The organism is Streptomyces sp. STAM6 (assembly GCF_054963715.1).
Map to the genome: position 1 here is coordinate 1 of NZ_JBUEFZ010000036.1, position 55762 is coordinate 55762.

Sequence of the window (55762 nt, forward strand, 5' to 3'; positions counted from 1 at the left end):
GCACCCGCGCGCCTCTTCGGCTCACTCGCCCCATTGCTGGGCTCGGTGGTGTCCGTTTTCCGGACACGCCGTGCCCCTGACAAGCGCTGCTTTCGGGAGTATTCGCGGGATCAACTACACGTGACAAGGGCGCGATTCAGCCGCCCGTGGGCGCGCACGCGCCACTCCCCCGGCGGGGTGCGCCCCCTCCGCCGGGGTCGTCGCTGCGACGTGTCAGCGGCCCGCGAGGTTCCGCTCGCCCGCCGGGACGGGCACCGGCAGCGTGTTGCCGGGCGGCGGGAAGGGACAGATGAAGTGTGCGGCGAAGGCGCACGGCGGCAGCAGCGACCGGTTGAAGTCGACGGTGACCCTGCCGTCGGGGTCCGGCGCCGGGGGCCGCAGGAAGCGGAAGCGGTAGGAGTCCTTCCCGCTGGTGGCGTCGGCGAAGACGGCCCAGAGGGAGCCGTCGTCCTCCACGGCGACCTGGAGGCCGAGCGGGGTGCCGGCGAGTGCGAAGGAGAGCTCGCCGGCGAGGCTCAGCCCGCGCTCGCGCCCGTCGGCGTTCTCGACCCGGACGCTGCGGATCCGCTCGTACGGGTGGAAAGTGCCCGGCACCGCCCAGCTCGGGTCGTACGGCGTGGCCTCGACCCCGTGGAACGCGCGCCGTGCCGGTGCCTGCGGGTCGAAGACCCGTACCGCCCACCGTCCTTCGCGACGCAGTACGAAGAGCCGCCGCTCACCGGCCGCGGCGCGGGACCGCGGGATCGTGGTGTGGTCCGCGGTGAGGCGGACCTCGCCGGTCAGGGGCTGCCCGTCGACGGTGATGCCGTCCTCGGCGGTGGCTATGAGGACGACGTGGTCGCCGTCTTCGCGCCAGATCCCCGGAACGGCCGGAATTCGACCTTCCGGGCGGTCCGCGAGCCAGTGGGTGCCGGTGAGGGAGAGCGGTCCGTACGGCGCGGAGACGGTCGCGATGCGCTGATCGTGCCAGTTCTTCCAGTCCTGCTGTGCGTCGTCGAGACTCATGCGGTCAACCCTTCCACACCGCGCTCCGCGAGCGGCCGGGCCGACGGTTGTGCGGGGGTGACCGCGAGTCCGTCAGCAGCCGTCGCAGGGGCAGCAGCAGTCGCAGCTGCCGGGGTTGCAGTCGCAGTCACGGCAGCAGCCCTCCCGCTTCTTGCGGGACCAGGGGCCCTCGTACTCCTTGGCACAGCAGATCTGGCAGGTGCAGAACAGCCAGGTGAAGGCGGCGCAGCCGGCCAGGAAGCCGCGCGGCTTGGGCTTCGACGGGTCGCCTCCGGCGCCGGGGCCGGGGGGCATCCCGCCGAAACCGCCGGATCCCCCGCCGTACCCGCCGTGTCCGCCGTGCCCCCCGTGTCCGCCGTGCCCACCCGGGGTGCCGGGGTGCCCGCCGCCGTACGGGTTGGGCGTGCCGTACGGGCCCTGGCCTCCGCCCTGGTACGGGTTGCCGGGCTGCGGCGGCTGCGCGGCGCCGTACCCCGGGGCGCCGTACTGCTGGCCGTAGCCCTGGTGGGAGCAGCCGGCCGTGCCGAAGGCCCGGTCCACGGACTGGCGCAGCTCATGGGCGAGCAGCAGGTGCAGCAGCTTGTCGTCGACGAACTCCGCGTCGCGCAGTGCGAGCCGGATGCCGTGCACGGCGTCGTCGGCGAGGCGCCGTGCCTCGGCCAGGTCGGTGCCGGTCGCGGTGAGCGGGTTCCAGGCTCCCGACAGGGCGTCAGCCTCCTTGTCCTCCACCGCGTCCAGCAGGTGCGCGAGCCGCCCGAAGAGCCGTCCGGCCTCGGCCAGGGGGGCGATGTTATGGGGCTTGCCGGCCAGGACGGCGGTGTGGGCGAAGGCCGCGGCGGTCGCCGTCTCGGTCGGTTCGGTCACCGTCAGCAGGGGTGTGCCGGGGCCGGCCAGCGCTTCGATGCCGGTCTGCCGGTCCACCGCGTCGACGAGGAGGGCGGTGTCGAAGCCCAGCTCACGGCCGGCCCGGGCGCCCGCCCGGTCCCAACCGCGGGCCACCCGGCGGGCGGCGGCGGCCACCGGTCGGCGTGCCAGCAGTCCGTCACCGTCGGCGACATGGTCGCGCACCTTCGCCGAGGCGAGCACGAGGGAGACGGTGGCGGCGAGCCGGGCGCCCTCGCCCCGGGCGACGGACGCGGTGCGCATGGCGCGCAGCGGGCAGGGCCCGGCGGTGCGGCGGGTGGCCGCGGTGCGCTCGGTCTGAGCCTCCGTCAGAACCGAGACAATCAAGCCGTCGTAGTTGGTGACGACCCGGGCGAACTGCCCGTGGTCGGCGCGAAGTGCCAGGCAGAGGCCGCAGAGATGCGCCATCCACTCGGTCTTGAGCACGTCGCCGAGGCGGTGGGTGCAGGGCCTGACGATTCCGAACACGGTACGTTCCCCCGATAGTCGTTCAACTGTGCGGCGGGCATCGTACCGAGCCTGCTCGTTCACCCGTACGTCCCCGCACTCACCCGTCTGGCCCGAATTTCATATTTGAGTTACGGGGAGGCTTGCCCAGGGGCCGTACGCGGGAAGAACCTTGACGAATCGCCACATCTTCTGCACCAGTACCGTCACGAATCCCTCGCGCGGCGACTATCCACTTGGCGCGCGATCCGCATCATGGACGACCATAGGGGTGCGGAACCACAAGTGACCGCGTTGAAAGGAGGCGTCCATGGGATCGGTGCGCAAGGCGAGTGCATGGCTCGGACTCGTCGAGGACAGCGACGAGCGTTACTACGACGACGAGTACGCCGAGAGTGACCGCAGCGGCGACGCCTGGGTGACCGACCCGCGCGTACGGGTCGCCTCCGAGAGCGCCGAGGAGGAGGGCCGCCGGATCGCCACGGTCTCCCCCGACAGCTTCCGGGACGCCCGGGCCATCGGCGAACTCTTCCGCGACGGCGTCCCCGTCATCGTGAACCTCACCGCCATGGAATCCGCCGACGCCAAGCGCGTGGTCGACTTCGCGGCCGGCCTGACCTTCGGTCTGCGCGGTTCGATCGAGCGGGTGGCCACCCGGGTCTTCCTGCTGACGCCCGCGAACACGCAGATCGTCACCGGGGAGCCCGGGGGCCGGCCGGAGGACGGCTTCTTCAACCAGAGCTGACCCGCAGGGCCGCTTACCGGAAGGCGTCGAGTCCGGTGAGCGCCTTGCCCAGTACCAGCTGGTGCATCTCGACGGTGCCCTCGTAGGTGAGGACCGATTCGAGATTGGTCGCGTGGCGCATGACGGGGTACTCGAGCGAGATGCCGTTGGCGCCGAGGATCGTGCGCGAGGTGCGGCAGATCTCGATCGCCTCCCGCACGTTGTTGAGCTTGCCGAAGCTGACCTGTTCGGGGCGGAGCCTCCCGGCGTCGAGCCGCCGCCCGAGGTGATGGGCGAGCAGGATGCCCTTGTGCAGCTCCACCGCCATGTCGGCCAGCTTGGCCTGGGTGAGCTGGAAGCCGCCGATCGGCCGGCCGAACTGTTCACGGGTCCGCGCGTACTCCAGGGCCGCCTCGAACGAGGAGCGCGCGGCGCCCATGGCGCCCCAGACGATGCCGTAGCGGGCGTGCGACAAACAGCTGAGCGGGCCCTTGAGCCCGGTGACACCGGGCAGGACGGCGTCGGCCGGGAGCCGGACGTCGTCCATGACGAGCTCACTGGTGACGCTGGCCCGCAGCGACCACTTGTGCCTGATCTCCGGGGCGGAGAAGCCGGGGGCGTCGGTCGGTACGGCGAAGCCCCGGATACCCTCGTCGGTCTGGGCCCAGACCACCGCCACTCCGGCGACCGAGCCGTTGGTGATCCACATCTTGCGGCCGTTGAGGACCCAGTCGCCGCCGTCCTTCTTGGCGTACGTGCGCATACCGGCCGGGTCGGACCCGTGGTCGGGCTCGGTCAGCCCGAAGCAGCCGATGGTCGTGCCCTCCGCCATGGACGGCAGCCAGCGCTGCTTCTGCTCCTCGGAGCCGTACTTCCAGATCGCGTACATGGCGAGCGAGCCCTGGACCGAGACGAGGGAACGGATGCCGGAGTCGGCGGCCTCCAGCTCCAGACAGGCCAGTCCGTACTGGACGGCGCTCGAGCCCGCGCAGCCGTAGCCGGTCAGCGACATGCCGAGGGCACCGAGGGAGCCGAGCTCGCGGGCGAGCTCCCGGATGCCGGGCAGCTCCCCCTTCTCGTACCAGTCGGCGATGTACGGCAGTACGCGGTCGGCCGCCCAGGTGCGGACCGTGTCGCGGATGGCGAGGTCCTCCGGCCCGAGCAGGTCGTCGATGCCGAGGGGGTCGCTGGGATCGAAGGGCGGAAGCTTCGAGGATGCGGACATGGGGGCCTCCGGCGGCTCACACAGCCACTAAAACTAGCGGCGTTAGTTACGGCTCGGCCGACGTTACGGCTCAGCGTGCCGCGCGTCCAGACCCGCTCGTCTCGGCCGGTTCGCGCCGCGCCGGGACACCGGCGCCGGGCCGGTCCCCGGCACCGCTGCGGGCGGCCGGGACCGGGGTGCGGGAGTCGGCGTGCGGGGCGGCCACGTCGTCGAGGACGTCCTCCAGGCCGTCCGGGTCGACCGGGCACTCCATCACGCGGGGCAGCCGCAGCGCCATGAGCGCGCCGAGCAGCAGCAGGCCGGCGCTGACGACCAGCGTCACATGGAGACCGTGGACGAAGGCGTGGCGCGCGGCCGTGCGCAGGGCGTCGCCCGCGGGCCCGCCCAGCTGGGCCGCCACCTGGTAGGCCTCCCCCAGCGAGTTGGCCGCGGCGGAGCCGGCCTGGGCCGGCACACCGGGCACCGCGGACAGGCCGGGCGCGTAAGCGGCGTTCATGACGCTGCCGAGGAAGGCGATGCCCATGCCCGCGCCGAGCTGGTAGGAGGTCTCGCCGATCGCGGCGGCGCCGCCCGCGCTGCGGGCGGGAGCTTCGCTGAGCATCGACTCGTAGGCCCCGAAGAGCGTGGTCTGGAGTCCGAAGCCGAGCAGCACGAACCCGGCGGTGAGCAGCAGCGGCCGGTCGTGCTGGCCCATGAGGACCAGCAGCAGGACGGCACCGGCGGTCAGTACGAAGCCCCAGCCGACCATGCGGCGCGGGCCGATGCGGCGCAGGGTGTACGAGCCCGTGGCACCGGCGGCCATCGCGGCGAAGGTGAGCGGCAGCAGCCTCAGCCCCGTCTCGACCGGGCTGAGGTCCAGGATGAGCTGGAGGTACTGGACCGCGATCAGCTCCAGGCCGACCAGCGCGAGCATGGCCAGCACGATGCAGCCGACGGAGGTCGTGAAGGCGGCGCGGGAGAACATCCGCATGTCGATCAGCGGGTGACGCCGGCGCTTCTGCCGCCGCACGAACAGGAGCAGCAGCGCGGCTCCGGCGAGCAGCGGCACCGCGGTGCCCGCCCCGATCGGGGACTCGCCGGCGCCCAGCCGCTTGACGCCGAGCACCACGCCCATGACGCCCGTGGCGGCCATCAGCGCGCCGAGCAGGTCCCAGGGCCCGTCGCCCCTGCCCCGCGACTCGGGCAGCAGCCACCGGCCTATCGGCAGGATCAGCGCCATCAGCGGGATGTTGATCAGGAAGACCGAGCCCCACCAGAAGTGCTCGACCAGGAAGCCGCCGAGCACCGGCCCGGTGGCGGCGCCGACGGCGACGACCGCGGTCCAGATGCCGATGGCGGTGGCTCTCTCGCGCCGGTCGGGGAAGACCGCGCGGAGGATCGACAGCGTCGCCGGCATGATCATCGCGCCGCCGACACCGAGCAGCGCGCGGGCGGCGATCAGCACGGCGGGGGTCTCGGCGAGGGCGGCGACCGCGGACGCCACGCCGAAGAGTCCGTAGCCGGCGAGCAGGACACGCCGGCGCCCGATCCGGTCACCGAGCGTGCCGAACATGATCAGCAGTGAGGCGCAGACGAGCGGGTACGCGTCCACGATCCACAGCAGTGCGGTGGAGCTCGGGCGCAGGTCCTCGGTGACGGCGGGTACGGCGACGTGAAGGACGGTGGCGTCCAGCGCGACGAGCAGCAGGCTGACGCAGAGGACGAGGAGGACGACCCAGCGGTTGGCACCGCCGGCGGCGGCACGCAGCCGTGCTCCGGCCGTGGTCGTCCCGGACATGTACGTACCTCCCACAGATGATCCCTCGCGCTCGGTGGGCACCTGCCGGGGGAGGGACACCCTCCGGGGCGGCCCGGCATCGACGGGCGAGTGAGCCGTCAGCGTACGCGAGTTAACCCCGGTGGCGCGTGTTCCACCTCTCACCTGGGCAGTCGCGGGAGTGTGGCGTACACCACTCACGGAGCCCCCGGCCTCGGGGGCGGACGTTCGGGTGAATTGCGCGCGGCGGTCGGCGTGGCCCATTTCCACGGCGGGCGAACACCGTTCCGGAAGGGGCCTCGGAACAATAGGACACGGGGTCCCGAAGGTTTTTGTATAAGCGGGGAATAAGCATCTCCCTGAGACGCACTCCACATCACATCGTCATCACGAAGAGACCGGATCGGCCTGGGTCGACACTCACTCGCTGTAACGTCGATTGGGTGCGTACCGACATCTTTGCCCGTCTGGACCGGGAGCCGGAACCGCCGAAGATTGAGATCCCGCGCATGAGCCGCACCCGTCTCGCCCTCTTCGGCGGGACGGCCGCGTTCTATGCCGCCATCGTGGTGGCCGTGCTCGTGTCGTCGTGGCTGGTGACCCTCGACTGGAAGGTCATGCTGTTCCGGCCCTACCAGCAGTGGCCGGAACTGCACGCGACGCTCGACTACTTCGTGGTGCTCGGTCAGCGCGGCCCGACGGCGGTGATGGTCGCGGCCTGGCTGGGCTGGCGCTCCTGGCGTCAGCACACGCTCCGCCCGCTGCTGGTCCTGGGCGCCGCACTGTTGCTGCTGAACGCCACGGTGGGCGCGGTCAAAATCGGCCTCGGCCGGCTCGGACCTCACTACGCGACGCAGATCGGCTCCGCCGAACTCTTCGCCGGCGGCGATATATTTCCTTCCGGACATACCGCAAATGCCGTGGTCACCTGGGGCATTCTGGCCTACCTCGCCACCACGCCGCGCGCCAGACGGTATCTCTCGGCGCTGTCCGCCGTGGTCGCGCTCGGCGTCGGTCTCACCACCGTCTATCTCGGTACGCACTGGCTGAGCGATGTGCTGCTGGGCTGGGCCGCCGGTCTGCTGATCCTGCTCGGACTGCCGTGGTGCGAGCCGGTGATCGCCCGTGCCGAGGCGCTGGTGTTCGGGGTGCGCGAGCAGCTGCGGGCCCGCCGCCGCCAGGCGCCTTCCCTGCCGGTCGCCGCGGGCGGCCCGCGTCCGGCCATATACCCGCAGCGCACGACGGGTGCCGAGGCGGAGCCCGCCCGCGAGCCGGTGGCCGAGCCGGTCGCGGCGGCGGGCACCGGCCGGGCGCCGAGCGGGCGGACCACGCTCACCCAGCCGCGGCCGCACGCGGTGGTGCGCTCGGAGCGGAACCCGCTCACGCCCGCGGGCAGCCGCCGACCGGCCCGCTCACGGCCGTTGACGGGCGGCTGACGGCCCCCCGACAGGCGTCCGCGCGACGAAGGCCCCGGCTCCGGCCGGGGCCTTCGTCGTGTCCGGGGGCCTTCCGCGCGGGCGCGGACGCCGCGCCGTCAGCCCACCCAGCAGCGGGTGACGGTGTGGTCGTCGACTTCGAAGTTGAGCCGGCCTGCCACGAATTCCATGGTGATGACGGAGCCGGGCGGCAGCGCCCGCACCGTGGTCCAGCCACGGGAGCGCGCGAGTTGCTCGGCGCCACGGTCGTCGAGGCCGACATACGACTCGGGGGTGTCGTCGGGCTGAGCGGGAGGGGTCGGAATCGGTGCCATGCCCCTCACCGTAGGCGGCGGCGCAGAGTGACGGAAGCCGGAGCGGGCACATGGGCCGACACCGCCGCCAGCAGCCCCACGTACCTCAGCGGTCACACTTGTGTCACAGGATCACGACACGCGTTTATGAGGACTTCTTCATCCTCCGGCCCTGCACCGGGAGCCGCTCCGGGGAATTCCCAGCCGCCCGCCGCCGACGCGTCCCAGCGAATTCCCGGCGCCCCGGAAAACACCTCGGCACATCATCACGAAATTGGACGTCCCGACGGAATTCACGGGTTCCCCGCAGAATTGCCACAGCCGCCGGAGAGCTCCAGGGCCCGGGAGAGACGGTCGCGGACAGCCCTGATCCGGTCGTCAAGCGCGAGCGGCTCGACGACCTCGAAGGCGAGACCCATGAGCACCACGTGGATGACGAGCACGTCCAGACTCGCCGCGCCCGTGCGCAGGAGACACGTGGTGTCGCTCTCGGCCTCCAGCACGCCGTCCGACGGCCCGACGACCGCGGCCGCCTCGGCCATCGGCACGTGCAGCCTGATCACCGCCTCGGCCGCGTACGCCGCCGTCGACACACCCCGGGAGACATAGGCGGCCAGGTCGTCGGCGGGCGGCTCACGGGGCGGGAAGCGCGGCCCGTGCGGGGGCTTCGGGACGATCCGGTCGGCGCGGAAGGTGCGCCAGTCGGCGCGGTCCACGTCCCAGGCGACCAGGTACCAGCGGCGCTCGGTGCACACCAGGCGGTGCGGCTCGACCGTCCGGCGGGTCGCGGAGCCGCTGTGGTCGCGGTACTCGAACCGCAGCCGCTCGCTGTCCCGGCAGGCGGCCGCGAGCTCGGTCAGGACGGCCGGGTCGGTCTGCCGCGCCTCGGGGGCGCGCAGCATGGGCACCGTGAAGGCGTTGAGCGCGCCGACGCGGCGGCGCAGCCGGTCGGGCAGCACCTGTTCCAGCTTGGCGAGGGCCCTGACGGACGTCTCCCCGATGCCCTCGATGCCGCTGCCGGCTGCCGTGCGCAGGCCGACCGCGACCGCGACCGCCTCGTCGTCGTCCAGCAGCAGCGGCGGCAGGGCCGCGCCGGCGCCGAGCTGGTAGCCGCCGCCCGTGCCCGGGCTCGCGTTCACCGGATAGCCGAGCTCACGGAGCCGCTCGACGTCCCGCCGCACGGTGCGCGGGGTGACGCCGAGCCGGTCGGCGAGATCGGCGCCCGACCATTCGCGGTGGGCCTGCAGCAGTGAGAGCAGGCGCAGCAGTCGTGCCGAGGTCTCCAACATGCGGGTGAGTCTGCCAGCCGTCGCGGACAGGTACTGTCCGCGACGGCCCTGCGGCCGGAACTCCGCGGGGCCGTCACCGGCCCCTCACGGCCCTCACTTCGTCAGGCGCACGCAGAGCTCGTTGTCGGTGCTGTAACAGGGCGTGGCCCGGAAGCCCTCCCCCACGTGCACCGGGTACACGAAGATGTTCTTGCGGTCCCAGACGTCGTCGAGGATGCGGGCGATCCGGACCGGCTCCGCGTCGCGGCCGGGGCGCAGCCACAGCTCCCACGTCTCCTGCTTCTGGATCGGGGCCGTCACCAGGGCACCGTACGGCAGGGTGAAGGTGAACACGCCCTTCTCGCCCTCGACGGGCACCTGCTCGACCCGCTCGCCGAACCGGGCCTCCGCCACCGCGCCGGCGCCGAGCCCCGCCCCGTACAGCACTCCCTCGACCGTGCAGCTGCCCTCGCCGAAGGAGATGTCGCCCGCCTCGGCGTGCACGGCCCGGGTCCAGGAGCGCACGGCGAGCCGGCCGTCGGCGGTCGGGTACGGGATGCGGACGGTCAGCGGGACGCCTTCCTCGGGGATCCGGTCGACCAGCGCCCTCAGGTCACGGATGCCGGGCTCGACCGCCCGGTCGTCGACGTACGCGTCCCAGCGGCCCTCGGCGAGCTCGACGCCGATGGGCAGCACCGCCCGCAGCCGGCCCTCGGTCGTGGGCGTGAGTGGCAGCAGGGTCTCCTCGGGCGGCTCCGTCCCGCGCCGGCGCAGGACCAGGACCGGCTCGGCCGCGCCGACCACCGCTATGTCGAACGTGATGCCACCGGCGGAGTCCGCGACGCAGTCCGCACGTGGCGCGCCGTGCCCGGCCTCTCCGGCGGGCGTGGAGTCGGTCATGCGGTCTTTCCCTTCCGGAGCACGTCGGCGGCCTTGTAGCGCGCCGTGTACGCGGCGTCGAGCACCGCGCCGCGGGCCCGGTGGAGTGTGTCGCGGACCCGGCCGCGGGAGCGGCCGTTGGTGCCCTGCGCGACGAGTTCGGCGAAGAGCGCCTCGTGGCGTTCGGCGATCCGGGCCGGGTCGAAGCGCTCGGAGGCGGCCAGCGCGGCCTGTCCGGCCCGGCGCCGCAGGTCGTCGTCCTGGATCAGGCCGAGGAGCGCCTCGGCGACGGCGTCCACGTCACCGACCGGCACCAGGCGTCCGTCGACCCCGTCCTCGATGATCTCGCCGGGGCCGTGCGGGCAGTCGGTGGAGACCACCGGCAGTCCGCAGCGCATCGCCTCGACGATGGTCATGCCGAACGACTCGAGCCGGGAGGTGACGGCGGCGACGGAGCCCTTGACCCACTCGGGCTCGAGCGGATTGGCCGGACCCATCAGGAAGACGTGGTTGTGCAGACCGCGCTCGTCGATCAGCGTGCGCAGGGCGTTCTTCTCGTTGCCGGTCGCGTCGCCGGAGCCGTAGATCCTCAGGCGCCAGTCGGGACGGGTGGCGACGACCTTCGCGAACGCCTCGACCAGCAGGTCGTAGCGCTTCACACGGGTGAGCCGGCCGGCCGCGACGACCCACTTGGCGGTGGAGTCGGCGGGCTCGACGGTGGGGGCGGGCACGCTGTTGGGGACGGCGTCGATACGCACGCCGGGCAGCTTGAGCCTGGTGCGGTACGAGCGGGCGTCCGCCTCGGTGACCGTGGTGATCGCGTCGAGCAGGGCGTACCGGTGGCCGATCTCGCGGCGCAGCCGGTATCCGTGGCTGTCCAGCGTCAGGTGCTCCTGGCCCACGCGGACCGGACCGCGGCGGGCCTGGCGGGCGATGTGGACGTTGAGCCCGGGGCGGGTGCCGACCACGACATCGGCGTCGAGGGACTTCAAGTGGGCGGCGATCCGCGTGTCGGTGAGCCGGCTGTACTGCTTCCAGCGGCCGTCGCCGCGCGGGAACACCTTGGCCGGCTTCTTGTAGTCGGGGTGGTCGCCGTCGTACGACGGGCTGTTCCTGCGCAGGTCGACAAGATGCTTCATCGTCACGCCCGCAGGGGCGCCCAGGGTCGGCTCGTCGCGGTGGCGGAAGACCGAGACGATTTCTACGTCGTGCCGCTCGGCAAGTGTCCGGGCGAGATTGAACGTCGTACGGATCGTGCCGCCGATCCCGTACGCGTTGTGGAGCAGGAAGGAAATACGCATCGCGTCGCCGCGTCCCCCAGGTAGGACTGGTCCCTTGGTCGTCAGAAGGGGACTGTACTTGGCTTTCACGGCTGGTAGCCGAGCTGGGGGACGGTGGCGCAGTTCGCGTTCATGTCGCCGCCCTGGGTGACCCAACCCCGGCCGTCCTGCCAGCGTGCGACGGACAGACAGGTGCGGCGTGTGCGGGGCGGCTCGGCGAGCCGCTCGAAGCTGACGGGGAGCAGGAGCCCGCGAGCGGTGTACGGCTCCGGGCGGTTGACGAACCGTTCGACGCACGCGCGCGTGAGACCGGTCCGCGCGCAGGAGCGGGCGGCGTCGGTGAACCACATGGCGGCGGCCCAGCCCTCCAGCTGCCACTGGGATACGGTGCCGGCGCCCTTCATGGCGGCGCGGAACTCCCGTACGGCCGGATGGGCCGTCTCGTCGTGGTTGCGGCTGGCGCCGGTGACCCACAGGGCGTTGCGGCAACGGGGGGCGTCCTTGAACTCGCGCGGCACCGCCGACGACCAGTTCTGGACGTTGGTGATCTTGGCGGTGACGCGGGCACCGACGGCGTCCATCGCCTCGCACAGCTGGGCGTTGCCGTGGCTGTCGAGCGCGTCGAAGACGAGGTCGGCGCCCTGGTCGCGCAGATCGGCCGCGACGGCGCGGAAGTTCGGCAGGGCGAAGTCGACCTGCTCGGTGACGACCCGGTAGCCCTCGGCCTTCAGACCGTCGGTGACCAGCCGGGCGTAGGCGGCGGAGGAGGCCTGGTTGTAGGAGACGACGGCGGCCGTACGGGCCCCGAGTTCGGTCCTGAACCAGCGGTAGACCTCGGTGCCTCCGTAGAGGGTGCCGTCCCAGCCGGGGCTCCGCCCGGTGCGCGGGGCGATGCTGCCGTAGATCCCGTAGAGGTGGGGATACGTGTCGTACGCCGGGCCGATCGGCTGGCCGCCGATGTCGGGGACTCCCGCCTCGGAGACCCGCTCGGCTCCGGCGTAGTCCAGCGCGGTGGTGGCGACGAGGGCGAACACCCGGCTCTCGTCGACGAGTTTGTGCACGCACTCGTTGTTGCCGACGCCGCTGCCGCCGTCGTCGCAGGTGACGACCTCGACGCGGCGGCCGTCGACGCCGCCGCGGGCGTTGAGCGCGTCGAAGTACGCCCGGGCGCCGTCCCGCGGCCCGGTGAAGGCCTCGCCGCCGACCGGGCTGGTGGCGCTGGTGATGATGCCGACCCGGATCGGCTGCGCGGCGCCCGTGGTGGGGCGGCGGCTCTCGAAGTCGCTCTCGGGCAGCCTGCTGCCGCAGGCGGCGGTCAGGGCGAGGAGCGCCGCGAGCAGCAGGGCTTCAGCAGCCCGGCACGGCCGCATTGCCGCTGAGCTTCACCAGGGCGCACAGCGTGTTCTTGGAGACCTTCCAGGTCCCGTCCTGCAGGACGGCCGTGCCCTTGGCGTTGGGGAGGGCGGGTGTGCCGGCGACCAGCAGGTCGTAGGTCACGGCCGCCCGGGTGGCCGAGAGGAACGCGACGTTCTTGACCTGCGCGGACGTCTGCGCGGCGTTCCTGTCGCTGGAGAAGGCGGCGAGCACGGGCCGCAGGGCGTCGCCGTTCTCCAGTACCGCGACCTTCTGGTCCGTGGAGGCCTTGGGGTCGAAGAAGGTCGCCCAGTTCTTCTCGATCTCCTGCCGGGCGGCGGCCGGGTCGGCCGGCTGCTCGTTCGCGGGCGGGGTCGTGCCGGTCGCGGTCGGGCGCGGGGTCTGCGAGGAGGATTCGCCGCCGTCGTCGGAGCAGGCCGCGGCCGCCGGGACCAGGGCCAGGACCGCGGCGGCCATGAGCGCCGCCGTACGGGGGTGCCTGCCCGAGCTGCTGTGGACCATCTGGCTCACCACCGGGTTCCAGGGAATGTCCCTTCACGGGCATAGTGCAAGGAATCGCCCCAGACCGCCAGCGGAAGGGTTCGGATGCCGGTTTGTCGTCTGCTGTGGTGGGGCGGGGCCGTGGCCGCCGCGGCCGGCGCCGTCCTGTGCGTACTGGGCTGGTACGGCGTGTCGGGCGAGCGGTTCGCCGAGCGGCAGATCCCCTACCTGGCGTCGTGCACGGTGCCCGGCGCCGCGCTGATCGTGGCGGGGGCGGTGCTGCTCGCGGCGGTGGGCCTCGGGGCCGGACGTGCCGGTGGCGGTGCCGGTGCCGCCCCGGAGGGAGCGGACGCGGTCAACGGCCCGGGAGGGGAGCCCGCGGGGGTGCGCCCCTCGGACGGTGCCGCCCCGTCCGACGCGCCGTCCTCCGACGCCCCGCCGGTGCGGGTGCCGGGCGGGACCCTCGCCCACCGGCCGGACTGCCCGCTGGTGGCGGGCAAGGCGGAGGCGGTGCCCGCGGGCGACGAGGCGCTGGAACCCTGCCCGGTGTGTGAACCGTGGCCTCGCTGACCTACGACCTGACACTGGCCGGTCTCGCCGTGGGAAGCGCGGCCGCCCTCACCGGGATCGGCCTGATCGTCACCTACCGGGCGACCGGCGTGCTGAACCTCGCCCACGGCGCGATCGCCATGGTATGCGCGTACGTGCTGCGCCAGTTCGTGGTCGAGTGGGGCTGGCCGCTGCCCCTCGCGGCGTGTCTGACGCTGCTCGTCGTCGCCCCGGGTATCGGCCTGGTGCTGGACCGGGCGGTGTTCCGCCCGGCGGCGGTGCTCGGCGCGGACCCGGCCCGCACCCTGGTCGCGTCGATCGGCGTGTTCGTGCTGCTCGTCGGCGGGGCGGCGCTGGTGTGGGGCTCCGGGGCGCGCGCGGACGCGCCGGAACTGCTCGGCGACGACCCGTGGCTGCACCTGGCCGCGGCCGTGCTGCTGGCCTGCGCGGTGGGCGCGGTGACCCGCTGGACGCGGCTGGGCAGGGAGCTGCGGGCGGTCGTCGACAACCGCGAGCTGGCCGCGCTGGGCGGGATCGACGCCGACCGGGTCTCCGCGGTCGGCTGGGCGTTCGGGTCGCTCACCGCGGGGCTGACGGGCGTGCTGCTGGCGCCGTACGTACGGCTCGATCCGTACGGGCTGCCGCTGCTGGTGGTCGAGGTGGTCGCGGTCGCCGTGGTGGCCCGGATGCGGAGCCTGCCGGTCGCGGTGGGGACCGCGCTGGCCGTCGGCGTCGCCCAGGCCCAGCTGACGCGGCTTCACCCCGAGGGGTGGGCGGGACCTCTGGTGCAGGCGGTCGCGACGAACCTGTTCGTCGTCGCCCTGCTGTTCGCCGCCCTCGCCCTGCCGGGGGTGGGAACGCGCGACGCCCTGCCCCGCGCGTCCACGGCCGGCACGCGTGTCCCTCCGGGCCTGTGGGTGGTCGTGGGTGTGCTGTTCCTGCTGCCGCTCGGCTTCGCGGGCACCGACCTGCACACCTCCGTCCAGGTGCCCGCCCTGGCCGTGGTCCTGCTGTCGCTGGTCGTGGTCACCGGACGGGGCGGGCAGATCTCGCTGGGCCAAGCGGCCTACGCCGGTCTGGGCGCGCTGTTCACGGCACTGCTGGCGGCGGACCGGTTCCCCGGACTGCCCCGGCTGCCGGAACTCGCCGCGCTGCTCGTGGCCGCCGTCCTGGTGGCCCCCCTGGGCCTGCTGACGGGCGGGCCGGCGATCCGCCGCCACGGCCTCGCGCTGGCGCTGGCGACCCTGGCGGTGGGGGTGGCGGTGAGCCGGTTCGTCTTCGCGCAGCCGTACGCCACGGCGGGCCTGTCCCTGTCACGGCCGGCCGGTTTCGACGACGACCGGGTGTACTACGTCCTCGAACTGGGCGTGCTCGCCTGCGCGCTGGCCGCGGTGGCCGCGCTGCGCCGGGGCCGCACGGGCCGGGCCCTGGCCGCGCTGCGCGACCACGAGGCGGGCGCGCAGGCCGCGGGAGTCCCCGTCCCGGCCCTGAAGCTCCTCTCGTTCGTGGCCGGCGCGGCCCTGGCCGCCCTGGGCGGCGGCCTGCTGGGCATGGGCCTGCGCGCCTTCGACCCGGCGGCCTTCGACCCGGTGCGCGGCCTGCTGTGGTTCGCCGCGGTCCTGGTCCTCGGCGCGGACAGTCTCCTCGCGCCCATGGCGGCCGCCGCTCTCCTGGTCGGCCTCGACGCCGGCGCCCGCGGCGGGGCGGCGGCGGCCCTGATCGGCCTCCTCGCCGCCCTCACGGCGAGGATCCCCCCGCTGACGTCCCTGCTCCCGGGGGCCCGCCCCCAGGAACCCCCGGCCCCTGCCGCCCACCGCCCCGCACCCGCCGGCCGGGCCGGGCCCGGCCCCCGGCTCCACCCCACTCCCCCGCCCACCGCGCCCGCACCGCCCACCACGGGCGCGGCCGGCACGGCGGACCACCGGCCGGCCGAGACCGGGCGACCCCCGCAAGCGGGCCGGGCCGCGGGCCGGGGGCCGGAGCCGCCCACGGCCACCGGCGGCGGGGGCGCGCCTCGGGGGGAGCCGCAGCCGGCAGCTCCATCCGCCCGGCCGGTGCCCCGGCGCGCCGGCCACCGGCCCGCGACCGGCGGCCCCGGCCGCGCCCCGCGGGGCCTCGCCGCGCACGGGCTGACCGTGCGCTACGCCGGGTTCACCGCGCTCGACCGCGTCGATCTGCTGCTGCGGCCCGCCTCGGTCACCGCCCTGGTGGGCCCCAACGGCGCCGGCAAGTCCACGCTCTTCCACTGCCTGGCCGGCACCCTGCGGCCCGCCTCCGGCCGCGTCACCCTCGACGGCACGGACATCACCGCGCGGCCCGCCCACGCCCGTACCCGTCTCGGTGTCGCGCGGACCTTCCAGGAGCTGGCCGTCTTCCCGTCGCTCACCGTCGAGGAGAACGTGCGCGTCGGCGCCGAGCAGGGCCGCGTACGCGAGGACGACCCGCGCAGCGTGGAGCAGACGCTGCGCCTGCTCGACCTCACGGCGCTGCGTGACCGCCCCGCCGCCGGGCTGTCGACGGGCGTGCTGCGCCGGGTCGAGCTGGGGCGGGCACTCGCGGGGCAGCCGCACACCGTGCTGCTGGACGAGCCCGCAGCGGGGCTCGACGCCGCCGAGACGGCCGCGCTGGCCCGCGTGCTGAGGGCCCTCGCGGCGGAGGGGACGGCCGTCCTCGTCGTCGAGCACGACCTCGACCTCGTCGCGGACGTCGCACACACCGTGCACGTCATGGAGGCGGGGCGAATCGTGTCATGAGCGTCGAGATCGAGCTGCGCGCCGCCCGGGTCCGCTACGGCCCGCTGGAGGCCCTGCACGGCGTCGACCTGCCGGTCCCGGCCGGGACGCTCAGCGTTCTCCTGGGCCGCAACGGCTCGGGCCGTACGACGGTGCTGCGCGCCCTCGCCGGCGCGGTGCCCCTCAGCGCCGGCCGCGTCGTGTGGCGCGGCGCCGACGTCACCCGGCTGCGCGCCCACGAGCGTGCCCGGCGCGGCCTGTGCTTCGTACCGGACCGGCGGGCCGTGTACGCCACGCTCACCGTCGAGGAGAACCTCGACCTGGCCGCCCCGCGCGGGGACACGGCAGCGGCGCTCGCCGCGTACCCGGAGCTGGGCGTGCTCCTTGCCCGCCGGGCCGGCACCCTCTCCGGCGGCGAGCAGCGCATGCTGGCGGTCGCCCGTGCGTTGCTGGCGCCCGCGCGAGTCGTCCTCGTCGACGAGCCGGCGCTCGGCATGTCGCCGTCCGTCGCGGCCCGCACGTACGCGCTCCTGGGCGGCATCCGCGACGCGGCCGTCGTGGTGGCCGAGCAGCGACTGCCACCCGGTCTGCCGCGCGGGACGCTCGTCCATGAACTGCGCCGCGGCCGTGTCGCCCTCAGCGGCGAGGGCGGCGAGTTCAGCTCTTGGTCAGGGACAGCATCATCCCCGGGCGGATCCGGTTCGGATCGTTCCCGATGATCTTCTTGTTGGACGTGAAGAGCGCCTGCCAGCCGCCCTTCACCTTGAAGCGGCGGGCGACGGAGCTCAGCGAGTCGCCGGCCTGGACGGTGTGGGCCCGGCCGGCCAGCCCGTACCGCTTGGAGCAGGTGGGCCAGGCCTTCCAGCCCTGCCACCGCAGCACTTCCTCGGCGACCGCGATCTGCTGCTGACGGGTCGCCAGGTCGGCGCGAGCGGCGTACTTCAGTCCGCCGTAGGCCTCCCACGTGGACTGCCGGAACTGCAGGCCGCCGTAGTAGCCGTTACCGGTGTTGACGTTCCAGCGGCCGCTGCTCTCGCACTGGGCGAGGCAACCCCAGGGCCACTGGTCGTCGGCGCAGTCGGCGGTGGTGAAGGGGTGCCCGGTGCCGGGCGAGGGCCAGTGCTCCCGGGGCGCGGTCGCGGCGGGGACCACGGGCGCGGCGGAGGCCGCGGTCGCGGCGGGCGCGGCGGCCGCCCCGGACGGTACGAGCACCAGCAGCGACACGGCCGACACGACGGCCGGCCAGAAGCGGATCTTCGGCATCGGGCCACGCTAGGCAGCGGTTCCGGTTCCCGCGGCCGTGGCGCGCGGGGGCGCGGGCCGGCCCCACCCGGTCGGCCGACGCGCCGCACGTCCGATTCCCGTACCCGCGCGCGCGTGACCCCGGCCGTACATCATGCGTTGAGCTCTTCATGAGACGAGCCGGGATCCGCCCGGCTTCGCAACGCAAGAGTTCCGAGGAGCCACCCGTGCCGCGCATGCTCGACGTCAGCGAGGACGTACGCGCCGAGATCGGCGACGAAGAAGCCGACCGGCTGCTCGCCGGCGAGAACGCCCCGGGCAGCTACGACTGCACCTCCTGCCGCACCCCGGGCGACTCCGAGCAGGAACGCACCAGCACCGTGCTGTTCGTGGGCGAGGAGACGGCCGTTCTGGCCTTCGCCCACGCCACGTGTATCCCCTCCCAGGTCGTCCGGGTCGCCGAGGACCAGCTGCAGGGAGCCGTCCGCTCCATCACCGGTACGGAGCAGCAGGTTCCGGCCGGGGGTGAGCAGGCTGTCCTGGGAGTCACGAGCGGCCTCGTCCTCATCGAGAACGAGCTGCACCCGGCGCTCGTCGTGGAGCCCACCGACCCCATCGCCCGTCCCGGCTCCACCGGTGGCGGCGACGAGTTCCTGCCGCTCCTGATCGAGCAGGGCTTCCTTCCGGTGAGCCATGTGAACCAGAAGCCGGCCGTCCTCCCCGGCTGGTCGGTGCTGCTGGCCATGGGCCGGCTGCACGCCATCCTGCAGCCGGGCACGAGCGGCGGCAGCCCGGTCGCCTGGTGGCAGGCCCACCAGCCGCTCCAGGTCACCGAGGGCTGGCGCGCCGCGGCGAACAAGTCGCACACGGTCCTGGTGTTCGCGGCCCCGGTCGGCTCCATCGGCCAGCAGCCGCGCGAGGACCTGCTGCGTGACGCGCTGGAGAAGGCCGCGGCCGACGGCCGGCTGGTCGCGGCCGCGATGCCGCTGGCCGGTACCTGATGGATGGACTGCGCCCGGCCATACGGTCACCGGCGATTTCCTGGCCCGGGCCGCATCCGACGGGCGGTGAGGTCGTTGGCACATACGTGCACGCATACGAGCCTTCTCGCCAGTCGTACCAGCAGATCCCCGCCATGCGCTCGTCGCAGGACGGGCCGTCCGGCCACTCGGCCACGCCGATCTACGACGCGCTGTACTCCGAGTACATGAGGGCGTTCCGTACGCTGCCGGGTGACCGCAGCGGCGAGGAGGACCTCGGGTTCAAGGCGTTCGGGCTCGGGTCGCACTCGTCCAGGGGCGGGCCGGGTGGCGCGTACCAGAGTCAGCACGGCGGCTATCCGGCCGTCTGGCAGCCGGTCGCGGGCATGAGCCGGCACACCGGGCACCATCACGTTCCGGCGGCGTTGCCGCCGGCGCCCCGCAGGGGGCTGTGAAGACCGCGGGGCCGGAGCGCATCAGTCGCTCCGGCCCCGCGGTGTCGTGCCGGGGTGTTACTTCTTCCGGCCGCGCTTCTCGCGCACCCGCACCGAGATGTGGATCGGGGTGCCCTCGAAGCCGAACTCCTCGCGCAGCCGCCGCTCGACGAACCGGCGGTAGCCGTGCTCCAGGAAGCCGGAGGCGAACAGCACGAAGCGGGGCGGCTTGGTGCCCGCCTGCGTACCGAACAGGATGCGGGGCTGCTTGCCGCCACGGATCGGGTGCGGGTGGGCGGCGACGAGCTCGCCGAGGAAGGCGTTGAGGCGGCCGGTCGGGACGCGGGTCTCCCAGCCTGCCAGCGCGGTCTCGATCGCGGGGACGAGCTTGTCCATGTGGCGGCCGGTCTTCGCCGAGACGTTGACCCGCGGAGCCCAGGAGACCTGCTGCATCTCCGTCTCGATCTCGCGCTCGAGGTAGTAGCGGCGCTCCTCGTCGAGCTCGTCCCACTTGTTGTACGCGATGACGAGCGCGCGGCCCGACTCGACGGCCATGGTGATGATGCGCTGGTCCTGGACCGAGATGGAGTCGGTGGTGTCGATGAGGACGACGGCGACTTCGGCCTTCTCGACGGCGGCGGCGGTACGCAGCGAGGCGTAGTAGTCCGCGCCCTCCTGGAGGTGGACCTTCTTGCGGATACCGGCGGTGTCGACGAACTTCCAGGTCCTGCCGCCCAGTTCGATGAGCTCGTCGACCGGGTCGCGGGTGGTGCCGGCGAGTTCGTTGACGACCACGCGCTCCTCGCCCGCGACCTTGTTGAGCAGGGAGGACTTGCCGACGTTCGGGCGGCCGATGAGGGCGATGCGGCGCGGGCCTCCGACGGCCGTGCCGAAGGTCTGCGCGGGGGCGTCGGGCAGCGCCTCGAGGACCTCGTCGAGGAGGTCGCCGGTGCCCCGGCCGTGGAGGGCGGAGACCGGGTGCGGCTCGCCGAGGCCGAGCGACCACAGCATGGCGGCGTCGGCCTCGCCGGAGGGGCCGTCGACCTTGTTCGCGGCGAGCACGACGGGCTTGCCGGCCCGGCGCAGCAGCTTGACGACGGCCTCGTCGGTGTCGGTGGCTCCGACGGTGGCGTCCACGACGAAGACGACCGCGTCGGCGGCGTCGATCGCGAATTCCGCCTGGGCGGCGACGGAGGCGTCGATACCGAGGACGTCCTGCTCCCAGCCGCCGGTGTCGACGACCTTGAAGCGCCGGCCGGCCCACTCGGCCTCATAGGTGACCCGGTCGCGCGTGACGCCGGGCTTGTCCTCGACGACGGCCTCGCGGCGTCCGATGATGCGGTTCACCAGGGTCGACTTGCCCACATTCGGGCGGCCGACGACGGCGAGGACGGGGAGGGGGCCGTGGCCCGCTTCCTCGATCGCGCCCTCGACCTCTTCGATGTCGAAGCCCTCTTCGGCGGCGAGCTCCATGAACTCCGCGTACTCGGCGTCGCCAAGTGCCCCGTGGTCGTGCTGGTCGTTCATGAAGTCCGTTCCTCGTTCATCATCGGCGGATCGAGCGATCCGCTACTCAAGTCTCGCTCAGCGCCCGGTGAGGCGCTTGGCGTTTTCCAGGTGGGCGGTGAGCCGCTCCTGGATGCGTACGGTGGCGTCGTCCAGCGCCTTGCGGGTGCGCCGGCCCGAGCCGTCGCCCGCCTCGAAGGGGTCGCCGAAGACGACGTCCACGCGGCTGCGCAGTGGGGGCAGCGCCTTTATCAACCGTCCGCGGCGGTCGGTGCTTCCCAGGACGGCGACCGGCACGATGGGCGCACCGCTGCGCACGGCGAAGTAGGCCAGACCGGCGCGCAGCGCGGCGAAGTCGCCCTCGCCCCGGGTGCCCTCGGGGAAGATGCCCAGCACACCGTCGTTCTCCAGGACCTCCAGGGCCCGGGTGATGGCGGTGCGGTCGGCGGCCTCGCGGTCCACCTTCAGCTGCCCGATTCGCTCCAGGAACGGGCCGAGCGGCCCCACGAAGGCCTCTTTCTTGATCAGGAAGTGCACGGGCCGGGGCGCGGTGCCCATGAGCATGGGGCCGTCGAGGTTGTGCGCGTGGTTGACGGCGAGGATCACCGGTCCGGCGGCGGGCACCCGCCAGGCGCCGAGGACGCGCGGCTTCCACAGCCCGTACATCAGCCCGATGCCGATGCCCCGGCCGACCGCGGCACCTTTGGCGGAAGGGGTCACTTGGCGGCCCGCTTCTCCTCGACGAGGGTGACGACGCATTCGATGACCTGCTGGAGGGTGAGGTCGGTGGTGTCGACCTCGACGGCGTCGTCCGCCTTGGCGAGCGGGGAGGTCTTGCGGCTGGAGTCGGCCGCGTCCCGCTTGATCAGGGCTTCTCGGGTGGCGTGCACGTCGGAGCCCTTGAGCTCGCCGGAACGGCGGGCGGCGCGGGCCTCGGGCGACGCGGTGAGGAAGATCTTGAGGTCGGCGTCCGGGAGCACGGTGGTGCCGATGTCGCGGCCCTCGACGACGATGCCGTGCTCGGCGCCGGCGGCGATGGACCGCTGGAGCTCGGTGATCAGCGTGCGGACCTCGGGCACCGCGCTGACGGCGCTGACCTTGGAGGTGACCTCCTGGGTCCGGATGGGGCCGGAGGCGTCCGCGCCGTCGACGGTGATCGTCGGGTGGGAGGGGTCGGTGCCGGAGACGATGACGGGCTTGCCGGCGGCCGAGGCGACGGCATCGGCGTCATCGACGTCCACACCGTTGCTGATCATCCACCAGGTGATCGCCCGGTACTGGGCGCCGGTGTCCAGGTAGCTGAGCCCCAGCTTGGCGGCGACCGCCTTGGACGTGCTCGACTTGCCCGTGCCGGAGGGCCCGTCGATGGCGACGATCACGGATTCCACGGTGTCGGACACCTTCCTGGTACGCGGGACAGGGCCGGCCGGATGCGAGGGGCCCCGCACAAGGTTACCGATTGTTGCCCCCGGACCTTGCACCCATTCGGGCTACCCGGCCCTCAGGCCGGGTGACCGGTACCCGCCGCGGCGCCCCGCCCCGGACCGCCCGCCGACCGGGCCCCTACTGCCGCAGCGCCCAACCCCTCTCCCGCAACGCCGCCGCCAGCGACGGAGCCGCGGAGGGAGCCACCATGAGCTGCACCACACCCGCCTGCTGACCCGTCGCATGCTCGATCCGCACATCCTCGATGTTCACCCCCGCGCGCCCCGCGTCCGCGAAGATCCGCGCCAGCTCCCCCGGCTGGTCGCTGATCAGGACGGCGACCGTCTCGTAGGCGACCGGGGCGGCGCCGTGCTTGCCGGGGACGCGGGCGCGGCCGGTGTTGCCCCGGCGCAGGACGTCCTCGACGCCGGTCGCACCGTCACGGCGCTTGTCCTCGTCGGAGGACTGCAGGGCCCGCAGGGCGCGGACCGTCTCGTCCAGGTCGGCGGCGACGCCCGCCAGGACGTCCGCCACCGGTCCGGGGTTCGCCGAGAGGATCTCGACCCACATCCGGGGGTCGGACGCGGCGATGCGGGTGACGTCCCGGATGCCCTGCCCGCAGAGCCGTACCGCGGTCTCGTCCGCTTCCTCCAGCCGGGCGGCGACCATCGAGGAGACGAGCTGCGGGGTGTGGGAGACCAGGGCGACCGCCCGGTCGTGGGCGTCGGCGTCCATGACGACGGGCACCGCCCGGCACAGGGCGACGAGCTCCAGGGCGAGGTTGAGGACCTCGGTGTCGGTGTCCCGGGTCGGCGTGAGGACCCAGGGGCGGCCCTCGAAGAGGTCGGCGCTGCCGGCCAGCGGGCCGGACCGCTCCTTGCCGGACATCGGGTGCGTGCCGATGTACGCGGACAGGTCGAGGCCCATGGCCTCCAGCTCCCGCTTGGGGCCGCCCTTGACGCTGGCGACGTCGAGGTAGCCGCGGGCGACACCGCGGCGCATCGCGTCGGCGAGGGCGGTGGCGACATGGGCCGGCGGCACGGCGACGACGGCGAGGTCGACGGGGCCGTCGGGCTCCTCGTCCGTGCCGGCGCCGCGGGCCGCGGCGGTACGGGCCCGGGCCGGGTCGTGGTCGGCGAGGTGCACGGTGACGCCGCGGCCGGTCAGCGCGAGCGCGGCCGAGGTGCCGATCAGGCCGGTTCCGATGACGAGCGCGGTCCTCACTGGGCGATGTCCTTGCGCAGGGCCGCCGCGGCGCCGAGGTAGACGTGCGCGACGGCGGCTTTGGTCAGGTCGGTCTCGATGTGCGCGAGGACGCGGACGACGCGCGGCATGGCGCCCTCGATGTCCAGCTCCTGCGCGCAGATCAGCGGTACGTCGACGATGCCGAGCTTGCGCGCCGCGGCCGCCGGGAAGTCGCTGTGCAGGTCGGGCGTGGCGGTGAACCAGACGCTGATCAGGTCGTCGGCGGTGAGGCCGTTCCGCTCCAGCACGGCGGTGAGGAGCGTGCCGACCCGCTCCTCCATGTGCCCGGCGTCGTCGCGCTCCAGCTGGACGGCCCCTCGGACCGCTCGTACCGCCACGTCGTACTCCTTCACCCGGTCGCGCGGTCGCGCGTGCTCGTGTTCAGCCTAATCAGCGCGGTGGGTGCGGGGGTGCGGCGACCGCCTTCCGAGACGGGAAGGGCGCCGTCGTGCGCGACACTGTCGGCATGCTGCTCCATGTCGTGCCCCTGACCGACTGGTCCGCCGATGCCGCCGGCCCGTACCGCCCGGCCTCCCTGGCCTCCGAGGGTTTCGTGCACTGCTCGGCCGACGAGGCCTCGGCGCTCACCGTCGCGGACGCCCACTACCGGGACGTGCCGGGGCCGCTGCTGGTGCTGCTGATCGACGAGGAGCGGCTGGCGGCGGAGGTGCGCTGGGAGGGGTCCGGGGAGGAGGTCTTCCCCCATGTGTACGGGCCGGTGGAACGGGACGCGGTCGTGGAGGTGCGGGAGGTGCGCCGGGACGCGGACGGCCGGGCCACCGGACTCGCCCGCCGGCCGTGACGGGTCCCCGGGTGTGCCGTGACTGGGTCCCCCGGGTGGTTCGGCCCGTCCCCGGCCCGCCCGGTTGCTTCGTCCGGCGCGGCCGGCGGTCCAGGATGGCGCGCATGAGTCCAGCCCCCACACCCCGCCGTACCGTCCTGACCGCCGCCGCCACCGTCGCGCTCGCGGCGGGATGCGGGGACGACGGCGGTGACACCGCGACCACGAGCCCCGCTCCCCCCACCGGTCCCACGGATGCGTCGCCTCCCGCGACGGGGGCGCCGGTGTCGCCGTCGGCCCCTGCCACCGGTGAGCTGACCCGGGCCGCGGACGTCCCGGTCGGCGGCGGCACCATCTTCAAGGAGCGGAAGGTGGTGGTGACGCAGCCGCAGAAGGGGCAGTTCAAGGCGTTCTCGGCGGTCTGCACCCACCAGGGCTGCATCGTCGCCACGGTCGAGAACGGCACCATCAACTGCGCCTGCCACAACAGCAGGTTCAGCATCACGGACGGCGCGGTCGAGCGGGGCCCCGCCACGAGGCCGCTCCCGGCCGAGGACATCACTGTGTCGGGGGACTCCATCAGCCTGGTGTGAGGGCCGTCTAGGGTCGGAGCCATGACCCCCGAAGAGCTGGTGCGCGACCACACGATCTACTCCTGTGTCATGGGGTCGCGCGCCTTCGGACTGGCCACCGACGACAGCGACACGGACGTGCGCGGTGTGTTCCTCGCCCCGACACCGCTGCAGTGGCGCTTCGACAAGCCGCCGACGCACATAGAGGGCCCCGCGGAGGAGCAGTTCAGCTGGGAGCTCGAGCGCTTCTGCGAACTCGCGCTGCGGGCCAACCCGAACATCCTGGAGTGCCTGCACTCCCCACTGGTGGAGCACATCGACGACACCGGCCGTGAACTGCTCGCGCTGCGGGACGCGTTCCTCTCCCGCCGGGTGCACCAGACGTTCGTGCGTTACGCGGACGGCCAGCGCAGAAAGCTCGAGGCGGACGTCCGCCGGCACGGCGCGCCGCGCTGGAAGCACGCCATGCACCTGCTGCGTCTGCTCACGAGCTGCCGGGACCTGTTGCACACGGGCGTCCTGGTCATCGACGCCGGCCCGGATCGCGACCGCCTTCTCGCGGTCAGGCGCGGCGAGGTGCGCTGGCCGGAGATCGAGGCGTGGATGGGCCGCCTCGCCGCCGAGGCCGACGAGGCGGCCCTCACCACCCCGCTGCCGGCGGAGCCGGACCGCGGGGCGGTCGAGGACTTCCTCCACCGCATCCGCCGGGCCTCAGCGTTCCAGGCGTACGCGGACGACGAAGTCGTGCAGCGCGTCGTGCGCGACGGGGGCGCCGGGCAGCGCTGAGGCCGCCCGCGCCTCGTCGAGGACACCGTGCAGCGCGTCGATGTCGGCCCGCACCCGCTCGGTGTCGACTCCGTGCGCGGCCCCGTGTTCGGCGTCCGCCTTGGCGGCGATGAGCTCGGCCACGTACTCCGGCGCCGGGACGCTTCCCAGCAGCGTCGGCAGGTGGGCGACGACCTCACCGGCACGCATGAGATGGATCCCGGTGAGGAGGGCGCGGAATGTGTAGAGCAGGGGCTTGAGCTCGCCGGTCTTCTCGAACAGCCGCCACTGGGTGGCCGCGAATCCCCTGTAGTGGTGGGCGTGGTGGGTGGTGAGCACCCCGGGCGCCAGCGCGATCAGCTCCGCGTGGGCGTCGGTCGTGTGGGCGACCAGCGGGGAGAGCAGCTGCTCCAGTACGTATCCGTTGCGCCGCAGCATCAGCCGCACGAACTTCCGCAGGTCGTGCGTGACGAGATCCATCTCGGTGCCGTCCCGGTCCCACATGCGGGACCTGGTCTCCTCCGGCTCGCGCAGTCCTGTCAGCGCCTCGACCGGCAGCAGGTGCGCACCGCGTACGTCCACGTCCGAGTCACGGGACGGGAAGCCGTACAGATGCGCGCCCGAGACGGTGGCGAACAGCAGAGGGTCGGGCTGTTCGGCGACGACGGCGCCGAGGCCGGGGAGGTCGAGGAGTCCTGTCATGCGGTCAAGCGTCCCAGAGCGCTCCGAGTGTCAGCAGCTCGCTGCGGTACTCGATCCGTTCCGACCATTCCTTCGGCCAGGCTCCGGCGCCCAGGTGGGCGCCCGCGAAGGCGCCGGTGAGGCAGGCGATGGAGTCGGAGTCGCCGCTCGTGCAGGCCGCCCTGCGCAGGGCGGTGACGGGCTCGTCGGGGAAGAGCAGGAAGCAGAGCAGGGAGGTGGCCAGGGCCTCCTCGGCGATCCAGCCCGCGCCGGTCAGCAGGCAGGGGTCGGTCTCCGGGTCGGCGGTGTCCAGGGCCGCGGCGACGGTGTCCAGGGCGTGCAGGCACTCGTCCCAGCCGCGTTCGATGAACTGCCGGGGCGTGGCGTCGTGGGAGCGGGTCCACAGGTCGCCGAGCCATGTGGCGTGGTAGCGGGAGCGGTTCTCGTACGCGTACGCGCGCAGCCGGCTGAGGAGGCTCGTCGGCGAGGTTCCCCGGGTCAGCAGATGGACGGCCCGGGCGGTGAGGTCGGAGGCGGCCAGGGCCGTGGGGTGGCCGTGGGTGAGCGCGGACTGGAGCTGGGCGGCGCCGGCGCGCTGTTCGTCACCGAGGCGGGGCACGAGGCCCAGGGGCGCTACGCGCATGTTGGCGCCGCAGCCCTTGGAGCCGATCTGGCTGGCCTCCTGCCAGGGAAGGTCGCTGTCGAGCTTCTCGCAAGCGACCAGGCAGGTGCGGCCGGGGGCCCGGTTGTTGTCGGGTGAGTGGTACCAGGCGACGAATTCGTCGCGGAGGGGCCGGGTCAGCCGCAGCGGGTCGAGCGCCCCGCGGTCCATGGCGGTGCGGACGGCGCGCGCCACCGCGAGGGTCATCTGGGTGTCGTCGGTGACGAACGCGGGGGTGGGCAGCCGCATGCTCCGCCACGGACCGAAGGTGGCGAGGATGCGCGGGACGTCGTTGAACTCGGTGGGGAAGCCCAGGGCGTCCCCGAGCGCGAGTCCGACGAGGGAGCCGGTGGCGCCCTGCTTGGTGAGGGTCCTGGTCATGATCGTGTCTCCCGTCCTTCCGGTCGCAGCAGTGGCGGGTGCAGGGCCGTGGCCTCCCCCGCCCGGTAGAGAGCGGCCGGTTTCCCCCGTCCGCCGGTCAGGCGCGGCGGTCCTGCCACGGCCTGGACGAAGCCGGGCGTGGCGAGGACCTTGCGCCGGAAGTTGGGGCGGTCGAGCTCGACGCCCCACACCGTCTCGTACACCTGCCGCAGCTCGCCGAGCGTGAACTCGGGCGGGCAGAAGGCGGTGGCGAGGCAGGTGTACTCCAGCTTGGCGCCGACGCGTTCGTGGGCGTCGGCGAGGATCGTGTCGTGGTCGAAGGCCAGCGGGCCGCCGTACTCCCCGTAGGGCAGCCACTGGGCGTGCGCCGCGTCGCCGCCGCCCCGTGGCTCCGGCAGGTCGGGCACGAGCGCGGTGTACGCCACGGAGACGACCCGCATCCGGGGGTCGCGGTCCGGGTCGCTGTAGGTGGCCAGCTGCTCCAGGTGGAGGCGGGCCGCGGTGTCGTCGGACAGGCCGGTCTCCTCGGCGAGTTCGCGCCTGGCCGCCTGCCCGGCGGATTCGCGGGGCAGTACGAAGCCGCCGGGCAGCGCCCAGGCACCTCGGTACGGCTCCTGGCCGCGCTGGACGAGCAGCACGTGCAGCCGCTCCTCGCGGACGGTGAAGACGGCGAGGTCGACGGTGACGGCGAAGGGCTCGAAGGCGCGCGGATCGTAGCCCTCGGGGCGCTCGGCGCGCGGCCGGCCGTTCACCGGGTCTCCGGGAGGGGCGCGGCGAACTCCCAGCCCTCGGCGAGCAGCGCGTCCACCGCGCGCACGGCCGTCGCCAGCCGCTGGTCGCGGGGGCCGGTGAGGAGGACCGTACGCCGTCCGGTGGCGGCGAGCCGCTCGGCGAACCGCCCGGTCATCCAGGGCCGCAGGTGTGCGCCGTCGCGCAGTCCGTCGTCCTCGAACGGCACGCCCTCGTGGTCGGTGAGCAGCCACAGGTGGCCGCGCCGGTCGCGTTCGGCGATCGACTCGACCTCCGGGTGGGGGCCGCCGAGGTACCGTTCGTGCCAGACGGTGGTGGCGAAGGCGTCGGTGTCGCAGACGAGCAGGGGCGAGCCGGTGCGTGCGGCGGCGTCCTCCAGTTCGGTCTGCCGGCGGGCGATGAGCGGGAACTCCGCGCTGTGGAAGGTCACGTCGTCCCAGGTCGCTCCGGGCCGCTCGGCCTTGAGGGCGGCCAGCTTCCGCTCGCTGAACTCCCGGCCGTACTCGGGGACGCAGCGGGTCCGTGCCCAGATGCCGCCGCGGCGCCGGTAGTGCTCGGCGAGTGCCGTCGCCATGGTGGTGGTTCCGGTGGACTCGGCTCCCAGGACGACGACGCGGCGGGCGAGCGCGGCCCGTACGGGCGGCTCCAGGAAGTCCCAGCAGCCGACGGGGTCCTTGCGGACGGCGGTGCCGGAGACCGGGAAGACGGTACGGCCGGGGTCGACGCACACCGCTTCGGCGCCGAGCCGGCGGCCGAGCTCCTCGCCGTACGCCTCGGAGGTGAAGACGGCGTCCACGGGCTCGGGCACGGCCGCGCGGAAGATCTCCACATGGGCGGCCCACACGTCGGGGTCCGTGAGGTCGACGGGGACGTTGTCGACGGTGCCCACGATCCGGGCACCGGGGTGTGTCTCGCGCATCCACGCCACACGGTCGGCGAGCGGGACGGACTCCACGTCGGCGGCGCACACGAGGACGGTGAGCCGCTCGCAGCGGTCCTGCGCCGTCCGTACGAGATGGTGGTGGCCGGCGTGCGGCGGATAGAACTTGCCCAGCACCAGGCCGTGCCCGTAGCGCTTCATGCCGCCACCTCCGCGAGCGGGGTCCGCCGGTGGCCGAGGTCCCGGGTCCAGTTGCGCAACCCCATGACGCAGAGCGTCATGAACCCGACGTACAGCAGGGAGGTCAGGTACAGCTCCTTGTAGGCGTACAGCGGGACGTACACCACGTCGGCGGCGATCCACAGCCACCACGACTCCAGCCGCTTGCGGCACTGGCCGTAGGTGGCCATGAGGGAGAGGGCGGTGGTCAGGGCGTCCCAGAAGGGGACCGTCGAGTCGGTGGCCCGGTCGAGGAGCAGGGTGAGGGCGAGGGTCCCCACCACCCCCGCCGCGAGCAGCCACGTCCACTCGGTGCGCGAGGTGCGGCGCACCGGGAGGGCGTCGGAGCCTGGTCCACCCCCGTGGGTCCAGGTCCACCAGCCGTACACGGCGAGGGTGATGAAGACGATCTGGAGGCCCGCGTCGGCGTACAGGCCCGCCTGCCAGAACAGCAGGATGAACAGGACGTTGTTGGCGATGCCGATGGGCCAGTTGGCGATGTGCTGGCGGGCGACGAGCCACACGCACAGCGCGCCACTGCCGAATCCGAGGACCTCGGTCCAGCTGACCGGCGTGTCGAGCACGGTGAACAGCGGCTGCTGCAGGGGGCCGAGGATGTCCGCGAGTCGCACACCCACCTCCTTAAGAGTCAACTTGACTATAAATGGAGAGGGGCGGGTGCCACAACCACGAAAACCCGCGACCGTGGGACGGTCGCGGGCTTTCGTGCGGTTGTGACCCGGTGAAGGCCGGTTTCTACAGGCCGACTTCCTTCATCAGCATGCCGACCTCGGTGTTGGTGAGGCGGCGCAGCCAGCCGGACTTCTGGTCGCCCAGCTGGATCGGGCCGAAGGCCGTCCGCACCAGCTTCTCCACCGGGAAGCCCGCCTCGGCGAGCATGCGGCGGACGATGTGCTTGCGGCCCTCGTGGAGGGTCACCTCGACCAGGTAGTTCTTCCCGGTCTGCTCGACGACGCGGAAGTGGTCCGCGCGGGCGTAGCCGTCCTCGAGCTGGATGCCCTCCTTCAGACGCCTGCCGACCTCGCGCGGGAGCGGTCCCTGGATGGCTGCGAGGTAGGTCTTCTGCACGCCGTACTTCGGGTGCGTGAGACGGTGGGCCAGCTCGCCGTGGTTGGTGAGCAGGATGATGCCCTCGGTCTCGGTGTCGAGCCGCCCGACGTGGAAGAGCCGCGTCTCACGGTTGGTGACGTAGTCGCCGAGGCACTGGCGGCCGTCGGGGTCCTCCATCGTCGAGACGACGCCCGCCGGCTTGTTCAGCGCGAAGAAGAGGTGAGACTGGGTGGCCACGGTCAGGCCGTCGACCTTGATCTCGTCCTTCTCGGGGTCGACACGGGTGCCCTGCTCGATCACGATCTTGCCGTTGACCTCGACACGGCCGGCGTCGATCAGCTCCTCGCAGGCGCGCCGCGAGCCCATACCGGCCCTGGCCAGCACCTTCTGCAGCCGCTCGCCCTCCTGCTCCCCGAAGGTCTTGGGCGTCTTGATCTGCGGCTTGTTCGCGTACCGCTCCCGGTTGCGCTCCTCGGTCCGGGCGTCGTACTCCCGCGAGCGCGCCGGGGCTGTACGGCCGCCGCCGCGCTGCGGGGACTGCCGGGGGCCGCCCTTCGCCCCGCCGCGGGCCGACGCGCCGCGTCCCCGGCGCGGGGCATCGGCGTCGCCGCCGACGTCGTAGGTGCGCTCCTCGGGGCGCGGGCGCCGCGGGTTCACCCCGCGCTTGTCGTCGCGCTTGTTCCCGGCGCCCCGGTAGTTGCCGCGGCCCGCGCTCTTGCCACCACGGCTCCCGCCGTTGTCTCCGCTGCTGTTCCTGCCGCTGCTGCTTCGCATCAAATATCCGTCTTGTCGTCTGCGTCCTCGGAATCCGGTGCATCCGGATCGAACGACGGGACCCCTTCCTGGGTCTCGGCCTCGATCGCGTCCGCCTCGGGGAGGAAGGGCGCGAGCTCCGGGAGCTCGTCCAGGCCACGCAGGCCCATCCGCTCCAGAAAGTAGTTCGTCGTCCTGTACAGGATCGCACCTGTTTCGGGTTCCGCGCCCGCCTCCGCCACCAGCCCGCGCTGAAGGAGGGTGCGCATGACCCCGTCGCAGTTCACCCCGCGCACCGCCGAGACCCTCGACCGGCTCACCGGCTGGCGGTACGCGACGACGGCGAGCGTCTCCAGGGCCGCCTGCGTGAGCCGGGCCTGCTGGCCGTCGAGGACGAAGGCCTCGACGGCCGGCGCGTACTCGGCGCGCGTGTAGAAGCGCCACCCCCCGGCGACGAGCCGCAGCTCGAAGCCCCGCCCCTGGACGGCGTACTCGTCGGCCAGCTCGCGCAGCGCGTCCGCGACCTCCCGCACCGGGCGGTCCAGCACTTTGGCGAGGTGCTCCTCGGTGGCCGGCTCGTCGACCACCATGAGGACGGCCTCCAGCGCCGGCTTCAGCTCCATCACGCCTTCTCCTCCTCCACGAGCCGGTCGAACTCGTCCGTCACCTCGGCGGTGCCCTCCCCGCCCGTCCAGCGGACCGTGAGCTCGCCCAGGGCGTCGTCCTGGTCCAGGGCGACGGCCTTCTCCCGGTAGAGCTCCAGCAGGGCGAGGAAGCGGGCGACGACGGTCAGTGTGTCCGGGGCGTCGTCGGCGAGCTCCCGGAAGGTCGCCTCGCCGCGCTCCCGCAGCCGGGCGACCACGACCCCGGCCTGCTCCCTGACGCTGACGAGCGGCGCGTGGATGTGGTCGACGTACACCTGCGGCTTGGCCTTGGGCTGCATGGCCTTGACCGCGAGCTTCGCGAACCCCTCGGCGCCGATGCTGATGACGACGTCGGGCAGCAGCTCGGCGTGGTGCGGCTCCAGACCGACGGTGCGGGGGTAGCGCTTGCCCTCGCTCTCCAGCCGCTCGCCGAAGATGTCGGCGACCCGTTTGTACGCGCGGTACTGCAGGAGCCGGGCGAAGAGCAGGTCCCGCGCCTCCAGCAGCGCCAGGTCCGCCTCGTCCTCCACCTCGGCGGCGGGCAGCAGCCGGGCGGCCTTGAGATCGAGCAGCGTGGCCGCGACGACGAGGAACTCGGTGGTCTGGTCGAGATCCCAGTCGGGCCCCATGGCACGGATGTGCGCCATGAACTCGTCGGTGACCTTGGAGAGGGCGACCTCGGTGACGTCCAGCTTGTGCTTGGAGATCAGCTGCAGGAGCAGATCGAAGGGCCCCTCGAAGTTCGCCAGCCGCACGGTGAACCGCCCGTCCCCCACCTCCGCGGGGACGGCGGCCGGAGACTCCGGCATTCCGTCCGCGGCACCGGCTTCCGGCACCGGACCGGCGCCCGGCGCGCGGGCCGCCTCCTGTGCGGGGCCGGGTCCCGGAACGGGCGGCGCCCCGGGCACGGCGCCGGCGGCCGGCTGGGGAGTGGCTTCGGGCACCGGGGCGAGGTCCGGTGCGGGCACCGGGGCGACGTCCGGTGCGGGGCCGGGCGACGGCGGCGGGGCCGGCTGACGCGTCGGGGCAGTTTCCGCCGCGGGGGCTTGCGGCGCCGGGGGGCTCTGCGGGGCCGCCGGCCGCGGTTCGGGGTGTCCTGGGGCCTCCGGGGCCGGGCGCGCCTCCGCGTCGACGGGAGCGGCCTCCAGGGGCGTCTCCGGGGGCGGAAGAGAGGGCCCCGCGGGCGCCGTGCCCGGGCCGCGGCCCAGGGTGCGGCGGCGGGGCGTCGGGGCGTCGGTCGGGGGCATCGTGGTCCAGGGGGCGGGGCGGAACTACGGGCGGCGGCCCGCGCAGGCTACCGTCAGCGCCCGCGCAGGCGCCGCACCAGGATGCTCGCGTCGCCCCGCGACTCCAGGTCCGCCAGCACGACGGCGACCGCCTCGCGGACGATCCGGCCGCGGTCCACGGCCAGCCCGTGCTCGCCGCGCAGCACCAGCCGCGCGTGCTCGAGGTCCATCAGTTCCTCGGCCGAGACGTAGACGGTGATCTTCTCGTCGTGTCGCTCGCGCCCGCTGGGCCGCCGGTTCGCCGCACGCCCGCGGCGCCGCGCCGGGGCCGCGGCCGGCTTCGCCGGGGCGGAGGCGGGGGCGGACGTGGCGGGCGAGGAGCCGTCGCCCGCGCGGCTGCGCGGCTCCGCCGCGTCCGCCGTGGCGGCCGAGTGCTCCTCGGCGGCCGGGGCCGGGGCCGACGGCGCGCCGGAACCCGCGCCCTCGCCGGCCCGCTCCGCGGCTGCCGGGTCACTCTCCCCGGCCGGCGCCGGAACCCGCGGCTCGCCGTTCGTGCCGCCGGCCTGGCGCCTGGGGGACGACGCCTGCAGCGCCATGCCCCCGGTCGTACGGAACAGCTCGTCGGCACCGGGCAGACTCACTCGGCGTGACACCGGGCGAGCACCTCCCTGGCGAGCTGGCGGTAGGCGGCCGCGCCTACGGAGTTCGACGCGTACGTGGTGATCGGCTCACCGGCGACCGTGGTCTCCGGGAAGCGCACGGTCCGGCCGATCACCGTGTGGTAGACGTGGTCGTCGAATGCCTCGACCACGCGCGCGAGGACCTCACGGCTGTGCACGGTCCGCGAGTCGTACATCGTGGCGAGGATGCCGTCGAGCTCCAGGTCGGGGTTGAGCCGCTCCTGGACCTTCTCGATCGTCTCGGTCAGCAGCGCCACACCGCGCAGTGCGAAGAACTCGCACTCCAGCGGCACTATCACCTTGTGGGCCGCGGTCAGCGCGTTGACGGTCAGCAGACCGAGCGAGGGCTGACAGTCGATCACGATGTAGTCGTAGTCGTTCAGCAGCGGCTTCAGGGCACGCTGCAGCGTGGACTCGCGCGCGACCTCGCTCACCAGCTGGACCTCGGCGGCCGAGAGGTCGATGTTGCTCGGCAGCAGGTCCATGTTGGGCACGGCGGTCTTCAGCAGGACCTCGTCCGCCGACATGCCCCGCTCCATGAGCAGGTTGTAGACGGTGAGGTCGAGCTCCATCGGGTTCACGCCGAGACCGACCGACAGGGCTCCCTGCGGGTCGAAGTCGACGAGCAGCACCCGGCGTCCGTACTCGGCGAGTGCGGCACCCAGGTTGATGGTCGACGTCGTCTTGCCGACGCCGCCCTTCTGGTTGCACATCGCGATGATCTTCGCGGGACCGTGATCGGTCAGCGGTCCGGGGATCGGGAAGTACGGCAGGGGCCGTCCGGTGGGGCCGATCCGCTCGCGGCGCTGCCGGGCAGCGTCGGGGGCGAGGGTGGCCGCGTACTCCGGGTCGGGCTCGTACTCGGCATCGGGGTCGTAGAAGTGCCCCTCGGGCACTTCGTCGTAGGCGGCGAAGTGGGTGGACTCTCGGCCACTCTCGTTGCCGGCCATGGCGTTCACGTGTTGGCCGTCCATCATCTTCATCGTGTGGGCTGTCGTCATGGGCTGGTGTGTCGCGAAGGTGCGGACAGCGACGGAGCCGACAGCCTCGGGCCCGGACGAAGGACCATGGCCCGTCGCAGGGGTTCCTGGTTGACCACCCCCGGGAGTAAATGTCGACTCATTCACAAGTCGTCTTACCTCCTTGGATGTGACCAGGAAACTTATCGATAGGTCAGCGTGGCACCATGCCGACGATTGGCGACTCTATGGCGTGTCACCGCTCCGCAGCAACACAATCGCCCGGACACGGGCCGATGTGTCGGCAACGGAACACCTCCCTGTCAAGGGCGCACGGCCATTCATCGACACGTTTCGCGGGTGTGCGAAACGGTTAAAGGGTTACGTTCGAGGCGACTTGACCAGGCGTCGCCGCGTGGCCGGACACACATCCGGCCGGACCTCGTCGAACAAGGTCCGGCCGGATGCGCGCGGTTGACGGCCCCCGTTGACGGATGCGGGCTGTCGTGCTGAACGGGTCAGCCGATGAGCGAGTTCAGCTCGACGTGGTCGAGACCGTGGGCCTCGGCGACCTCCCGGTAGACGACCTTGCCGTCATGCGTGTTGAGGCCCCTGGCCAGCGCGGCGTCGCGGCGCAGCGCCTCCACCCAGCCGTTGTTGGCCAGCGAGACGATGTAGGGCAGCGTCGCGTTGGTGAGCGCGTAGGTGGAGGTGTTCGGCACCGCGCCCGGCATGTTGGCCACGCAGTAGAAGACCGAGTTGCGCACGGTGAACGTCGGCTCGGCGTGGGTGGTCGGACGGGAGTCCTCGAAGCAGCCGCCCTGGTCGATCGCAATGTCGACAAGGACACTTCCGGGCTTCATCTTGGCGACGAGCTCGTTGGTGACCAGCTTCGGGGCCTTGGCGCCCGGGATGAGGACGGCGCCGATGACGAGGTCGGCCTCGACGACGGCCTTCTCGAGCTCGAAGGCGTTGGAGACGATCGTCTGCACCTTGGTGCCGAAGACCTTGTCCGCCTCGCGCAGCTTGTTGATGTCCTTGTCGAGCAGGGTCACGTGGAAGCCCATGCCGACGGCGATCTGGGTGGCGTTCCAGCCGGAGACGCCGCCACCGATGACCACGGCCTTGCCGGCGTGGGTGCCGGGGACGCCGCCGGGGAGCACGCCGCGGCCGCCGACCGAGCGCATCAGGTGGTAGGCGCCGACCTGGGGGGCCAGCCGGCCCGCGACCTCGGACATCGGGGCGAGCAACGGCAGCGCGCGGTTGGCGGTCTCCACCGTCTCGTACGCGATGGCGGTGGTGCCGGACTCCAGCAGGGCGTCCGTGCACTCGCGGGACGCGGCGAGGTGCAGGTAGGTGAAGAGGGTCTGGTCCTTGCGGAGGCGGTGGTACTCCTCGGCGATGGGCTCCTTGACCTTCAGCAGCAGGTCGGCGGTGGCCCAGACCTCGTCGGCGGTGGGCAGGATCCGCGCACCGGCGGCGACGAACTCGTCGTCCGTGATCGAGGAACCGACACCGGCGTTCTGCTCGATGAAGACCTGGTGACCGTTGCGCACGAGCTCGTGCACACCGGCAGGGGTGATGGCCACCCGGAACTCGTTGTTCTTGACCTCGCGGGGGATGCCGACCTTCACGTCGATCACGGTCCTTGGCGTTGGGGGTACTGGGGCAATGCAATACATACCCGGACGCACGGGATGCACCGGGACAGACCACGTTCAACCGCGGCTCACCCAGTCTATTGAAGGACTTCCCGTTGTCTAGCCTTGCAAAGCATTAATCTTTGGCTGAAGCACTGCGGATTTCGTAGGCCACCCCATCTGCGGACCCTTCCGTTCCGATCAGCCGATCAGCCGCCGCCCTCTGCAGCCGGGCGGCGGCGGGATCGCCGAGCCGGTCGAGCGTGTCGGCCAGCCTGAGCCGCAGCGCCGCGAGAAGCCGCACGTCCTTGGCGCGCCGTGCCCACTCCACCGCCTCCTCGCAGGTGCGCAGCGAGTCCTGCGGCCGCCCCGCGTACTCCTGCACCCGCGCCGTCTCGCTCAACGCCCTTGCGTGTCCCGCGACATCGCCGAGACGGCGATATCCGGCCGCGGCCGCCCGCCAGCTGCGCAGCGCCTCGCCGTACCGGCCCGCGTAGGTGTGCACGGCCCCGAGCCGGCCGTACAGCCGCGCCTGGTCGGCCCGCTCGTCCCGGGCGAGACGGTGAGTGAGGGCCCTCCCGTACCAATCGGCCGCCCGCTGCCAGTCCCCCAGCTCCTGATAGGCGCCCCCTACGGATTCCATCGCACGGCCGATCGCGTACGGGTCGGATGCGTCGCGTCCGGCGTCCAGGGCCGACCGGTACCGCAGCAGGGCGTCCTCGGTCCGGCCGGTGTGGGCGTCCAGGTCCGCGAGGTTCAGCAGCGCCGCGGCGCGCTCCCGGTGGAGTCCGCGCCGCTCGGCCACGTCGAGGACGAGCTGGTGCAGCCCGTACAGCTCGGGCGCGGCCGCCTCGGCGCCCCGGTGGGCGGCGAGCGCCCGTACCAGGGCCGCCACCAGCCGCCTGGCCAGGGTGTCGAGCTCGCCGTCGGCGACCGCGAGCCGGGCGGAGGCCAGCAGGGCGGGCTGCCGGGTGCGCAGCCACTCCGCGGCCGCGGCCCTGCTCGGGAACCGCAGCGCCCGCGGCAGGCCGGCGAGCTTCCGCCGGGCGGCGGAGCCCTCGTGCTCCGTCACCGCCCGGCAGGACTGCAGCAGCCGTACGGTCCGCTCCAGCATCCGGGCCCGCGCCAGCTGCACCTCGGCGGGCCGGTCCTCGCGCTCCAGCAGCCCGCGCAGCAGTGGTACGAGGCAGCCCGGGACCTCGTACTGACCGGCGTCCCCCTCGCGCACCAGGCCGAACGCGGCGAAGCCCTCCAGTGCCGACCCGGCGGACTGCACCGAGCAGCCGGCCAGGGCGGACGCGGTGTGCGCGTCGGCGAGCCCGACCGGAGCGAGCGCGAGGAGCCGCAGGATGCGCGCGGCGGACGGCGGCAGGGCCTCGTAGGCGAGGCGGAAGGCACGGGCCAGCGGGCGCAGGCCGACCGGCCGCTCGGGGTCCTCGGGCAGCGCGCGCAGCCTCTTGGTGAGGTCGGCCACGGACGACATGGGCCGGGCCGCGAGCCAGCCGCCGGCCAGCACCAGGGCCGCGGGCTGGCCGCCGCACAGCTCGGTGAGCGTCTCGGCGGCCTGCGGGTCGACGGTGATGCGCACCGAGCCGGTGAAGCCGTCGAGCAGCTCGATGGCGGACTTGGCGTCGAGCCCGCCGACCGTGCAGGGCCGTACGTCGGGGATGCCGGTGAGCGGTCCCCGGGAGACCGCCACGACCAGGCAGCCGGCGTTGTCCGGCAGCAGGGCGTCGACCTGTCCGGCGTCGGCGGCGTCGTCGAGCAGCAGCAGGACCCGCCGCCGGCCGAGGGCCTCGCGCAGCAGCCCGGCCAGCTCGTCCGCGCCGGCCCCGGCGGGAGTGCTGATCCGGAGGGCGTCGAGGAGTTCGCGGGCGGTGCGCTCGATCGGCACGCGCCCCCCGCCCGGTTCGGTGAGCCGCGCACGCAGGACCCCGTCCTCGTAGTCCCCGGCCACCTCCTGGACGAGCCGCTCCGCGAGCGCGGTACGGCCGCTGCCCGGCCGGCCGGCGATGAGCAGCACCCGCGCCCGGGGCACCTTGCGGCCGGCGAGGGTGTCGAGCCCGGCGCGTTCGATGTCGGCCCGCAGTTCCTTCAACTCACGCTGACGCCCGAAGAACTGACCCCGTGACGGCTTCGCCCCGCCGTCGAGGTCCACCGCCTGATCCGTCACGGGTCACGCTCCCGTCCACCTGCACGAGCTGATCCCGCCGGGTCTCCGTACGGGTGATCCGAGGGTAGTTCAGACGGGTGGGCCACTCCGGGGGCGCACGGCGGCAGCGGTCCGCAGATCGCCCGATCGGATCAGCCGATCGTCACATCTTTGTCTCGGGCTCGGTTCGCTCGCCCTCCGGTCACGCCCGGAACGGCCGGGCGGGCCAGGGGGCCTCGGCGGGGCGCAGGGCGTCCAGGCCGTCGCCCGCGCGGGCCGCGAGTACCGAAAGCACACCGACGACCAGGCAGTTGTTGTGCAGATCACCGGCGAGGGCCCCGCGCGCCAGCTCGGCCAGCGGCACCCGGGCGAGCTCCATGTCGGCCTCTTCCTCGGCGACCTCGAAGCGCACCCCTTCGGCCTCCGACAGGCCCCGGGCGAGGAAGATCCGCACGGCCTCGTCGCAGCCGCCGGGCGTCGTGTACACGTCGGTGAGGACATGCCACCGCTCGGCCTTGACGTGGGCCTCCTCGTACAGCTCGCGCACCGCCGCGTTCAGCGGGTTCTCGCCGGGCACGTCCAGCAGGCCCGCCGGGATCTCCCAGAGCTTGTGGCGCACCGGGTGGCGGTACTGGCGCAGGACCAGGACACGGTCCTCGTCGTCGAGGGCGAGGACCGCCACCGACCCGGGGTGGACCTGGTAGTCACGGCGCACGACGGCTCCGTCCGGCATGACCACGTCGTCGGTGCGGACACTGGTCTTGTTGCCCCTGAAGGGGGTGGCGGTCGCGGTGACCCGCCATTCCTCGGGCGTGTCCTTGATGGTCATGTGAGACGTCCTCCCTCGTACACGCGAAAAACCGGGGCACGCACCCGCGAGGGCACGTACCCCGGTCAACCGTATCGCCCGCGGGTCACTCGCCCGTCTTGCGCGCACCCTGCTGTCGTTCGACGGCCGCCTTCACCAGGCCCGCGAAGAGCGGGTGCGGGCGCGTGGGACGCGACCGCAGCTCCGGGTGGGCCTGGGTGGCCACCAGGTAGGGGTGGACGTCACGCGGGTACTCGACGTACTCGACGAGCTTGTTGTCCGGGGAGGTGCCGGAGAAGACGATGCCCGCCTTCTTCTCCAGCTCCGCGCGGTAGGCGTTGTTCACCTCGTAGCGGTGGCGGTGGCGCTCGTCGACGTAGGGCTGGTCGCCGTAGACCTCGCGCACGATGGAGCCCTCGGCGAGCTTGGCCGGGTACAGGCCCAGGCGCATCGTTCCGCCCAGGTCGCCTGCGCCCTCGACGTACGCCAGCTGCTCCTCCATCGTCGAGATGACGGGGTGGGCGGTGGCGGGGTCGAACTCGGTGGAGTTGGCGTCCGTGATGCCGGCCAGGTTCCGCGCGGCCTCGACCACGATGCACTGCAGGCCCAGGCAGAGGCCCAGCAGCGGGATCTTGTTCTCGCGGGCGTACTGGATGGCGCCGACCTTGCCGTTGACGCCGCGCTCGCCGAAGCCGCCGGGGATGACGATCGCGTCGACGTCACCGAGCTGCTTGGCCGCGCCGGCCTGGGTCTTGCAGTCGTCGGAGGTGACCCACTTGACCTTGACGCGGGCCTTGTTGGCGAAACCGCCGGCGCGCATGGCCTCGGTCACCGACAGATAGGCGTCCGGCAGGTCGATGTACTTGCCGACGAGCGCGACCGTGACCTCGTGGTCGGGGTTGTGGACGCGGTCCAGCAGGTCGTCCCAGGTCGTCCAGTCGACGTCGCGGAACGGCAGGTCCAGCTTGCGCACCACGTAGGCGTCCAGGCCCTCGGTGTGCAGCACCTTCGGGATGTCGTAGATCGACTTGGCGTCGATCGCCGCGACCACGGCCGCCTCGTCGACGTCGCACATCAGCGAGATCTTGCGCTTGATCGCGGTCGGCACGTCGCGGTCGGCGCGCAGGACGATCGCGTCGGGCTGGATACCGATGTTGCGCAGGGCCGCGACCGAGTGCTGGGTCGGCTTGGTCTTCAGCTCGCCGGAGGGGCCGATGTACGGCAGGAGCGAGATGTGTACGACGAAGACGTTGTCCCGGCCGACCTCGTGGCGGACCTGGCGGACGGTCTCCAGGAACGGCAGCGACTCGATGTCGCCGACCGTGCCGCCGACCTCGGTGATCACGACGTCGACGTCGTCGGTGGCCATGCGGCGGATGCGGTGCTTGATCTCGTTGGTGATGTGCGGGATGACCTGGACGGTGTCGCCGAGGTACTCGCCGCGCCGCTCCTTGGCGATCACCTGGCTGTAGACCTGGCCGGTGGTGACGTTGGCCGAGCCGTCGAGGTCGACGTCGAGGAAGCGCTCGTAGTGGCCGATGTCCAGGTCGGTCTCGGCGCCGTCGTTGGTGACGAACACCTCGCCGTGCTGGAAGGGGTTCATCGTGCCCGGGTCGACGTTCAGGTACGGGTCGAGCTTCTGCATCGTGACCCGGAGGCCCCGCGCCTTGAGGAGCGCACCCAGGCTGGAGGCGGTCAGGCCCTTGCCGAGGGAGGACGCGACACCCCCGGTGACGAAGATGTGCTTGGTCGTCGTGGATTTGGGCGGCATGGCCAAGAGGGGGCTCCCGTGGTCGCGTTCTGGAGGTGCGTACCGGCGTCCGGTCCGGAGGATTCCGGGGGTGCCGTCGCTGCGGTTCGGGGGCCGCCGATTCGAGGTGCGGCGCCCACCGGTCCACGGGCTACCAGGGTATCAGCGACAGGGAGCGACCGCTTCCGGCCACGCGGGCACGGCCCTCGGCCACGCCCGGGCCGGTCCGTCGCCACGCGCGGCACACGGATTCGCACACGCTGCTACTAGCTCACCCGTTCGGCTCAATACCTCTACCAGGACGATCACACGGGAGGTCTGGCCACGTCGTATTCTGCTCTGACATTCTCCCTGACCCCAGACCCCCCAGTAAGCGCCCCGCGGGGCGACGTGGCCGTTCGACTGGAGATTGCACGTGGCCGGGCGCATCGAGGACTACGCACTCATCGGAGACATGCAGACCGCCGCCCTGGTCTGCCGGGACGGCACCGCGGACTGGCTGTGCCTGCCCCGCTTCGATTCGCATGCCGTCTTCGCAGGGCTCCTCGGAACCGAGGAGCATGGATTCTGGCGGATCGGACCGGCGCACCCGGAGGACGCCGAGCCCCCGGCCGCCGACCGGCGCCGGTATCTCGGGGACTCGCTCGTCCTCGAATCCGAGTGGGACACGCCGCGCGGCACCGTGCGCGTGACCGACTTCATGCCGCCCCGTGACGGGGCCCCGCAGCTGGTGCGGATCGTGGAGGGCGTGAGCGGCCGGGTGCGGATGCGGTCCGCGCTGCGGATGCGGTTCTCCTACGGCCGGATCGTGCCCTGGGTGCACCAGATCGACGGCCGGACCGTCGCGGTCGCCGGTCCCGACTCCATCTGGCTCGACACGCCCGTCGAGACCCACGGCGAGGACCTCACCACGTACTCGGACTTCACCGTCCGGCAGGGCGACCGGGTCGCCTTCACCATCAGCTGGCAGCCCTCGCACCACCCGCAGCCGCCGCTGGCCGACCCCGAGGGGGCGCTGGAGGCCACCACGGAGTTCTGGCGCGAGTGGGTCGAGCACTGCACGTACCGCGGGCCCTACCGGGAGGCCGTGGTCCGCTCGCTGATCACGCTCAAGGCGCTGACGTACGCGCCGACGGGCGGCATCGTCGCCGCGCCCACCACCTCCCTCCCGGAGGACATCGGCGGCGTGCGGAACTGGGACTACCGCTACACCTGGCTGCGGGACGCGGCCATCACCCTCTCCTCGCTGCTGCGCACCGGCTACCGCGAGGAGGCACGCGCCTGGCGCGAGTGGCTGCTGCGCGCGGTGGCCGGCGACCCGGAGAACCTGCAGATCATGTACGGCATCGCGGGCGAGCGCGAGCTCGGCGAGGCCGAGCTGGACTGGCTGCCCGGCTACGAGAACTCCGCCCCGGTGCGCGTCGGCAACGGCGCCGCGCACCAGCTGCAGCTGGACGTGTACGGCGAGGTCACCGAGGCCCTGCACCTGGCGCACATGACGGGCCTGGCCCGCAGCGACTACGCCTCGCTGCTCCAGCTGAAGCTGATCAACTACCTCGAGGACCACTGGGACCAGCCCGACGAGGGCATCTGGGAGGTGCGCGGTCCGCGCCGGCACTTCGTGCACTCCAAGGTGATGGCGTGGGTCGCGGTCGACCGGACGATCAAGCTGATCGAGTCCGGGGACGTGGACGGCCCGCTGGAGCGCTGGCGGGATCTGCGCGACGAGATCCACCGGGACGTCTGCGAGAAGGGCTACGACCCGGAGCGCAACACCTTCACGCAGTCGTACGGCTCGAAGGAGCTGGACGCCTCGCTGCTGCTGATCCCGCAGATGGGCTTCCTGCCGCCGGACGACAAGCGGGTCATCGGCACGATCGAGGCGATCCAGCGGGAGCTGTCCACGGAGGACGGCTTCATCCTGCGCTACCCGACGGAGGGCGCGGAGGAGGGCGTGGACGGGCTGCCCGGTGACGAGGGCGCCTTCCTGGCCTGCTCGTTCTGGATGGCCGACGACCTGGCGATGATCGGCCGGGTCGACGAGGCCCGCAGGCTGTTCGAGAAGCTGCTGGCACTGCGGAACGACCTGGGTCTGCTGGCCGAGGAGTGGGACCCCCGGCTGCAGCGCCAGGTCGGGAACTTCCCGCAGGCCTTCAGCCACGTCCCGCTGATCGACACGGCGCTGCGGCTCACGGCGTCCGGCGCGTACGGCGGCTAGGGCGCGTTTCGAGAGTCCCGTCCGGCCGGGGGCGTCTGGCACGCACGCTCGCGGCGTTGTCGGTCGTCGGCGCAGCCCGCTGCGCTCACCTCCGGGCGACGCCTGCCGCGTGAGTGACGTACGCCACATCCGGCGGGGGCCCGTGCAAGTGTGGTGCCCGTGCGACGAGTTGTCGGGCGCCGCGGGCACTTGTCACCGCGGGGTGATGTCGCCGGAACAGAGCCCCGGGTAGCGTCCGAGGGCATGGACGAACAGGGCGGGATCACCGTGCAGCGGGCGCTGGAGCTGCCCGGGCTGCGCGGCGGGCTCCCGGAAGTGGTGGCCGGAGCGGACCGGCTGCACCGCACGGTGCGCTGGGTGCACGCCGGTGAGGTGCCGAACATCGCGTCGCTGCTGAAGGGCGGCGAGCTGCTGCTGACGACGGGGCTGGGTCTCGGCACCCGGCCGGCCGAGCAGCGGGCGTTCGTGCGGCGGCTCGCGGAACGGGGCATCGCGGCGCTGGTCGTGGAGCTCGGGCCGAGGTTCTCGCGGCTGCCCGCGACGATCGTGGAGACGGCACGCGCCGCGGGCCTGCCGTTGGTCCAGCTGCACCGGGAGGTGCCGTTCGTCTCGGTGACGGAGGAGGTCCACACCGAGATCGTCAACGGGCACTACGCGCTGCTCCGGCAGGCCGAGGAAGTGCACCGGCGGTGCACGGAGGCGCTGCTCGGCGGCGGTGGGGTGCCGCAGGTGCTGCGGATCCTCGCCGACTTCACCGCCAACCCGGTCTTCCTGGAGACGGCGGACGGCTCCCTGCTGTACGCCTCCGGGACGGAGTCGGGGCCCGTGTGCGCGGACCCCCTGCAGGTGTGGGAGGGGCTGCGCGGGCAGCGGGCGGCCCGTGAGGCGGGACCGCCGGCCGGCTCCGTGCTGGTGGACGTGCCCGGCGGCGGCCCGGGCGCGGGCTCGGTGCGCGCGCGGCTGGTGCTTCCGGCCGTGTCCGGTGTGCTGCGGCCGGTGCACCGGATGGCGGCGGAGCGGGCGGCGGGCCTCCTCGCGGTGGTGCTGATGCAGGCCCGGCAGGAGGAGGAGCTGGCGGCGCGGGGGCGCGGCGACTTCCTCACGGACCTGGCGGAGGGCCGGATCACGGCGGAGGACGCGCCGGCGCAGGCCCGTGTCCTGGGTTTCAAGCCCGGCGACGGGCCCTTGCTGCCGGTGGTGATGCGGCTGGGCCCGGAGCCGTCGCCGTCCGGGAACTGGGCGCTGCTCGCGCGAGCGGTGCTGGAGGAGCTGGCGTCGGTGGGCGTGCCTGCGCTGCTGGGTGTCCGGCCGGTCGAGGGCCGCGTGCCGGTGCTGCTCGGACTGCGGGCCGAGACCGAGCGGACGGCGGTCGCCGACCGGGTGGCGGCGGCGCTCCGGGCGGGCCTGGAGCGGGCCGGTATGGAGCGGCCCGGGGCGCACCCGCCGGTCGTGGTGGTGGGCGTGGCGGGCGGTTGGGCGGCGGCCTCGGCGGGCCTGCGGCACGCGGCGGAGACGGCGACGGCGGCGCAGGGCCTGCCGGACCGGCCCTGGTACGACGCCCGGCGCCTGGACATCGACCTGCTGCTGTGGAGGCTGCGGGAGCACCCCGATCTGGCGGCGTTCGTCGACCGGGCGATCGGTCCGCTGCGGGAGCACGACCGGACGTCCCGGCCGGCGCTGCTGCCGACGCTGCAGACGTATCTGGCGCACGCGGGCCGCAAGGCGGAGACGGCGCGGGAGCTCCATCTGAACCGGCAGACGCTCTACAACCGGCTGGCCCGGATCGGCGACCTGCTGGGCACGGACCTGGACGACCCGCAGACCGTCCTCGCCCTGTCGCTGGCGCTGCGGGCCCGCCGTTACACGACATGACGCCGTGGCGGCGGCCCCGTCAAACGCGCGCGCACAGCTCGTCGTAGACGCTCAGGACCTGGGCGATCGTCTCGTCCTCGGTCGGCCAGGTGCCCGCCTGGGCCCGGCCGGCCGCGGAGAGGGCGGTGCGCCGGGCGGGATCCGCGAGCAGGGCGGTGACGGCTGAGGCGAGGGCGGTGGCGTCGCCGTAGGGGACGAGGACCGCGGCGTCGCCGACCAGTTCGGGCACTCCTCCCACGGCGGTGGCGACCAGCGGGACGCCCAGGCGCAGCGCTTCCTGGGCGAGCGGGGCGCGGGCCTCCCAGCGGCTCGGGAGCAGCGCGATGTCGGCCGCCGCGAGCAGCGAGGTGACGTCCTCGCGGCGGCCGAGCAGCCGCACGGGCAACTCCTCGGTGTCGATCCGGCGTTGCAGGGGGCCCCGGAGCCGGCCCTCCCCGGCGACGGCGACGAGCGGTACGGGCTCGTGGCCGAGCCACGCCCGGGACGCGTCGAGAAGGGTGTCGTAGCCCCGGTGCGGTTCGAGCGCGCCGACGGCCATGAGCAACGGCCGGTCCATGGCTCCCAGTTCCGCCCGGGCCTTGCCGTCGTGCACGTCGGCACCGCGCGGGGCGGCCGGTATGGTGACGGGCCCCAGGCGGGCGTCGCGGGCACCCCTGCGGCGGGCCCGGTCGACGAGTTCGGACGAGGTGCCGAGCACGACGGACGCCGCCCGTGCGGCCTTGCGTTCCATGAGCCGGAGCAACTGCCCCCTGGCGCCCGACGCGTGGCCGCGCGTGTGCCAGGTGACGACGAGCGGTACGCGGCGGGAGCCGATCGCCAGCGCCGCCCGGAGCGCCGCGTGCAGTCCGTGGGCGTGCACCACGTCCGCGTCGGCGCAGGCGGCGCGCAGCGACCCGATGGCCAGCGGGTCGCCGCGGCGCGGCACGGGAACGAAGTGCGCCCCGGCGCCGAGGTAGTCGTAGTCGTGGTCCAGTTCGGCCGGGGCGCACACGGTCACCCGCAGGCCCCTTGCCACGAGCCCGGCGGCCAGTGATCTGACATGAGCGCTGCTGCCCGCGCTGCCGCCGCCCAGCACTTGGACCGTACGCAGCTGTGTCACGCGCCCAAGAATGCCAGCCCGTACGCACGTTCCGGCACCGGCGCGGCAAAGCACCCGTGTCGCTGGGCAATAACGGTCACCCGATATCACTCACACGGGTGATCCGGCGAGTCGGCTGACCTGTTCCCCGCACATGGCTGCGGCGACCACCGCGGCGGCATGGGCGATGAGTCCGAGGCGTCCGTTGCCGGTCGCGACGGCGGCGCCGAGAGCCGCGCCGAGCGCGTGGGCTCCCGTGTCACCGAGCATGGTGCGCTCCCCGAGGTCGTCGGCGAGGATCGCGGCGGCGGCGCCCATCGGCGCGGCGGCGAGCGGCCCGCGCAGCAGCCCGGGGGCGCCTGCGGCGAGGACGGTGAGGGCGGCGCGTCCGGGGCGTACGTCCACGAGGTTGACGAGGTGCGCGGTGCCGGCGATCACCACACCGGCGAGGATCTTGTCGACGGGCTTCTCCTTGAGCAGCGCCCCCGCGACGAGCCCGGCGGCGCCGATCCCGAGCAGCTTGACCGCCCCGCTGGTGACCTCACCGGCCCGCAGGGCACCGAGGTGGGCACGGAACCCCCGCCGGTGGTCGCCCCGCATGTCGTCGTACGCCCCGCACGCCCCGGCGGCGAGGACGGCGAACGCGGCGGGTCCCCGCCCGGCGGCGGGAAGGGCCCCGAGCGCCGTGCCGAGGGCCGTGGCGGGCCCGGCGTACAGGTCGACGGTCCGCCCGGCGTGGTTCCGCCGCTCCCACCGCTCGTCCCTGCGGCGGCGCAGACCCGCGTAGACGGCCCTGGTGGCACCGGCGGCGAGCCCGAACGCGGTCAGCCTGCTGATTCCGATCATGGGAAACACCCTACGAGGAGTGTCCGGCGGCACCGGAGCCCGGCTCCGGCGGGATGCGCGCCGCGGGGGCGGTCGGCGCCGCCGGCCCGTGCTCGCCTCCCTGCCGGCCCGGTGTCGTGGGGTTCTCCTCCAGGAGGATCGGTGGCGTGGTCGACCGGTCCGGCACGCCGCGCACGCCGCGATGGATCGCCACGGGTGCGCCATGCTCGGCACCGGGCCGGGTCGCGGGGCCGGCCCGGCCGCTCGCCGGCGCGGTTCCGATGCCGCCCGTTATCTCGTGCGGCGCGAAGCCGCCGCGCCGGCGTGTGCGGGGCGGCGGCCCCGCACGCACACCCCTCAGGCGTCCGCCCTGGCCGTCGCCAGGAGTTCCTCCGCGTGGGCGCGGGCCGTCTCGGAGTCCTCCTGGCCGGCCAGCATGCGGGAGAGCTCGCGCACCCGGTCCTCGCCCTCCAGGACCGTGACGCCGGAGCGGGTCACCGAGCCGTCGTTGGTCTTCTCCACCAGCAGCTGCCGGTCGGCGAAGGCCGCGACCTGCGGGAGGTGGGTGACGACGACGACCTGGGCCGACTTGGCGAGCTTGGCGAGGCGGCGGCCGATCTCCACGGCCGCCTTGCCGCCGACGCCCGCGTCGACCTCGTCGAAGAGGTACGTCGGCACCGGGTCGGTTCCGGCGAAGACCACCTCGACGGCGAGCATCACGCGGGACAGCTCACCGCCCGAGGCGCCCTTGGCGATGGGCCGCGGCGGGGCCCCGGGGTGCGGGGCGAGCAGCAGCTCCACCTCGTCCGCGCCCATGGGGCCGTACGCCACGGTGCGCCCGCCGACCTCGACGCCGTCGGGGTCCTCGGTCTGGCGGATGTCGAACGACACGCGCGCGTGGGGCATGGCCAGCGACGCCAGTTCCGCCGTGACCGCTTCGGCGAATCGTGCCGCCGCCTCGGTCCGGGCGTCCGTCAGCGCCTGGGCCAGCCCGGACAGTTCGGCCCGCAGGGCGTCGCGCTCCGCGGTGAGTTCGCCGATCCGGTCGTCGTCGCCGTCCAGTTCGGTGAGCCGGGCGGCACCGTCCTCGGCCCAGGCCAGTACGGCGGCGATGTCCTCGCCGTACTTGCGGGTGAGCGCGGTCAGCGCGGCGCGGCGCTCCTCCACGGCGGCGAGCCGCCGCGGGTCGGCGTCCAGGTTGTCGGCGTACCCGGCCAGTTCTTGTGCGACGTCGGCGAGGAGGATGGAGATCTCACCCATCCGGTCGGCGAGGACGGCGAGCGCCGGGTCGTGTGAGCGTACGGCCTCCAGCGCCCGGCCGGCGCTCGCTACGAGGGTCGTCGCGTCCAGGACCTCCGGGTCCTCGGGGTTGCCGGCCAGCGCCCCGTGGGCGAGCGCGGCGGCCGAGGCGAGGGCCTCCGCGTGACCGAGCCGCTCGGCCTCGGCGGCCAGCTCGGCGTCCTCTCCGGCCCGCGGCTCGACGGCCTCGATCTCGCCGAGGCCGAAGCGCAGCAGATCGGCCTCCTGGGCCCGTTCACGGGCCCGTGTGGTGAGTTCGTCGAGCTCGGCGGAGACGGCCCGCAGCCGCCGGTACGCCTCGCCGTACGCGGCGAGCGGGCCGGCGACCGCGTCGCCCGCGTACCGGTCGAGTGCCCCGCGCTGCCGGGCGGGCTTGAGCAGGCCCTGCTGGTCGGTCTGGCCGTGGACGGCGACGAGTTCGTCGGCGAGCTCGGCGAGCATGCCGACGGGCACGGAGCGCCCTCCGAGGTGCGCGCGCGAGCGGCCCTCGGCCGAGATGGTGCGGCTGATGAGCAGCGCGCCGTCGTCGAGCTCGGCCCCGGCCTCCCCGGCCCGTTCCGCCGCGGGGGCGTCCGGCGCCACCCTGATCCGCCCCTCGACGACGGCCGACGCGGCGCCGATCCGCACCAGGGCGGGGTCGGCGCGCCCGCCGAGCAGCAGCCCGAGGCTGGTGACGACCATGGTCTTGCCCGCGCCGGTCTCACCCGTGACCGCGGTGAAACCGGGTGACAGCTCGACCACCGCGTCGTCGATGACTCCGAGCGACCGTATCCGCATCTCCTCCAACACGGGGAAGACCTTACGAGGTCCGGGACCCGATGTGCGACGGCCCCCGCCCCGCGTCGCCGAAGCCGCAGGTCGTGGCGGAGGGCCGTGATCCGTCTGTCACCCAACGGGGTGGGGTTTACCCCCGCTCGTCCGGGTGGCCTCCCTCATGGTCCGGGCAGGTGGCCGGCGGCACGCTGATCATCATGAGTAATGGACTGGCGGGGGCCACCCTGCGCGCGCACCGCCCCGCTTTCGTAGGCACGGCGGTGGCCGCGCTCTTCGCCTCGACCGTGGTGAGCGCGTCGACGATGATGCTGACGACCGGGGCGGCGGGTGAGACGGCGCTTGTGCTCCTGATGGGCTCTGTCTATATGTCGATTTTCGTGATCGCGTCGACGATGGGCACGGCGGTGGCGCAGCAGCACCGGGAGCTGGCACTGTTCCGGACGGTGGGCGCCCGGCCGCGCCAGGTGCGGCGTGTGGTGGTCGTGCAGGCGCTCATGGCGTCCCTGCCGGCCGCCGCGGTGGGGTTCGTCCCTGGCGGGCTGTTGGCGCGGCTCTGGTTCGACGGGATGGCGGCACGCGGTCTGGTGCCGGCCGGGACGGAGTTCCGCTTCGGCTGGCTCGCCCTGCCGGTGTGTCTGGCGGTCGCCGCCGTGACGGCCACGCTCGCGGGTTTCCTCTCCTCGCTGCGGTTCTCGCTGCTGCGCCCCTCCAGGGCGCTGGCGGAGGCCTCGGAGGGCCGCCGGGGCCTCGGGTGGCCGAGGACACTGCTCGGGCTGGTCGCGGTCGCCGGTGGGGCCGTTCTGTCCGTCCTGCTGTCGCGCGGGCCGGCCGAGGACGCGAACCAGGGGGCGTTCCTGGTCCTCATCCTGTTCTGCGTGGGCACGGGACTGCTGGGGCCGCGGGTGGTCGGCCCGGTCGCCCGCCTGGTGTCGGCGGTCACCGGGAGGTTCGGCGCGAGCGCCCGGCTGGCGATGCTGAACGTGCGGTCCCAGCCGAGGCGGTTCGCGGCGGCGGTGATCCCGCTGGTGCTGGTGGTCGGCTTCGGCGTGACGAAGATCGCCGCCCGTACGACGGCCGAGCACCGCACCGGCTCGGCCGGCACCGCGAGCGAGGTGTGGCTGGACTACTGCGGGACGGCTCTCTACGCCGGCTTCGCGGCGACGGCCGCGGCCAACACCCTGGCGATGATCTCGTTCGAGCGGCGCCGCGACGTCGCCCTGTTGCGGGTCATCGGCTCGCAGCGCGGCCAGGTGCGGGCGATGGCGGCCTGGGAGGCGCTGGTGGTGTCGCTGACGGCGCTGGTGCTGGGCGGTGCGGTCGCGCTGGCGACGCTGGCCCCGATGCTCATGACGGTGTACGGCTCGCCCGTGCCGTACCTCCCCGGGCCGGTACTCCTCGGCATAGCCGGAGGCACGGTGCTGCTGGCCCTGCTCGCCACCGGGCTGCCGGTGCGGGCGGTGCTGCGGCACCGTGCCATCGGGGTCGTCACCGCCGCGTAGCCGGCCGCGGCGGAGTCACCCGCCGGGTCCGCTCAGTGCGGGGCGCCGCGCCAACCGGACACCGGCAGGGCGAACTTGGCGACGAGCCGGTCCGTGAACGACGCGTGGTGCAGCCGCGCGAGCCGCACCGGCACGGCGCCCCGGCGCACCTCCACCCGGGCCCCGGCGGGCAGTTCGATGGTCCGTCGCCCGTCGCACCACAGGACCCCGTCCGGGGTGTGCGGCTCGACCTCCACGGTCAGCACCGAGTCCGGGGTGGTGACGAGCGGCTTGGCGAACAGCGCGTGGGCGCCGATCGGCACCATCAGCAGCGCCTCCACCTCGGGCCAGATCACCGGCCCGCCGGCCGAGAAGGCGTACGCCGTGGAGCCGGTCGGCGTCGCGCAGATCACGCCGTCGCAGCCGAACCCGGTCACCGGACGGCCGTCGATGGCGAGGACGACCTCCATCATCCGCTCCGGGGCCACCTTCTGTACGGCGGCCTCGTTGAGCGCCCAGTCGGCGTGCAGGACATCACCGTTGTCGTAGACGGTGACATCGAGGGTCATGCGCTCCTCGACCTCGTACGCCCGGGTGACCACCCGGTCGACGACCTTGTCGAGGTCGTCCCGCTCGGCCTCGGCGAGGAAGCCGACCCGGCCGAGGTTGACGCCGAGCATCGGCACGCCGGAGGCGCGGGCGAACTCGGCGCCGCGCAGCAGGGTGCCGTCCCCGCCGAGCACAATCAGCAGCTCGCAGCCGTCGAGCACGTCCGGGGTGGCCTCGGCGACCGTCTCCACCGTCGGCGGCAGTGGCAGGTCGGCCGCCTCGGCGGCCAGGACCCGCACGCCCAGTCCGCTGCGCAGCAGCCCGAGCACGACGAGTTCCGCGCTGCGGACGGCGGCCGGGCGGCCGGTGTGCGCGAGCAGGAAGACCGTGCGCTGTGCTGGTGTCGTGGAATCGGTCGGTGCTGTCGAAACTGCTGTCGTCGATGTCAACGAGGTCCCTCCGCCACGGCGCGGTCCACATCCGCCGGATCCAGCGCGGGCGCCCCGGCCCGCAGCCACAGAAAGTATTCGACATTGCCCGAGGGGCCGGGCAGCGGGCTGGCGGTGACCCCCAGCACGCCGAGCCCCAGTTCGCCGGCCTGCCGTGCCACGGTGCGGACGGCGTCCGCGCGCAGCTCCGCGCTGCGTACGACGCCGCCGCTGCCCAGCCGCTCCTTGCCGACCTCGAACTGCGGTTTGACCATCAGGACCAGGTCGGCGCCGGGCGCCGACACTCCGACGAGCGCGGGCAGCACGAGGCCCAGCGGGATGAAGGACAAGTCACCCACCACCAGGTCCACCGGCTCTCCGTCGATCACGTCCAGCGTCAGCTCACGGACATTCGTACGGTCCTTGACGGTGACCCGTTCATCGCTCTGCAGGGACCAGGCGAGCTGGCCGTAGCCGACGTCGACGGCGACGACGTGGGCGGCGCCGGCGCGCAGGAGGACATCGGTGAAGCCGCCGGTGGAGGCGCCGGCGTCGAGGGCCCGCCGGCCCTCGACCCGCAGTCCGCGCGGTACGAACGCCGCGAACGCCCCGGCCAGCTTGTGGCCGCCGCGCGAGACGTAGTCCGGGTCGGCGTCGTCCTGGGCGACGACGATGGCGGCGGCGGTCTCGACCTGCGTCGCGGGCTTGGTGGCGACGGTCTTGCCGACGGTCACCCGCCCCGCGGCGATCAGCTGGCTCGCGTGTTCGCGCGAGCGGGCGAGCTTGCGGCGTACCAGCTCGGCGTCGAGACGGCGGCGTGCCACTCCTGCCACGTTCGGTTCAGCTCCTGTTGTCGTACGGCGGTGCGGGCTGGGGGCGTGCGTCGAGCGCGGTCAGCGTGTCGCGCAGTCCCCGGTGTACATCCTCGTACACCTCCAGGTGTCCGTCCGCCGCGAGGTGGTCGGCGTCGCCCAGCCGCTCCAGGGCGGCGTCGACCCGGGGGTGCCCGGTCGGGACGCGCTCGACGCCGAGCGGCGCGGGCGCCGCGGGCTCGTGGTCGTCGGCCGCCTGCTCTCCGTGGGCCTCCGACGGGGCATCCTGTGCGGCCTCCTCGGCGGGCCGCCGTGCGGCACCCGGTTCGGCGGGCACGTCGACGGCGTACTCGGGGGGCGCGTCCACGGCGTGCTCGGGTGGCGCGTCGGCGGACACGTCCACGGCATGCTCGGGGGGCACGTCGGCGGCCTCGGGCATCACGTCGTTCATGCCCAGACGCTATCGCGAAGCCCTGCGGTACGGTCGGTGACGATGGCGACGATCGAGGAGTGCCGCAGCGCACTCGACAAACTCTCCGACAACCTGCGGCGCGCGAACGGCGAGGTGCGCGGCGCGGCGGCCCTCGACCGCACTCTGAGCTGCCACATCACGGACCTCGGCACCACGTTCACGGGCCGCCTCGCGGACGGCCGGATCGAGGTGCTGGACCGGGTGGACGGGCTGCCTGCCGAGAAGGCCCAGATCCGGCTCGCGATGAGCGGCGACGACCTGGTGGCGATGGTGGACGGCGAGCTGAACTTCGCGCGGGCGTGGGCCTCCGGCCGGGTCAGGCTGGAGGCGGGCCTCCGCGACCTGATGCGGCTGCGCTCACTTCTCTAGCGCGCCGGCCGCGGCGCCCGCCCGGGCGCGTGCCTTCCGCCCCGCCGGGACCACCAGCGGCGTGCCCGTCTCCGGGTCGTCGATGACCTGGCAGCGCAGCCCGAAGACCCGCTCGACCAGCTCGGCGGTGACCACCTCGGACGGCGGCCCCTCGGAGACGATCTCGCCGCCGCGCACGGCGATGAGGTGGGTGGCGTACCGCGCCGCGTGGTTCAGGTCGTGCAGGACGGCGACCAGGGTGCGCCCCTGCGTCTCGTGGAGCTCGGCGCACAGGTCCAGCACGTCGATCTGGTGCTGGATGTCGAGGAAGGTGGTCGGCTCGTCGAGCAGCAGCAGCGGGGTCTGCTGGGCGAGGGCCATCGCGATCCACACGCGCTGGCGCTGGCCGCCGGACAGCTCGTCGACGTAGCGGTCGCCCAGCTCACCGACGCCGGTCGCGTCCATGGACTCCTGGACGATCCGCTCGTCCTCCTTGGACCACTGGCGCAGCAGCCCCTGGTGGGGGTAGCGGCCACGGGCGACGAGGTCGGCGACGGTGATGCCGTCGGGCGCGATCGACGACTGCGGCAGCAGGCCCAGCGTCCGCGCCACCTTCCTGGCGGGCATCGTGTGGATGGCCTGGCCGTCCAGCAGCACACGGCCCTCGGCCGGCTTCAGCATCCGCGACAGGGCGCGCAGCAGGGTGGACTTCCCGCAGGCGTTCGGGCCGACGATCACCGTGAACGAGTTGTCGGGTATACCGACCGACAGATCGCGTGCGATGACCCGCTGCTCGTAGGCGAGGGTGACCGATTCGGCGCTGAGGCGCTGCATGGGTGTCGTACTCCTGGAGGTGTCGCCGGCGCTCGGGGAGGCGTCGCCGGAGCTCTTGCGGGGGTCGGAGGCCGACGGGGTCATATCCGGCCCGCCCTGCGTTCGGTGACCAGCAGCCACAGCAGGTATCCGCCGCCGACGATGCCGGTGACGACACCGACCGGCAGCTGACGCTCGCCGAAGGCGTTGGTGGCGGCCCAGTCGGCCGCGAGGAGCAGCGCGGCGCCCATGAACGCGGACGCGCCGAGGTTGGGACCCGGGGAGCGGGTGAGCCGGCGGGCGAGCTGCGGGGCGCTCAGCGAGACGAAGACGATCGGCCCCGCCGCGGCTGTGGCGACCGACACCAGGAGCACGGCGGCGCCCATCACCACCGCCCGGGTCCGCTCGACCCGTACCCCCAGCGCGTACGCCGCGTCGTCGCCCATCTCCAGCATCCGCAGCGGCCGCCCGCAGGCCAGCAGCAGCGGGACGAGCACGGCGCACACCGCCAGCAGCGGCCGGAACTGCGCCCAGTCGCGCCCGTCGAGGGAACCGGTCATCCACAGCACCGCACGGGTGGCGTCGACCAGCTGCGCCTTGGTGATCAGATAATGGATGACGGCGGTCAGCACGGCGGTCGCGCCGATGCCGACGAGGACGATCCGGAAGCCGTGCACCCCGCGCTTCCAGGCGAGCAGATGGACCGCCGCGCCGGCGGCGAGGCCGCCCACGACCGCACCCGCGGCGACGGCGGACGAGCCGCCCCGGAAGAGCACGATCACGGTGAGCGCGCCGACGGCCGCGCCTTGAGTGAAGCCGAGCATGTCGGGGCTTCCCAGCGGGTTGCGGGAGACGGACTGGAAGACCGCGCCTCCGATGCCGAGTGACATCCCGACCAGGATCGCCACGAGGACGCGGGGCAGCCGCAGGTCGTGGACGACGAACTCCTGCGCCATGGTGCCGTCGCCGAGGAGGGTGGCGACGACGTCGCCGGGCGCGATGGGGTAGTCGCCGCTGCCGATGAGGACGACTCCGGCGGCCAGGGTCGCCAGCGCCAGCAGCAGGACGGCGACGACCGCCCGTGTCCGGAAGCGGACGGACAGGCCGCCGGGCGTGCGTATCGTCCTCGCCCCGGCCGTGACCTTCGCCGTACGGGTCGCACTCACAGCTGGGCCATCCTCTTGCGGCGTACGAGGTGGATGAAGACGGGCCCGCCGACGAGCGCGGTGACGATGCCGACCTGCAGTTCGGCGGGGCGGGCGACGAGCCGGCCGATGACGTCGGACCCCAGCAGCAGCACGGGCGACAGGACGGCCGCGTAGGGCAGGATCCACCGCATGTCGGGGCCGGTGAGGGCGCGTACGAGGTACGGCACCATCAGGCCGACGAACACGATCGGCCCGCAGGCGGCGGTCGCACCGCCGCACAGCAGTGTCACCGACAGCATGGCGAGGACGCGGGTGCGGTTGAGGTGGGCGCCGAGGGCGCGGGCGGTGTCGTCGCCCATCTCCATGGCGTTCAGCGGCCGGGCCACGAGCAGCGCGAGGAGCACGCCGGCCAGGACGAACGGCGCGACCTTGCGGACCGTCTCCATGTCGGCGTTGGCGAGCGATCCGACGGTCCAGAACCGCAGCCGGTCGAGGGCCGCCGCGTCCAGCAGCTGTACGGCGTTGACGTAGCCGTACAGCGCCGCGGTGGCCGCGGTACCGGCCAGCGCCAGCCGCACGGGCGTGGCACCGCGGCTGCCGCCCAGCACGTACACGACGACCGAGACGACGGCGGCTCCCAGGAACGCGAACCAGACGTAGCCGGTGAGCGAGGAGACGCCGAAGAAGCTGACGGCGGTCACCACGGCCGCCGACGCGCCGGCGTTGATGCCCATGAGCCCCGGCTCGGCGAGCGGATTGCGGGTGAGCGCCTGCATGACCGCGCCGGACAGCCCGAGTGCGGCACCCGCCAGCAGTCCCAGCAGGGTCCGCGGCACGCGCAGGTCGTGGACGATGACGTCGTTGCCGGTACCGGTGTACCGGAACAGGCCGTGCCAGACATCGGCGAGCGGAATCTGCTTGGCCCCGATCACGATGCTCGCGACGCAGATCAGCAGCAGGACGGCGACCGCGGCGAGCAGCCCAGCGGCGCGCACGGAGGCGCGCCCCGTACGGGGCCCGGCCGCGGCCGCCGCGTCCGCGCTCGGTTCAGGAGGACTCTCGACCAACACCCGGTTAGGTTAGCCTGCCCTG

54 protein-coding genes are annotated in these 55762 nt (G+C 73.3%); 14 read left to right on the forward strand and 40 right to left on the reverse strand.

The window, feature by feature from the left end; genetic code table 11:
- Positions 1-213: 213 nt before the first annotated feature.
- Entirely contained in the window at positions 214-1005 is a 792-nt protein-coding gene (locus tag ACY34K_RS28685) for a DUF1684 domain-containing protein (protein ID WP_462752226.1), read from the reverse strand.
- Between the two features lie 72 nt (positions 1006-1077).
- Entirely contained in the window at positions 1078-2376 is a 1299-nt protein-coding gene (locus tag ACY34K_RS28690) for a DUF5685 family protein (RefSeq protein ID WP_462752228.1), read from the reverse strand.
- Between the two features lie 289 nt (positions 2377-2665).
- Here ACY34K_RS28690 and ACY34K_RS28695 point away from each other — a divergent pair, with 289 nt between their 5' ends.
- A complete protein-coding gene (locus ACY34K_RS28695) occupies positions 2666-3100 on the forward strand; it encodes a cell division protein SepF (protein ID WP_462752230.1) in 435 nt (144 codons plus the stop codon).
- Positions 3101-3113: 13 nt separating this feature from the next.
- On the opposite strand, the gene ACY34K_RS28700 is transcribed toward ACY34K_RS28695, so the two are convergent.
- Together ACY34K_RS28700 and ACY34K_RS28705 are read right to left on the reverse strand one after the other, a co-directional pair.
- Positions 3114-4304, reverse strand: a complete 1191-nt coding sequence (locus ACY34K_RS28700; RefSeq protein WP_462752232.1) for an acyl-CoA dehydrogenase family protein — start codon at positions 4302-4304, stop codon at positions 3114-3116.
- 70 nt (positions 4305-4374) lie between these two features.
- Positions 4375-6081, reverse strand: a complete 1707-nt coding sequence (locus tag ACY34K_RS28705) for an MFS transporter (RefSeq protein ID WP_462752233.1) — start codon at positions 6079-6081, stop codon at positions 4375-4377.
- Positions 6082-6503: 422 nt separating this feature from the next.
- Here ACY34K_RS28705 and ACY34K_RS28710 point away from each other — a divergent pair, with 422 nt between their 5' ends.
- The gene (locus tag ACY34K_RS28710; protein ID WP_462752235.1) at positions 6504-7496 is read left to right on the forward strand and encodes a phosphatase PAP2 family protein; all 993 of its coding nucleotides are present in this window, start codon (positions 6504-6506) and stop codon (positions 7494-7496) included.
- 98 nt (positions 7497-7594) lie between these two features.
- On the opposite strand, the gene ACY34K_RS28715 is transcribed toward ACY34K_RS28710, so the two are convergent.
- The 6 genes from ACY34K_RS28715 to ACY34K_RS28740 all read right to left on the reverse strand — a co-directional run bounded on the left by ACY34K_RS28715 (position 7595) and on the right by ACY34K_RS28740 (position 13091).
- Positions 7595-7810 (reverse strand): I78 family peptidase inhibitor, encoded by a 216-nt coding sequence (locus ACY34K_RS28715; RefSeq protein ID WP_462752237.1) that lies wholly within the window; start codon positions 7808-7810, stop codon positions 7595-7597.
- A gap of 272 nt (positions 7811-8082) precedes the next feature.
- Positions 8083-9078 (reverse strand): helix-turn-helix transcriptional regulator, encoded by a 996-nt coding sequence (locus ACY34K_RS28720; protein WP_462752239.1) that lies wholly within the window; start codon positions 9076-9078, stop codon positions 8083-8085.
- A gap of 93 nt (positions 9079-9171) precedes the next feature.
- Positions 9172-9957: a hypothetical protein gene (locus ACY34K_RS28725; RefSeq protein WP_462752241.1), complete on the reverse strand. Its 786-nt coding sequence runs from the start codon at positions 9955-9957 to the stop codon at positions 9172-9174.
- Complete coding sequence (locus tag ACY34K_RS28730) at positions 9954-11237, reverse strand: glycosyltransferase family 4 protein (RefSeq protein WP_462752243.1); 1284 nt, start codon at positions 11235-11237, stop codon at positions 9954-9956. Before ACY34K_RS28730 ends, ACY34K_RS28725 begins: the two co-directional genes overlap by 4 nt.
- 65 nt (positions 11238-11302) lie before the next feature.
- Complete coding sequence (locus ACY34K_RS28735; protein ID WP_462752244.1) at positions 11303-12586, reverse strand: ABC transporter substrate-binding protein; 1284 nt, start codon at positions 12584-12586, stop codon at positions 11303-11305.
- On the reverse strand, positions 12564-13091 hold the full coding sequence (locus ACY34K_RS28740; protein ID WP_462752246.1) for a hypothetical protein: 528 nt from the start codon (positions 13089-13091) through the stop codon (positions 12564-12566). The genes ACY34K_RS28735 and ACY34K_RS28740 overlap by 23 nt, the downstream gene beginning before the upstream one ends.
- 84 nt (positions 13092-13175) lie before the next feature.
- Here ACY34K_RS28740 and ACY34K_RS28745 point away from each other — a divergent pair, with 84 nt between their 5' ends.
- From ACY34K_RS28745 to ACY34K_RS28755, 3 genes are read left to right on the forward strand one after another with little or no spacing between them, the layout of a single operon-like run.
- Positions 13176-13640 carry a hypothetical protein gene (locus tag ACY34K_RS28745; RefSeq protein WP_462752248.1) on the forward strand — a complete coding sequence of 155 codons (465 nt, stop codon included), beginning with the start codon at positions 13176-13178 and terminating at the stop codon, positions 13638-13640.
- Positions 13628-16372, forward strand: coding sequence for an ABC transporter permease subunit (locus ACY34K_RS28750; protein ID WP_462752250.1), 2745 nt, complete (start codon positions 13628-13630; stop codon positions 16370-16372). Before ACY34K_RS28745 ends, ACY34K_RS28750 begins: the two co-directional genes overlap by 13 nt.
- Positions 16369-17070 carry an ATP-binding cassette domain-containing protein gene (locus tag ACY34K_RS28755; RefSeq protein ID WP_462752252.1) on the forward strand — a complete coding sequence of 234 codons (702 nt, stop codon included), beginning with the start codon at positions 16369-16371 and terminating at the stop codon, positions 17068-17070. The genes ACY34K_RS28750 and ACY34K_RS28755 overlap by 4 nt, the downstream gene beginning before the upstream one ends.
- Here ACY34K_RS28755 and ACY34K_RS28760 read toward each other — a convergent pair.
- Complete coding sequence (locus tag ACY34K_RS28760; RefSeq protein ID WP_462752254.1) at positions 17009-17614, reverse strand: transglycosylase family protein; 606 nt, start codon at positions 17612-17614, stop codon at positions 17009-17011. The two genes, ACY34K_RS28755 and ACY34K_RS28760, sit on opposite strands and share 62 nt — an antisense overlap.
- A gap of 206 nt (positions 17615-17820) precedes the next feature.
- Here ACY34K_RS28760 and ACY34K_RS28765 point away from each other — a divergent pair, with 206 nt between their 5' ends.
- Together ACY34K_RS28765 and ACY34K_RS28770 are read left to right on the forward strand one after the other, a co-directional pair.
- Positions 17821-18594: a hypothetical protein gene (locus tag ACY34K_RS28765; protein ID WP_462752256.1), complete on the forward strand. Its 774-nt coding sequence runs from the start codon at positions 17821-17823 to the stop codon at positions 18592-18594.
- Between the two features lie 86 nt (positions 18595-18680).
- Positions 18681-19028 (forward strand): hypothetical protein, encoded by a 348-nt coding sequence (locus ACY34K_RS28770; RefSeq protein ID WP_462752258.1) that lies wholly within the window; start codon positions 18681-18683, stop codon positions 19026-19028.
- A 57-nt stretch (positions 19029-19085) separates the two neighbouring features.
- Here ACY34K_RS28770 and der read toward each other — a convergent pair whose 3' ends face one another.
- The 5 genes from der to aroH all read right to left on the reverse strand — a co-directional run bounded on the left by der (position 19086) and on the right by aroH (position 23521).
- The gene (gene der / locus ACY34K_RS28775; RefSeq protein WP_462752260.1) at positions 19086-20534 is read right to left on the reverse strand and encodes a ribosome biogenesis GTPase Der; all 1449 of its coding nucleotides are present in this window, start codon (positions 20532-20534) and stop codon (positions 19086-19088) included.
- A 57-nt stretch (positions 20535-20591) separates the two neighbouring features.
- Entirely contained in the window at positions 20592-21272 is a 681-nt protein-coding gene (locus tag ACY34K_RS28780; RefSeq protein ID WP_462752262.1) for a lysophospholipid acyltransferase family protein, read from the reverse strand.
- Positions 21230-21913, reverse strand: coding sequence for a (d)CMP kinase (gene cmk / locus ACY34K_RS28785; protein ID WP_462752264.1), 684 nt, complete (start codon positions 21911-21913; stop codon positions 21230-21232). Before cmk ends, ACY34K_RS28780 begins: the two co-directional genes overlap by 43 nt.
- 163 nt (positions 21914-22076) lie before the next feature.
- Positions 22077-23162: a prephenate dehydrogenase gene (locus ACY34K_RS28790; protein ID WP_462752266.1), complete on the reverse strand. Its 1086-nt coding sequence runs from the start codon at positions 23160-23162 to the stop codon at positions 22077-22079.
- Positions 23159-23521 (reverse strand): chorismate mutase, encoded by a 363-nt coding sequence (aroH, locus tag ACY34K_RS28795; RefSeq protein ID WP_462752268.1) that lies wholly within the window; start codon positions 23519-23521, stop codon positions 23159-23161. The genes ACY34K_RS28790 and aroH overlap by 4 nt, the downstream gene beginning before the upstream one ends.
- Before the next feature lie 128 nt (positions 23522-23649).
- Here aroH and ACY34K_RS28800 point away from each other — a divergent pair, with 128 nt between their 5' ends.
- The 3 genes from ACY34K_RS28800 (at position 23650) to ACY34K_RS28810 (ending at position 25322) form a co-directional block, all read left to right on the forward strand.
- Positions 23650-23985 carry a DUF952 domain-containing protein gene (locus tag ACY34K_RS28800; protein WP_462752326.1) on the forward strand — a complete coding sequence of 112 codons (336 nt, stop codon included), beginning with the start codon at positions 23650-23652 and terminating at the stop codon, positions 23983-23985.
- Positions 23986-24089: 104 nt separating this feature from the next.
- A complete protein-coding gene (locus tag ACY34K_RS28805) occupies positions 24090-24557 on the forward strand; it encodes a Rieske (2Fe-2S) protein (protein ID WP_462752270.1) in 468 nt (155 codons plus the stop codon).
- A 21-nt stretch (positions 24558-24578) separates the two neighbouring features.
- Positions 24579-25322: a nucleotidyltransferase domain-containing protein gene (locus tag ACY34K_RS28810; RefSeq protein ID WP_462752272.1), complete on the forward strand. Its 744-nt coding sequence runs from the start codon at positions 24579-24581 to the stop codon at positions 25320-25322.
- Here ACY34K_RS28810 and ACY34K_RS28815 read toward each other — a convergent pair.
- The 14 genes from ACY34K_RS28815 to ACY34K_RS28880 form a co-directional block, all read right to left on the reverse strand.
- Positions 25248-26003, reverse strand: a complete 756-nt coding sequence (locus tag ACY34K_RS28815; protein ID WP_462752274.1) for a nucleotidyltransferase domain-containing protein — start codon at positions 26001-26003, stop codon at positions 25248-25250. The two genes, ACY34K_RS28810 and ACY34K_RS28815, sit on opposite strands and share 75 nt — an antisense overlap.
- 4 nt (positions 26004-26007) lie before the next feature.
- A complete protein-coding gene (locus tag ACY34K_RS28820) occupies positions 26008-27024 on the reverse strand; it encodes an ADP-ribosylglycohydrolase family protein (RefSeq protein WP_462752276.1) in 1017 nt (338 codons plus the stop codon).
- Positions 27021-27776 (reverse strand): NUDIX hydrolase, encoded by a 756-nt coding sequence (locus tag ACY34K_RS28825; protein WP_462752278.1) that lies wholly within the window; start codon positions 27774-27776, stop codon positions 27021-27023. The genes ACY34K_RS28820 and ACY34K_RS28825 overlap by 4 nt, the downstream gene beginning before the upstream one ends.
- A complete protein-coding gene (locus ACY34K_RS28830) occupies positions 27773-28855 on the reverse strand; it encodes an AAA family ATPase (RefSeq protein WP_462752280.1) in 1083 nt (360 codons plus the stop codon). Before ACY34K_RS28830 ends, ACY34K_RS28825 begins: the two co-directional genes overlap by 4 nt.
- Positions 28852-29505, reverse strand: coding sequence for a nicotinamide riboside transporter PnuC (pnuC, locus tag ACY34K_RS28835; protein ID WP_462752282.1), 654 nt, complete (start codon positions 29503-29505; stop codon positions 28852-28854). Before pnuC ends, ACY34K_RS28830 begins: the two co-directional genes overlap by 4 nt.
- A gap of 124 nt (positions 29506-29629) precedes the next feature.
- A complete protein-coding gene (locus tag ACY34K_RS28840) occupies positions 29630-30718 on the reverse strand; it encodes a pseudouridine synthase (protein ID WP_462752284.1) in 1089 nt (362 codons plus the stop codon).
- Positions 30718-31320 carry an SMC-Scp complex subunit ScpB gene (scpB, locus tag ACY34K_RS28845; protein ID WP_462752286.1) on the reverse strand — a complete coding sequence of 201 codons (603 nt, stop codon included), beginning with the start codon at positions 31318-31320 and terminating at the stop codon, positions 30718-30720. Before scpB ends, ACY34K_RS28840 begins: the two co-directional genes overlap by 1 nt.
- Positions 31320-32588, reverse strand: a complete 1269-nt coding sequence (locus tag ACY34K_RS28850) for a segregation and condensation protein A (protein WP_462752288.1) — start codon at positions 32586-32588, stop codon at positions 31320-31322. The genes scpB and ACY34K_RS28850 overlap by 1 nt, the downstream gene beginning before the upstream one ends.
- Before the next feature lie 53 nt (positions 32589-32641).
- Positions 32642-33220 carry a hypothetical protein gene (locus ACY34K_RS28855; protein ID WP_462752290.1) on the reverse strand — a complete coding sequence of 193 codons (579 nt, stop codon included), beginning with the start codon at positions 33218-33220 and terminating at the stop codon, positions 32642-32644.
- Entirely contained in the window at positions 33205-34374 is a 1170-nt protein-coding gene (locus tag ACY34K_RS28860; protein WP_462752292.1) for a ParA family protein, read from the reverse strand. Before ACY34K_RS28860 ends, ACY34K_RS28855 begins: the two co-directional genes overlap by 16 nt.
- A 350-nt stretch (positions 34375-34724) precedes the next feature.
- Entirely contained in the window at positions 34725-35840 is a 1116-nt protein-coding gene (gene ald / locus ACY34K_RS28865; RefSeq protein ID WP_462752328.1) for an alanine dehydrogenase, read from the reverse strand.
- Between the two features lie 142 nt (positions 35841-35982).
- The gene (locus tag ACY34K_RS28870; RefSeq protein WP_462752294.1) at positions 35983-38019 is read right to left on the reverse strand and encodes a tetratricopeptide repeat protein; all 2037 of its coding nucleotides are present in this window, start codon (positions 38017-38019) and stop codon (positions 35983-35985) included.
- A 181-nt stretch (positions 38020-38200) separates the two neighbouring features.
- A complete protein-coding gene (locus tag ACY34K_RS28875; RefSeq protein ID WP_462752296.1) occupies positions 38201-38827 on the reverse strand; it encodes an NUDIX domain-containing protein in 627 nt (208 codons plus the stop codon).
- 85 nt (positions 38828-38912) lie between these two features.
- On the reverse strand, positions 38913-40577 hold the full coding sequence (locus ACY34K_RS28880; protein ID WP_462752298.1) for a CTP synthase: 1665 nt from the start codon (positions 40575-40577) through the stop codon (positions 38913-38915).
- A 394-nt stretch (positions 40578-40971) separates the two neighbouring features.
- On the opposite strand from ACY34K_RS28880, the gene ACY34K_RS28885 reads away from it, so the two are divergent.
- Together ACY34K_RS28885 and ACY34K_RS28890 are read left to right on the forward strand one after the other, a co-directional pair.
- Positions 40972-42774, forward strand: coding sequence for a glycoside hydrolase family 15 protein (locus ACY34K_RS28885; RefSeq protein ID WP_462752300.1), 1803 nt, complete (start codon positions 40972-40974; stop codon positions 42772-42774).
- A 243-nt stretch (positions 42775-43017) separates the two neighbouring features.
- A complete protein-coding gene (locus ACY34K_RS28890) occupies positions 43018-44646 on the forward strand; it encodes a PucR family transcriptional regulator (RefSeq protein WP_462752302.1) in 1629 nt (542 codons plus the stop codon).
- Between the two features lie 19 nt (positions 44647-44665).
- Here the strand turns inward: ACY34K_RS28890 and ACY34K_RS28895 are convergent, their stop codons facing one another.
- The 4 genes from ACY34K_RS28895 to recN form a co-directional block, all read right to left on the reverse strand.
- Complete coding sequence (locus tag ACY34K_RS28895; RefSeq protein ID WP_462752304.1) at positions 44666-45745, reverse strand: glycosyltransferase family 4 protein; 1080 nt, start codon at positions 45743-45745, stop codon at positions 44666-44668.
- A 90-nt stretch (positions 45746-45835) separates the two neighbouring features.
- The gene (locus ACY34K_RS28900) at positions 45836-46570 is read right to left on the reverse strand and encodes a hypothetical protein (RefSeq protein WP_462752306.1); all 735 of its coding nucleotides are present in this window, start codon (positions 46568-46570) and stop codon (positions 45836-45838) included.
- A 10-nt stretch (positions 46571-46580) separates the two neighbouring features.
- Complete coding sequence (locus tag ACY34K_RS28905; protein ID WP_462752307.1) at positions 46581-46763, reverse strand: hypothetical protein; 183 nt, start codon at positions 46761-46763, stop codon at positions 46581-46583.
- A gap of 143 nt (positions 46764-46906) precedes the next feature.
- Positions 46907-48625 (reverse strand): DNA repair protein RecN, encoded by a 1719-nt coding sequence (gene recN, locus ACY34K_RS28910; protein ID WP_462752330.1) that lies wholly within the window; start codon positions 48623-48625, stop codon positions 46907-46909.
- A gap of 194 nt (positions 48626-48819) precedes the next feature.
- Between recN and ACY34K_RS28915 the strand changes: the two genes are divergently transcribed.
- Positions 48820-50121 carry an FtsX-like permease family protein gene (locus ACY34K_RS28915; RefSeq protein WP_462752309.1) on the forward strand — a complete coding sequence of 434 codons (1302 nt, stop codon included), beginning with the start codon at positions 48820-48822 and terminating at the stop codon, positions 50119-50121.
- A gap of 32 nt (positions 50122-50153) precedes the next feature.
- Here the strand turns inward: ACY34K_RS28915 and ACY34K_RS28920 are convergent, their stop codons facing one another.
- The 3 genes from ACY34K_RS28920 to ACY34K_RS28930 are packed head-to-tail and all read right to left on the reverse strand — an operon-like array spanning position 50154 to position 52226.
- A complete protein-coding gene (locus tag ACY34K_RS28920; protein WP_462752311.1) occupies positions 50154-51098 on the reverse strand; it encodes an NAD kinase in 945 nt (314 codons plus the stop codon).
- The gene (locus ACY34K_RS28925; protein ID WP_462752313.1) at positions 51095-51910 is read right to left on the reverse strand and encodes a TlyA family RNA methyltransferase; all 816 of its coding nucleotides are present in this window, start codon (positions 51908-51910) and stop codon (positions 51095-51097) included. Before ACY34K_RS28925 ends, ACY34K_RS28920 begins: the two co-directional genes overlap by 4 nt.
- A 7-nt stretch (positions 51911-51917) precedes the next feature.
- A complete protein-coding gene (locus ACY34K_RS28930) occupies positions 51918-52226 on the reverse strand; it encodes a hypothetical protein (protein WP_462752332.1) in 309 nt (102 codons plus the stop codon).
- A gap of 156 nt (positions 52227-52382) precedes the next feature.
- On the opposite strand from ACY34K_RS28930, the gene ACY34K_RS28935 reads away from it, so the two are divergent.
- Positions 52383-52730, forward strand: a complete 348-nt coding sequence (locus ACY34K_RS28935; RefSeq protein ID WP_462752315.1) for an SCP2 sterol-binding domain-containing protein — start codon at positions 52383-52385, stop codon at positions 52728-52730.
- On the opposite strand, the gene ACY34K_RS28940 is transcribed toward ACY34K_RS28935, so the two are convergent.
- The 3 genes from ACY34K_RS28940 to ACY34K_RS28950 all read right to left on the reverse strand — a co-directional run bounded on the left by ACY34K_RS28940 (position 52719) and on the right by ACY34K_RS28950 (position 55740).
- Entirely contained in the window at positions 52719-53543 is an 825-nt protein-coding gene (locus ACY34K_RS28940) for an ABC transporter ATP-binding protein (protein WP_462752317.1), read from the reverse strand. The two genes, ACY34K_RS28935 and ACY34K_RS28940, sit on opposite strands and share 12 nt — an antisense overlap.
- A gap of 80 nt (positions 53544-53623) precedes the next feature.
- Positions 53624-54688 carry a FecCD family ABC transporter permease gene (locus ACY34K_RS28945; RefSeq protein WP_462752318.1) on the reverse strand — a complete coding sequence of 355 codons (1065 nt, stop codon included), beginning with the start codon at positions 54686-54688 and terminating at the stop codon, positions 53624-53626.
- Positions 54685-55740, reverse strand: coding sequence for a FecCD family ABC transporter permease (locus tag ACY34K_RS28950; RefSeq protein ID WP_462752320.1), 1056 nt, complete (start codon positions 55738-55740; stop codon positions 54685-54687). The genes ACY34K_RS28945 and ACY34K_RS28950 overlap by 4 nt, the downstream gene beginning before the upstream one ends.
- Between the last annotated feature and the right edge of the window lie 22 nt (positions 55741-55762).

What these genes read in the sequence shown, in the direction of transcription:
- ACY34K_RS28810 (WP_462752272.1), top strand. Translation starts at nt 24,579, where the DNA reads ATGACCCCCGAAGAGCTGGTGCGCGACCACACGATCTACTCCTGTGTC.
- ACY34K_RS28735 (WP_462752244.1), bottom strand. Translation starts at nt 12,586, where the DNA reads ATGCGGCCGTGCCGGGCTGCTGAAGCCCTGCTGCTCGCGGCGCTCCTC.
- ACY34K_RS28900 (WP_462752306.1), bottom strand. Translation starts at nt 46,570, where the DNA reads ATGATCGGAATCAGCAGGCTGACCGCGTTCGGGCTCGCCGCCGGTGCC.
- ACY34K_RS28730 (WP_462752243.1), bottom strand. Translation starts at nt 11,237, where the DNA reads ATGCGTATTTCCTTCCTGCTCCACAACGCGTACGGGATCGGCGGCACG.
- ACY34K_RS28890 (WP_462752302.1), top strand. Translation starts at nt 43,018, where the DNA reads ATGGACGAACAGGGCGGGATCACCGTGCAGCGGGCGCTGGAGCTGCCC.
- ACY34K_RS28880 (WP_462752298.1), bottom strand. Translation starts at nt 40,577, where the DNA reads ATGCCGCCCAAATCCACGACGACCAAGCACATCTTCGTCACCGGGGGT.
- ACY34K_RS28935 (WP_462752315.1), top strand. Translation starts at nt 52,383, where the DNA reads ATGGCGACGATCGAGGAGTGCCGCAGCGCACTCGACAAACTCTCCGAC.
- ACY34K_RS28820 (WP_462752276.1), bottom strand. Translation starts at nt 27,024, where the DNA reads ATGACCAGGACCCTCACCAAGCAGGGCGCCACCGGCTCCCTCGTCGGA.
- ACY34K_RS28720 (WP_462752239.1), bottom strand. Translation starts at nt 9,078, where the DNA reads ATGTTGGAGACCTCGGCACGACTGCTGCGCCTGCTCTCACTGCTGCAG.
- ACY34K_RS28740 (WP_462752246.1), bottom strand. Translation starts at nt 13,091, where the DNA reads ATGGTCCACAGCAGCTCGGGCAGGCACCCCCGTACGGCGGCGCTCATG.
- ACY34K_RS28760 (WP_462752254.1), bottom strand. Translation starts at nt 17,614, where the DNA reads ATGCCGAAGATCCGCTTCTGGCCGGCCGTCGTGTCGGCCGTGTCGCTG.
- ACY34K_RS28915 (WP_462752309.1), top strand. Translation starts at nt 48,820, where the DNA reads ATGAGTAATGGACTGGCGGGGGCCACCCTGCGCGCGCACCGCCCCGCT.
- ACY34K_RS28800 (WP_462752326.1), top strand. Translation starts at nt 23,650, where the DNA reads ATGCTGCTCCATGTCGTGCCCCTGACCGACTGGTCCGCCGATGCCGCC.
- recN (WP_462752330.1), bottom strand. Translation starts at nt 48,625, where the DNA reads ATGCGGATACGGTCGCTCGGAGTCATCGACGACGCGGTGGTCGAGCTG.
- ACY34K_RS28705 (WP_462752233.1), bottom strand. Translation starts at nt 6,081, where the DNA reads ATGTCCGGGACGACCACGGCCGGAGCACGGCTGCGTGCCGCCGCCGGC.
- ACY34K_RS28780 (WP_462752262.1), bottom strand. Translation starts at nt 21,272, where the DNA reads ATGCGTCGTCACCCTCGTCGAGGAGAAGCGGGCCGCCAAGTGACCCCT.
- ACY34K_RS28940 (WP_462752317.1), bottom strand. Translation starts at nt 53,543, where the DNA reads ATGCAGCGCCTCAGCGCCGAATCGGTCACCCTCGCCTACGAGCAGCGG.
- ACY34K_RS28685 (WP_462752226.1), bottom strand. Translation starts at nt 1,005, where the DNA reads ATGAGTCTCGACGACGCACAGCAGGACTGGAAGAACTGGCACGATCAG.
- ACY34K_RS28725 (WP_462752241.1), bottom strand. Translation starts at nt 9,957, where the DNA reads ATGACCGACTCCACGCCCGCCGGAGAGGCCGGGCACGGCGCGCCACGT.
- scpB (WP_462752286.1), bottom strand. Translation starts at nt 31,320, where the DNA reads ATGGAGCTGAAGCCGGCGCTGGAGGCCGTCCTCATGGTGGTCGACGAG.
- ACY34K_RS28700 (WP_462752232.1), bottom strand. Translation starts at nt 4,304, where the DNA reads ATGTCCGCATCCTCGAAGCTTCCGCCCTTCGATCCCAGCGACCCCCTC.
- ACY34K_RS28840 (WP_462752284.1), bottom strand. Translation starts at nt 30,718, where the DNA reads ATGCGAAGCAGCAGCGGCAGGAACAGCAGCGGAGACAACGGCGGGAGC.
- ACY34K_RS28830 (WP_462752280.1), bottom strand. Translation starts at nt 28,855, where the DNA reads ATGAAGCGCTACGGGCACGGCCTGGTGCTGGGCAAGTTCTATCCGCCG.
- ACY34K_RS28695 (WP_462752230.1), top strand. Translation starts at nt 2,666, where the DNA reads ATGGGATCGGTGCGCAAGGCGAGTGCATGGCTCGGACTCGTCGAGGAC.
- ACY34K_RS28875 (WP_462752296.1), bottom strand. Translation starts at nt 38,827, where the DNA reads ATGACCATCAAGGACACGCCCGAGGAATGGCGGGTCACCGCGACCGCC.
- ACY34K_RS28850 (WP_462752288.1), bottom strand. Translation starts at nt 32,588, where the DNA reads ATGCCCCCGACCGACGCCCCGACGCCCCGCCGCCGCACCCTGGGCCGC.
- der (WP_462752260.1), bottom strand. Translation starts at nt 20,534, where the DNA reads ATGAACGACCAGCACGACCACGGGGCACTTGGCGACGCCGAGTACGCG.
- ACY34K_RS28755 (WP_462752252.1), top strand. Translation starts at nt 16,369, where the DNA reads ATGAGCGTCGAGATCGAGCTGCGCGCCGCCCGGGTCCGCTACGGCCCG.
- ACY34K_RS28745 (WP_462752248.1), top strand. Translation starts at nt 13,176, where the DNA reads ATGCCGGTTTGTCGTCTGCTGTGGTGGGGCGGGGCCGTGGCCGCCGCG.
- ACY34K_RS28815 (WP_462752274.1), bottom strand. Translation starts at nt 26,003, where the DNA reads ATGACAGGACTCCTCGACCTCCCCGGCCTCGGCGCCGTCGTCGCCGAA.
- ACY34K_RS28805 (WP_462752270.1), top strand. Translation starts at nt 24,090, where the DNA reads ATGAGTCCAGCCCCCACACCCCGCCGTACCGTCCTGACCGCCGCCGCC.
- ACY34K_RS28715 (WP_462752237.1), bottom strand. Translation starts at nt 7,810, where the DNA reads ATGGCACCGATTCCGACCCCTCCCGCTCAGCCCGACGACACCCCCGAG.